The following is a 56376-nucleotide window of genomic DNA, read 5'->3' as shown; positions in this document are numbered from 1 at the left end:
GGCTACCTGCTGCGCTGGGACGGCGAGGGCATCCTCTTCGACCCCGGCGAGGGCACCCAGCGGCAGATGGTGCGGGCCGGGGTCGCCGCCCACGACCTGAACCGGATCTGCGTCACCCACTTCCACGGCGACCACAGCCTCGGGCTCGCCGGCGTCATCCAGCGCGTCAACCTCGACCAGGTACCGCACCCGGTGACCGCGCACTACCCGAAGTCCGGACAGCGGTTCTTCGACCGGCTCCGGTACGCCACCGCCTACCGGGAGACGGTCGGCGTCACCGAGGCCCCGGTCGACGCGGACGGCGACCTCGCCACCACCGCGTCGTACACGCTCCAGGCCAGGAAGCTGTCCCACCCCGTCGAGTCCTACGGCTACCGGCTGGTCGAGCCCGACGGCCGGCGCATGCTGCCCGACCGGCTCGCCGCGCACGGCGTCCGGGGGCCGGACGTCGGCCGCCTCCAGCGTGACGGCCGCCTCGGGGACGTCACCCTGGACCAGGTCAGCGAGGTGCGCCGCGGGCAGCGGTTCGCGTTCGTGATGGACACCCGGCTCTGCGAGGGCGTGCACGCCCTCGCGGAGGACTGCGACCTGCTCGTCATCGAGTCCACGTTCCTCGACGAGGACGCCGGACTCGCCGCCGACCACGGCCATCTGACCGCCGGGCAGGCGGCCGGGGTCGCACGGGAGGCGGGGGTGCGGCACCTCGTGCTGACCCACTTCAGCCAGCGCTACGCGGACCCCGAGGAGTTCGAGCGGCAGGCGCGGGCCGCCGGCTACGAGGGCGAGCTGACCGTCGCCCACGACCTGCTCCGAGTGCCGGTTCCAAAGCGCAGGTGAAGCGGCTTTACGATGCTTTGATGCCCCTCCCCAAAGCTGAACTGCACCTCCACATCGAAGGCACCCTGGAACCGGAGCTGGCGTTCCGGCTCGCCGAGCGCAACGGCGTCCGGCTGCCGTACGCGGACACCGAGGCGCTCCGCGAGGCCTACCGGTTCAAGGATCTCCAGTCCTTCCTGAACCTGTACTACGAGCTGATGACCGTCCTGCGTACCGAGCAGGACTTCGAGGACCTCGCCGAGGCCTATCTGACGCGGGCCGCCGCGCAGGGCGTGCGGCACGCCGAGATCTTCTTCGACCCGCAGGCGCACATCGCGCGGGGCGTGCCCATGGGCACGATCGTCGAGGGGCTGTGGCGGGCGCTCGGCCGGAGCACCGAGAACCACGGGATGTCCACCCGGCTGATCATGTGCTTCCTGCGGGACGAGTCCGCCGACTCGGCACTGGAGACGCTGGAGGCCGCCCGGCCGCACCTGGGCCGGATCATCGGCGTCGGGCTGGACTCGGCCGAGGTCGGCCACCCGCCGGCCAAGTTCCGCGAGGTGTACGAGATGGCCGCCGACCTCGGGCTGCGGCGCGTGGCGCACGCCGGTGAGGAGGGGCCGCCCTCCTACATCACCGAGGCGCTGGACGTGCTCGGCGTGGAGCGCGTCGACCACGGGCTGCGCTGCCTGGAGGACCCGGACCTGGTCGAGCGCCTGGTGCGGGAGCGGATCCCGCTGACGCTGTGCCCGCTGTCCAACGTGCGGCTGCGCGCGGTGGACACGCTCGCCGAGCACCCGCTCCCGGCGATGCTGGAGGCGGGCCTGCTGTGCACGGTCAACTCCGACGACCCGGCCTACTTCGGCGGCTACGTCGCCGACAACTACCACGCGGTGCGCGACACCCTCGGCCTGTCGAAGGAGCAGATGCGGGAGCTGGCCCGCAACTCCTTCCGCGCGTCCTTCCTGGAGGACGACGAGGACCTGCGGTCCCGCTACCTCGCCGAGGTGGACGCCCACGAGTTCGGCGACAGGCACTGAGGGCCGGACCGGGGGACAGCCCTCAGGCGGCGACGTCCAGCCGTACCGTCTCCTCGGCGAGTACCGGGTAGGCCGTCGTGACGGTGGTGGTCCTGCGCCGCAGTGCCACCGCCGTCAACGGGACCGCGACCGCCAGCAGACCCACCGCCAGGACGGTCCCCATCGCCGGGAAACCGGCCCGGGCCGACAGCAGGCTGCCGGTCATCGGGCCCATGGCCGTCCCCAGCGAGGACGCCGACCCGACCAGTACGGCCCAGCGGCCGCGCGGGTCCAGGGAGGCGGCCAGCCCTATGACGTACGACAGCACGACCGGGTAGACCAGGTTCCACGCGATCTCGCCGGACGCGAACGTCGTCAGGTCCGTGGCGGACGCGCTGAGGGCGATGCAGCCGGCGATCAGCACCGTGCCGAGCCCGATCGGCAGGGCCTGCCCGAGCCGCGGGCCGAGCGCGCCCGCCCCGACCACACCCAGCAGCCCGGCGCCGAGCGCCACCGCGAACACCGCGCCGACGGTCACCTCGCTCAGGTGCGCCTGCGTCAGGCCGATCCGGCCGCTCACGCCCCACAGCGAGTTCTGCGCGGCCGACCAGCAGGGCATCGCGGCGGCCAGCAGCAGCCCGGAGCGCAGGTGCGGCAGGCGGGGACCGGAGGTGACGGCGACCGTCCGCGCGGTACGGGGGGACAGCCGGGCGGTGAGCGGCCAGACGGCCAGCGCGGTGAGCGCGATCGCGGCGAGGGGCTGCGCGTGGCCGGGGCCGAGGTGCGGGACCGTCAGGTAGACGGCACCGGCGAGGGCGGAGACGCCGAGCAGGCCGAGGGTCGTGATCCGGTGCGGGTCCCGCTGCGCCGCGATGCCGGTGGCGGCGACCGCGGTGATCGTGCCGGAGCCGAAACCGCCGGCCATCGCGCCGGCCACGACGGCCGGCACGTGGGTGGTGAGGGCGGCGCCGCCGTAGCCGAGGACGGCGAGCAGGAGGCCGGCGCGGGCGAGGGCGCGGGGGCCGAAGCGGTCCACGCGGGACGCCAGCAGGAAGCCGGCCGTTGCGGAACTCAGCAGCAGGGCGCTTCCGATGACTCCCGCCTGGGTGGCCGAGACCGGGAGCCCCGAGTCGAGCCTGCCGACGGTGGTGGGGAGCAGGTAGGGGGCGAGGTACCCGGCCGTGAAGAGGGCGACGAGGGGCCAGGGGGTGGTGCGGGCGAACACGGGCGTTCCCAGGGCATGCGAAAGGAGCGACGGAGCGGGGGGATTGGGCGCAGGCCGTCGAGGGACAGGAACGCGCGGGCAATTTGTATCAAGTGGGGGGAGGACGGAAGAAGGGGAGGCGGTGTGATCTGGGTCATGTTCGGTTTGAGGCATGACCGGAGGGGTAGCAGCGCCGGGCGTCACGGGGCCGTGGGGCCGGTCGGCGGCCGGGTGCCGCGTGCGCGAGGACCGCGCGGAAAGGCCGGGCGGTCAGCGCCAGTTGGCCGTGCCGCCGGGCGGTGTGGCCGACTCGATCCGGGAGCGGGTCTCCCTCATCACCGTCACGATCTCCGCCTCGTGCTCCGGGGTCAGGCGGGTCACCGGTACCGAGCAGCTGATCGCGTCCAGGGCCGGGCTGTCGTAGCGCAGGGCGAAGCCGAAGCCGACGATGCCGGTGACGCTTTCCTCGCGGTCGACCGCGTAGCCGCGGGCCAGGACCCCGGCGAGGTCGGCGGCCAGCGCGTCCCGTGTGGTGTGCGTGCGGGGGGTCAGGTCCTCGTAGGGGCCCTCGGGGAGGCTCCCGGCGGGGCGCTCCGCGAGGAGCGCCTTGCCCAGCGCGCCCGCGTGGGCCGGCAGCCTGCGCCCCACCCTGCTGATCGTGCGCAGGTACTCGTGGGACTCCCGGGTCGCCAGGTAGGCCACGTTCGGGCCGTCCAGGCGGCCCAGGTGGACGGTCTCGCCCAGCTCCTGGGACGCCTCGTCCAGGTAGGGGCGTACGAGGCGGACCCGCGGGTCGGAGTCCAGGTAGCTGGTGCCGGTGAGCAGGCTGCGGATGCCGACGCCGTAGAGGGAGCCGGTGGTGTCGGTGCGGACCCAGCCGCGGGCGATCAGGGTCTGCAGCAGCGCGTACATCGAGCTGCGCGGGACGCCGAGTTCGTCCGCGAGTTCCTGGAGGCGGGCCGGCCGGTCGCCGCGGGCCGCCAGCAGCTCCAGCAGCTCCACCGTGCGGGCCGCGGACTTCACCTCGCGCACGCCTGCTGTCTCGGACATGAGCAGATCGTAAGGGGCCGGGGCCGGACGCGTCGTTGACCCCGGGTGTTCGCGTATCTAGTCTCTATTCTTGTACGTGGATGACGTCTACATAGGGAGATGAATCGCGGTGACCGGACAGCCGGAGGGCGTGGTGCGCAGGCTGCGGGACGGGATGGCGGGCGGGGTGCTGTCGTTCCCGCTCACCTCCTTCCACGCCGACGGATCCCTGGACCCGGACGGATTCCGGGAGTACGTCGGCGGGCAGCTGGCCGCCGGGCCCGGTGCCCTCTTCCCGGCCTGCGGGACGGGCGAGTTCTTCTCGCTGGACGAGGACGAGTACCGGCAGGTCGTCACCGTCGCCGTCGAGGAGGCCGGCGGCCGGGTGCCCGTCGTCGCCGGAGTCGGGTACGGCTGGGCCCAGGCCGCGCGGTTCGCGCGCGTCGCCGAGGAGGCGGGCGCCGACGCCCTGCTCGTCCTGCCGCACTACCTCGTCGCCGCCCCGCAGGACGGCCTGGTCGCACAGCTGGAGCGGATCGCGGCCCGGACGTCCCTCCCGCTCATCGCCTACCAGCGGGGACAGGTCGCCTACACGGCCGACTCGCTCAGGCGCATCGCCCGCATCCCCGGCGTCATCGGGCTCAAGGACGGGCACAGCGACCTGGACCGGCTCCAGCGCCTCACCCTCGCCGCCCCCGAGGGCTTCCTGCTCTTCAACGGCGCCGCCACCGCCGAGATCCAGGCCCGCGCCTACGCCACCGTCGGCGTCCCCGCCTACTCCTCCGCCGTGCACGCCTTCGCGCCCGAGATCGCCGACGCCTTCTTCGCCGCCCTCGGCGCCGGGGACCACGGCACGGTCGACAAGCTGCTGCGCGACTTCTACGTCCCGTTCGTCGAACTGCGCGACCAGGCACCCGGATACGCGGTGTCGCTGGTGAAGGCGGCGGCCCGGCTCCGCGGCCGGCCGGTCGGCCCCGTGCGCGCCCCGCTCACCGACCCCGGCCCCGCCCACCTCGCCGTCCTCCGGGACCTGCTGGCCACCGGACTCGGCCTCGTGGGCGCGGCCCCGTGAACCCCACGGCCACCGGCGTCCGCCCGGCGCCCCCGGCGGCCCGCCGCCGCTGAGCCCGCGCGACGAGACCCTTCGCCGCCGCCGCGCATGGTGCAGACTGGCCGGATCCGCACCACGTCCAGGGAGCGCACCGTGACCGCGTCCAACGCGTTCGCCGGAGAGGAACCGGAGTACCTCGACGACGACAGAGGAGCAACGAGACCGCAGGACGACGCGCAGGTCGACCCGCTGGCCGGCCTGCGCACGCCCGAGGACCCGCCCTGGGACGTCTACCTCACCGGCACGGTCTTCCTCGACATCGTCTTCACCGGCCTGCACTCCGCCCCCGTGCGCGGCACCGAGTCCTGGGCCCGGGGCATGGGATCCAGCCCCGGCGGCATCGCCAACATGGCCACCGCCCTGGCCCGGCTCGGCCTGAGGACCTCCCTCGCGGCGGCCTTCGGCGACGACCACTACGGCGAGTACTGCTGGGACGCCCTCGAACAGGGGGAGGGCATCGACCTCTCGCCGTCGCGGACCGTGCGCGGCTGGCACTCGCCGGTCACCGTGTCCATGGCGTACGAGGGCGAGCGGACCATGGTCTCGCACGGCCACGAGCCACCCGCCGACACGCTGTTCCGGCAGCAGAACGCCCCCGGCCACCCGGCGCACGCACGGGCCGCCGTGGCCTCCCTCACGCCCGGCACCCGCAACCCCTGGATCGCCAGGGCCGCCGCCGAGGGCACCCGGATCTTCGCCGACGTCGGCTGGGACGACACCGGCGCCTGGGACCTGGCCGGCCTCGCCGATCTCGAACACTGCGAGGCGTTCCTGCCGAACGCGGAGGAGGCCCGCCGGTACACCGGCGCCGACTGCCCGCGGGCCGCGGCGCACGCCCTCACCGAGTACGTGCCCCTCGCCGTCGTCACCCTCGGAGCGGAGGGCGCCTACGCGGTCGACGGGCGGACCGGGGAGTCCGCGGAGGTCCCGGCGATCGCCGTGGAGGCCCTCGACCCGACCGGCGCGGGCGACGTCTTCGTCGCCGGGTTCGTCACCGGCACGCTCGCCGACTGGCCGCTGGCCGACCGCCTCGCCTTCGCGGGCCTGACCGCCGCCCTCTCCGTCCAGGAGTTCGGCGGCTCGCTGTCCGCGCCGGGCTGGTCGGAGATCGGGGCCTGGTGGCGCAGGGTCCAGTCGGTGGACGGCCAGGACCCGGCGGCACTGGCGCGGTACGCGTTCCTGGACGGCGTGGTGCCGCAGGAGGACCGGGTGCGGCCGTGGCCGCTGCGGAGAGCGGTGCCGACGATCGGATTCGGCCGCTCGACGTGACAGCCGTGCGGGTGCCGGGTGCCGGGTGCGGGATGCCTGGGGTTGTGGGCGGGTGCGGCGCCGTCGTGGTTGTTCGCGCAGTTCCCCGCGCCCCTGAAGGGGCGCTACGGCCGACGCCCCTGAAAGGGGCGCGGGGAACTGCGCGAACGGCCCGCGGCCGACCAGCGGGCGCCGGCTCCGGGACTACCCTCCGAGCACCTGGGAGACCTGCGACCGCACGAGCGCCCGTCCGGCCTCCGACACCCCGGCCAGCGGCCCGGCGAACAGTTCCTCCACCCCGCCCCCCTCGGCGCCCACACTCCCGCGGCTCAGCTCGTACCTCTCCCGTACCGCGACCCGCAGCACACCCTCCGGGTCCACCGCCGCCGCCGCGATCGTCGGCACCTCGCCGCCCGCCGGGTCCGCGACCTTCGCGTACGCGCCCCGCACCGGCTCCCGCCAGCGCAGTGCCAGCAGCACCGGCGCCTTGGCCTCCAGCTCGGACAGGTCCACCTCGTCCACCCCGTCCGCGGTGAGCACCTCGGCCCACGCGTCCAGCACGATCGCCGCCGGCAGCAGGTCCCGCAGGGTCGACCCGGCGATGTTCCCGCCCACCGTCGCCGTCCTGCGCACCGAGCCCGTCCCGACCCCCTTCGCCGCTGTCCGCAGCACCTCCGGAACCCGGTCGTCCACCTGGTGCAGGAGCACCGCGCCCCCCAGCACGCCGTCCCCTATCGCGGTGGCCTCCGGCACCTTCCGCAGCGACACCGCCTGTTCCGGGAAGCCGTCCCGCTGCCACACGGCCCAGACGAGGGTGGCGCCGCCGACGGGTATCGCCCCCTCGGACAGGCACTGGCGGGCCTCGGACACCGACGTGGGCAGACGCAAGCGCACGGCTACCTGCTCTCTGGACGGACAGGTGGCGCGGAGCGGACGCGGCCCCCCGGCCACGCGTGGCAGTGACGGCCCGGATTCTGCCCCGGCGCACCGGAGCGCATGCAGGGCTCACGGCTGCAACGGGGGCGCCTTCCGCTGTGAAAAGTCCTACGGCGTTGTCACCCAGGCGTCGTACGCTTGGTATCGCGAGGCCGCCCTCAGCTACGCGGCCGTTAAGAGGAGGAACCGCAGGCCTTCAGCGCCGGCCCATGACTCAGACACCCACAGCTCACACTCCCGCGCAGCAGCAGGCCCGAGCTCAGTTCGAGGTTCCCGCCCAGCATCCGATGGTCAGCGTGCTGGGATCCGGCGACGCCCTGCTGCGCGTGATCGAGAAGGCCTTCCCGGCGGCCGACATCCACGTCCGGGGCAATGAGATCAGCGCGGTCGGCGAGGCGCGCGAAGTCGCCCTCGTCCAGCGTCTGTTCGACGAGATGATGCTGGTGCTCCGCACCGGGCAGCCGATGACGGAGGACGCAGTGGAACGCTCGATCGCCATGCTGCGGGCGAGCGAGAACGGGGAGGGCCCGGAGGAGACCCCGGCCCAGGTTCTGACGCAGAACATCCTGTCCTCGCGCGGCCGGACCATCCGCCCCAAGACCCTCAACCAGAAGCGGTACGTCGACGCGATCGACAAGCACACGATCGTCTTCGGCATCGGCCCCGCCGGTACCGGCAAGACCTACCTCGCCATGGCCAAGGCGGTGCAGGCCCTGCAGTCCAAGCAGGTCAACCGCATCATCCTGACCCGGCCCGCGGTCGAGGCGGGCGAGCGGCTCGGCTTCCTGCCGGGCACGCTCTACGAGAAGATCGACCCGTACCTGCGGCCGCTGTACGACGCGCTGCACGACATGCTCGACCCGGACTCGATCCCGCGCCTGATGGCGGCCGGGACGATCGAGGTGGCGCCGCTGGCCTACATGCGCGGCCGCACCCTCAACGACGCCTTCATCATTCTCGACGAGGCCCAGAACACCTCGCCCGAGCAGATGAAGATGTTCCTGACCCGGCTCGGCTTCGAGTCGAAGATCGTGATCACCGGTGACGTGACGCAGGTCGACCTGCCCAACGGCACCAAGTCGGGTCTGCGCCAGGTGCAGGACATCCTGGACGGCGTGGACGACGTGCACTTCTCCCGGCTGACGTCCCACGATGTCGTACGGCACAAGCTGGTGGGCCGTATCGTCGACGCGTACGAGAAGTACGACAGCAAGCACGGCACGGAGAACGGCTCGCACCAGGGCGGCCGCTCGAAGTCCGGGCACAAGGGGAAGTAGACAAGCACCGCGCCATGTCGATCGACGTCAACAACGAGTCCGGAACCGAGGTCGACGAGCAGGCGATCCTCGACATCGCCCGCTACGCCCTCGCGCGGATGCGCATCCACCCGCTCTCCGAGCTCTCGGTGATCGTCGTGGACGCCGACGCCATGGAGCAGCTGCACATCCAGTGGATGGACCTGCCAGGGCCGACCGATGTCATGTCCTTCCCGATGGACGAGCTGCGGCCGCCGTCGAAGGACGAGGACGAGCCGCCGCAGGGGCTGCTCGGCGACATCGTGCTCTGCCCGGAGGTCGCCGCCAAGCAGGGCGCCGAGGCCGACACCCAGCACTCCATGGACGAGGAGCTCCAGCTGCTCACCGTCCACGGAGTGCTGCACCTGCTCGGCTACGACCACGAGGAGCCCGACGAGAAGGCCGAGATGTTCGGCCTGCAGGCGGCCATCGTGGACGGCTGGCGCGGGGAGAAGGGCCTGACCGGCCCCTCGCCGGCGCCGACGGTCTCGTAGCGGGGCGGTAGTCCTCGTATGAGTCCGCAGATCGTCGCCGGAGCGATCGCCCTGGTCGTCGTCGCGTGGCTGGCCGCCTGCGCCGAGGCCGGCATCGCCCGCGTCTCCAGCTTCCGCGCCGAGGAGGCCGTGAAGTCCGGGCGGCGCGGCAGCGCCAAGCTCGCCCAGATCGCCGCCGACCCCACCCGCTATCTCAACGTGGCGCTGCTGGTCCGCGTGGCCTGCGAGATGGCGGCCGCGGCCCTGGTCACCTACGAGTGCCTCCAGGAGATCCCGGCCACCTGGGAGGCGCTGCTCGCCGCGATCGGCGTGATGGTGCTCGTGTCGTACGTCGCCGTCGGGGTCTCGCCGCGCACCATCGGCCGGCAGCACCCGCTGAACACGGCCACGGCCGCCGCGTACGTGCTGCTGCCGCTGGCCCGCGTCATGGGCCCGATCCCCTATCTCCTCATCCTCATCGGCAACGCGCTCACCCCCGGCAAGGGCTTCCGGCGCGGTCCGTTCGCCTCCGAGGCCGAACTGCGCGCCCTGGTCGACCTCGCCGAGAAGGAGTCGCTGATCGAGGACGAGGAGCGCCGGATGGTGCACTCGGTCTTCGAACTCGGCGACACCCTGGTGCGGGAGGTGATGGTCCCGCGCACCGACCTCGTCGTCATCGAGCGGTACAAGACGATCCGCCAGGCCCTCACCCTCGCGCTCCGCTCCGGCTTCTCCCGGATCCCCGTCACCGGGGAGAGCGAGGACGACATCGTCGGGATCGTGTACCTGAAGGACCTGGTCCGCAAGACGCACATCAGCCGCGACGCCGAGTCCGACCTGGTCTCCACGGCCATGCGGCCCGCGTTCTTCGTACCCGACACCAAGAACGCCGGCGACCTGCTGCGCGAGATGCAGAAGGAACGCAACCACGTCGCCGTCGTCATCGACGAGTACGGCGGCACGGCCGGGATCGTCACCATCGAGGACATCCTGGAGGAGATCGTCGGCGAGATCACCGACGAGTACGACCGTGAACTCCCGCCCGTCACCGACCTCGGCGACGACCGCTACCGGGTCACCGCCCGCCTCGACATCACCGACCTCGGCGAGCTGTACGGCCTCGAGGAGTACGACGACGAGGACGTGGAGACCGTGGGCGGCCTGCTCGCGAAGGCCCTCGGCAGGGTGCCGATCGCGGGTGCCTCCGCCCAGGTCGAACTCCCCGACGGCCGCAGTCTGGCCCTCACCGCGGAGTCGGCGGCCGGCCGGCGCAACAAGATCGTGACGGTGCTGGTGGAGCCGGTGCCGGTGCCCGACGACCCGGAGGACGAACCGACGTGACCCCGGAGCGGCTCCGCGCGTTCTGCCTCTCCTTCAACGAGGCCGAGGAGGACTTCCCCTTCAGCCCGGACGTCTCGGTCTTCAAGGTGCTCGGCAAGATGTTCGCGCTGAGCTGGATCGACGCGAAGCCGCTCAAGGTCAACCTCAAGTGCGACCCCGAGGACGCGGTGCGGCTCCGCGAGGAGCACGAGGGGCTTGTCGCGCCCGGCTACCACATGAACAAGCGGCACTGGAACACCGTGACCGTGGACGGCGGCCTTCCCGAACGGCTCGTGAAGGAGCTGATCGAGGACTCGTACGACCTCGTCGTCGCCGGTCTGCCGAGGGCGGAGCGCCTGCGGCTGGACCGGCCGTGACGGGGCCGGGCGGTGCGGGTGGCCGGGGTGTCTGACCGAGTCAAGTTGTTCGTATGCTCGGGGCATGACCGAGAGCAGTGGGCTTGATCCCGAGGACCGCAAGATCGTCACCCTGGCCCGTTCGGCTCGGGCCCGCAACGGGGTGGCCGAGGGTGCGGCCGTACGAGACTCGACCGGGCGGACGTATGTGGCGGGGACGGTGGAACTGGCCTCGCTGAAGCTGAGCGCGCTGCGGACGGCGGTGGCGATGGCGGTGGCGTCGGGAGCGGAGTCGCTGGAGGCGGCGGCGGTGGTCTCGGGAGCCGAGGGGGTTGCGGCGGAGGACCTGGCCGCGGTGCGGGATCTTGGTGGGGCGGGGACGCGGGTGCTGCTGGCGGGGCCGGACGGAGAAGTTCGGCTGACTGTCTCCGCCTAGCCTCGCCCTCCCACCCACCCGACTCGCTCCGTCGAGAAGCGAGGACCTCTTTGACTCCGTCGGGGGAAGGGGCGGGGACGTTTGACTGGGGGGGCGGGGTCCGAGGGCACCTGCCGCGCCGTCGTGGTTGCTCGCGCAGTTCCCCGCGCCCCTGAAAGGGGCGCTACGGCCGACGCCCCTGAAAAGGGGCGCTGGGGGTCCCCCCGGCCGAAGGCTGGGGGAGGAACTGCGCGACCAGCCCCCACTCGGCCGCACCCCGCCACCGCCGTCACCACCCCCCCTCGGCCGGGTTTCGCGGACAGTCGGCCAGATTTCAACCTTGTCGGTCTGTTTCTCCCGCGCATCAATGGGACCGTAAGTTCCGACGGTCCGTCAGATTCTCGGCGGGGCGGCGGAGCCGGCGCCCCGCGGTGTGCCCGCATCCACCCGGACCGGGGCCGCCATCCCCACATGGCATTCCCACAACGGGAAGGGAGCCCGATCCCCATGAAACGCTTGACCACCGGTGCGGCACTCGCGGCGGGGGCCCTCGCCGCAACGGCGCTGGCCTTCGCACCCTCGGCCGCCGCCGTCACCCCGACCACCGCCACCGTCACCGCCTCCTGCGGCATCTTCGGCGGTGGCGCGGCCACCCTCACCGCGACCCAGAGCGGTACCTCGGCCACCCTCACGCTCACCTCCAGCGCGATCACCACCCCGCTCGCCCTGTCGGCGAACTCGATCGCCTCCACGCTCACCATGGCCAACTCGCACGGCGCCAACGTCGTCTTCAGCGGCACCGTGAACCCGGCCATGGCCGCCGGCAGTGCCGTCACCGTCGGTCCGCTGCCCGGCACCGTCGCCGCCGGTGACAGCCTCGACTTCCACGGCGGATCGCTGAAGATGGTCATCTTCGGCATCACGGTCACCTGCACGTCCAGCGCGGCCCAGTCGCCCGGCCCGTTCGTCTTCTGATCCCGGGCACGCTGACGGGTTCGTTCCGGATGCCGCAGAAGCTGATGGAGCGTCAGTTTTCTGCGGCATCTCCATTGACTTCTCACGCGGCCTCCACATCAATGGCCCCCTGTCGGCGCAGAGGAGCCGCTGCGCCCGCAACCCTCAGGAGGGGGCTTCCATGGGTTCACCCCCAAGATCACGAAGATCCCGACGGTGGCGCCTGGTCTCACTGTTCGGGGCGACCGCGCTCGCGGTCACGGCGGGGGGCGCGCTGGCCTGTCCGGCCGGTGCCGCCGGGACGAACGTCGACTTCGCCACGCACTGCATCCCGCCCGCCGTCGCGGGCCTCCCGCCGATCGACGGCACCACCACCGCGAGCGTCTCGGTGGACGACGCCACACCCGAGGTCGGCGACACGGTCACCGTGACCTACACCGTGGTCACGCCCGCCGCCAACAACCCCACCGCGCTCGCCCTGCCGGCCGACATCATGACGCCGACCGGGAAGGTGACGCTGGGCGGGGCGCAGAGCGGGGACGTCACGGTCACCGGGCCGAAGAAGAACGATCCGGTGCCCGGTTACGGGACCTTCCCGTCGTTCTCCATGACGGGCACGTTCACCGTCACCTCGCCGGGGCAGATCACCCTCTCGCCCGGCGACTACAACATCCACACCAGCTACATCCTGGAGCTGGACACCCCCTGCACGGTCACCAACCCGCCCGCCCCGGTGTCGCAGACCGTCACGGCGACCTCGACGACCCCGGTCAACAACCGTGCCATCAGCCTGAGTTCGGCCTCCGGGAACCCCGGTGACAGCGTCACCGTCAGCGGGCGGAACTTCACCCCGGGCGCGGCCGTCACGCTGGCCGGCCGGTCCGGGAGCAGCCAGACCGCCGACACGGCCACCGCGACCGCGAGCTCCGACGGTTCCTTCAGCGCCCCGATCACCGTCAACGACAAGACGACGACCGGGATCGTGGCGTACGAGGGGAGCGCGTGGAGCGACACGGCGGGTGCCGGTCCCGCCGCCTACGTCGTCAACGACACCACTCCGGTGCCGGACGGCAGTCAGAAGCTGACGACCACCGTCAAGGCGGGCACCCTGTCCATGTCCCAGGCCGGGGACTCCGTCGCGCTGTCGTCGGTCGACTTCGGTCAGGGCGGGGCGTCCACCGGCACGCTGCAGACCGTCACGGTCAAGGACTTCCGTGGCGGTCCGGCCGGCTGGTCGCTCACCGGCAAGGTCACCGACTTCACCGGTCCCGGCGCCAAGATCGACGCCGGGAAGCTGAGCTGGACGCCGTCCTGCGCCACGAAGGCGGGCAGCCCGAGCACCTGCGCGGCCGGTTCCGCGGGCGCCGTCGGCGGTTCCGGAGCGACCCTCGCGTCGACCCCGGACGCCACGGCCGCCGGGGGTGAGTTCACCGTCGGCGCCGGACTCTCCCTGGACGTACCGGCGTTCACGCCGCCGGGATCGTACTCCGGAGTCCTGACCCTGACGCTCAGCTGAGCCACCGCCCCTGTGGCGGCCGGATCCGCGAGACGGACCCGGCCGCCACCCGAACCGCTTCCGACCGGGGGTCCGCACCCATGCGTCGCGTCAAGCCGTATGTCCTCCTCCTGAGTCTGCTGCTCCTCGGCGTCCTCGGGCCCCTGAGTACGGCGGGCCCCGCACGCGCCGCCGACAACGGCAGCTGGTCCGTCTACCCGGTCGCCTCGAAGATCGCCGCGCGGCCGTACTTCTACCTCTCCCTCGACCCCGGGCAGACGATCACCGACAAGGTGGCCGTCGCCAACAAGACCGGCGCACCGCTCACCTTCCGGCTGTACGCGGCCGACGCCTACAACACCGCGCGGGACGGCGGGTTCGCCGTCCGCACGGTGAAGGAGCGGATGCGGGGGGTGGGAGCCTGGGCGAAGCCCGGGAAGGCGCGGGTGACCGTGCCGCCGCACCGGACCGTCACGGTGCCCTTCACCCTCCGCGTGCCCGAGGGCGCCGAACCCGGTGACCATCCGGGCGCGATCGTGGCGCTGGACGAGCGCGTCGACCCGGGGGCCGGCTCCCTCGCGCTCGGCGTGCAGCGGGCCGTCGGCGCCCGGGTCTACCTGCGGGTGAGCGGGCCCACCCTGCCGGCCGTCTCCGTCGAGAACGTGCACCTCGTCCACCACCAGCCGCTGGTGCCCGGCCTCGGCGACAGCACGGCGACCGTCTCCTACACCCTGCACAACACGGGGAACGTGACACTGAACCCCACGGTCCGGCTGCGGGCCGAGGGGCTGTTCGGCCGTACGCTGCTCAGCCGCGACCTCACCGGCATCCCCTCCGAGCTGCTGCCGGGGGAGCGCGTGCGGCTCACCGCGCCCTGGCACGGCGCGCCCCAGTTCGACTGGGGGAACGTCACGCTGACGGCCAGCGCGGCCGGCACCAGGGAGTCGGCGAGCGCGTCGTTCCTCGCCCTGCCGTGGCTGCTGGTGGGCGTGGTCTTCGCCGCCGGGTTGGCCGGCGGCGCGCTGCTCGCCCGGGCCCGCCGGGGCAGGGGTCTGCCGTGGCCGCTCAGAGGGCGTCGGGGCCGCGTTCGCCGGTCCGCACCCGTACGACCGTCTCCACCGGCAGTGCCCACACCTTCCCGTCCCCGATCTTCCCCGTCCGCGCGGCCCTGACGATCGCCTCGATCACCGGCTCGGAGTCCGCGTCCTCGACGACGACCTCGATCCGGACCTTGGGGACCAGGTCGACCCGGTACTCGGCACCGCGGTACACCTCGGTGTGACCGCGCTGCCGGCCGTACCCGCTGGCCTCGGTCACGGTCAGGCCGTGCACGCCGATCTCCTGGAGTGCCGCCTTCACGGCGTCGAGGCGGTGGGGCTTGACGATCGCGGTGACGAGCTTCATGGCTGGGGCTCGGCCTTCCGGGCGGAGGGGAGGAGGGACGCGCCGACCGGGTCGCCGTGGCCCGGGACCCTGTGATCGTAGGCCGTCTCCGCGCGCACCGGGAGGCCGGCCGGGCAGGCCGCCGGAGTGTGTTTCCGTGGTGGGCCGGTGGCACTGGGTCACCGGGGTCCGACGGTGCGGCGGGGTGCCGTGGATCAGGGAGAATGGGGGCCATGAGCGTTCGCAGCCAGTCAACCGAGCCGTCGGAACCGTCGAAGGCCGTCCACCGGGCGGGCTTCGCCTGCTTCGTCGGGCGCCCCAACGCCGGCAAGTCCACCCTCACGAACGCTCTGGTCGGGCAGAAGGTGGCGATCACCGCGAACCAGCCGCAGACCACGCGGCACACCGTACGCGGCATCGTGCACCGGCCGGACGCGCAGCTGATCCTGGTCGACACCCCGGGCCTGCACAAGCCGCGCACCCTGCTCGGCGAGCGGCTCAACGACGTGGTCCGCACCACCTGGGCCGAGGTCGACGTGATCGGTTTCTGTCTCCCGGCGAACGAGAAGATCGGCCCCGGCGACCGCTTCATCGCCAAGGAACTGGCCGGGATCCGCAAGACGCCGAAGATCGCGGTCGTCACCAAGACCGACCTGGTCGACTCCAAGGCCCTCGCCGAACAGCTGATCGCCATCGACCAGCTCGGCAAGGAGCTGGGCTTCGAGTGGGCCGAGATCGTGCCGGTGTCGGCCGTCGGCGACCAGCAGGTGAACCTGCTGGCCGACCTCCTCGTCCCGCTCCTGCCCGAGGGGCCGGCGCTCTACCCCGAGGGCGACCTCACCGACGAGCCCGAGCAGGTCATGATCGCGGAGCTGATCCGCGAGGCGGCCCTCGAAGGCGTCCGCGACGAACTCCCGCACTCCATCGCCGTCGTGGTCGAGGAGATGCTCCCGCGCCCGGACCGCCCCGCCGACAAGCCCCTCCTGGACATCCACGCCAACCTGTTCATCGAGCGCCCCAGCCAGAAGGGGATCGTCATCGGCCCCCAGGGCAAGCGCCTGAAGGAGGTCGGCATCAAGTCCCGCAAGCAGATCGAGGCCCTGCTGGGCACCCCGGTCTTCCTCGACCTGCACGTGAAGGTGGCCAAGGACTGGCAGCGGGACCCGAAGCAACTGCGACGGCTCGGGTTCTGAGGACCCGGGGGCCCCACTCCCCGGTGCTCCGCGGAGCGGGCTGAAACACGTCACCCACCGGTGTTCGCGGGGGGCAGCCGCGTCACGAAGGCGCCGAACTCGGCAAGGGACTTCTCCAGATCCTCCCGGCCCGCGTCGTCCTCGGGCAGGAGCGGAAGCCGGGGCGCCGCGAAGCGCTCGGCCCCCTCGCGCACCGCGCTCGCGAGCCGCGCCGCGGACGAACGGTCGATCACCGCACCGTCGTGGAGGGTCTCGACCGAACCGTCCTTTCCGCGCCGGAACGTCAGGGAGAAGGACGAGTCGACGGCCGACGTCGTGAACGACCGGTCACGGCCCGGCAGGAAACGGCGCAGCCCGTCCAGGAGCAGGGTCAGCGAGAGATAGATCATCATCGCCTGGTCCGGGGTGCGGTCCCGTGAAGTCGCCTCGCCCCGGTCGCCCCGGACGTCCATGTGCCCCAGGTCGAATCCCGACGGCGGGGGTGCCTCGTTCTCGTCCACGGAGAACTCGAACTCCATGTAGCGCCGCTCCTTCCTTGTCAGACGGCACTCTTGCCCACGGGGAAGAACGTGATGATGTTGTTCCCGTCGTGCGAGTCGACGGTCACGCTGTACCGCGCGCTGTGCCCGTTGACGGTCATTCTCTTCTCGAAGGTCTGGATGCGCTTGGCGGGGTCGGAGATCCGGGTGCCTCGTTGTACGACCTTCTTGGCGGCGGCGTGCACCTGCTCCCTGGTCGTCGTGGGCGGCATCATGTCGGCGTGCCTGGTCGACGGGTTCGTGCCGGTGATGTGCCTGGACTCGATGTGGATCCAGCCCTTCTTGAGGTCACCGGTCTCCAGGCGGGGCGTCGTACGGCACAGCGCGAGCCCGAAGGGGTCGATCCACACCGTCGGGTTGGGGACGTACCAGCCGGGGTTGGGGCCGCCGCCGAGGCCGATCGGATCGGGGCTCAGGTACCTGCCCAGGGCGGGGTCGTAGTACCGGTGGTAGTTGTAGTGCAGCCCGGTCTCGTCGTCGTGGTACTGGCCGGGGAACCGCAGCGGGCAGGACGTCCTGCCCTCGGGCGCGGCCAGAGCCACGCCCCACAGCGTGGTGCGCAGCCGCCAGCCGGTCTCGCCCTCGTCGTCGATCAACTCCGTCGGCGCGCCCACGAGATCGGTGACGATGGCGTAGAACCGCGCGTCGACGTCCCGCTGCGGGGTGGCGGGGGTGACCCGTGACTCCGCCTGCGCGACCGGCTCACCGGTGTGCGGGGACCACTCCCAGCTGAACACCTCACCGTCGTCCGCGCCGCACCGCTCGGCCAGCTCGGTGCCGTCCCACGTGAAGTGGGTCGACGACAGGACCGTTCCGTCCTCCGCCAGCAGTCGCTTGGCGATACGCCTGCCGAAGGCGTCGTAGGCGTAGTGCCAGCGGCGGCCGTCCGGGGTGACGACCTCGGCCAGCCGGTCCTCGGCGTCCCACCCGTAGCGCCACTCACGTGAGCCGCCCGAGAGCAGCTTCAGGGTGCGCCGGACCATCCGGCCCTGCGCGTCGTGCTCGAAGGAGGTCCGGCCGGCCCGCCGGACGCCCAGCGGGCCGTGGTCACGGTCGCCCGCCGTCTCCGCGGCCGCGGCCGGTCGTGCCGTCGTGCCCGTCCAGGAGGCGTCCGTGACGTCACCGGCCGGGTCGTAGGCGTAGCCCTCGGTCCAGGACTCGGCGGTGACGGAGGTGATCCGGCCCGCCCGGTCGAGTTCGAACCGCCGGTCGCCCGAGACGCTGTCGCTCACGGCGACCGGATGGTGGTCCGCGCGATAGGTGTGCCCGCGCAGCAGCGCCGAACTCTCCGGAACGCCGCTGACGGCCTGCTCGACCAGCCTGTCGTCCCCGTCCCAGCGGCGGCTGAGCACCGCCGAGCCGAGCCGGCGTCCGGTCTCCCGGCCGGCCTCGTCGTAGCCGACCGTCATGCACCGGCCCGCCATGTGCAACGCGACCGGCCGGTTGTCGGCGTCGTACTCCCAGGTGCTGAGCAGTCCGCTCGGAGTGCGCCGCCGCACGCGGCGGCCGAGGGCGTCGTAGGTGCTGTGGAGCGCGCGTCCGTCGCACGTCTCGCGGACGATCCGTCCCAGGGCGTCCCGCTCCAGTGTCACCAGGGCCGCGGGGTTCTCGGCCCGCACCACCCGCCCGAGTCCGTCGTACGCGTAGGTCGTCACGCCGTCCGCGGTGCGCTGCTCGACCAGGTTGCCGAGGAGGTCCCGGCGGTAGTGCGTGGTGCGCCCCAGCGCGTCGGTACGGGCGACCAGTCGGTTCGCGGCGTCGTACGCGTAGCCGAGGGCACGCCCGAGGAAGTCCTCCTCTCCGGTCATGTTGCCGACGGCGTCGTACGTGTAGCTCCAGGTCCGCCCGGTCGCGTCGGTCACGCCCGTCAGCCGGCGTTCCGTGTCGTGCCGGAAGAGGAGACGCGAGCCGTCCGGGCCGGTCCGGGCGGTGACCACACCGAAGTGCGTGTACTCGCTCCGGGTGACACCACCGACCGGGTCATGGTGCTCGGTCTCGTTGCCCTCCTCGTCGTACGTCCAGCGTTCCGCCGCGCCGCCGGGCGTGACACGCCAGGCCATGCGGCCCTCGGGGGTCCAGCCGTACCGGGTGACGTCGCCGCGCGCGTCGGCCGTGGCGGCCACCCGCCCGAAGGTGTCGTACGTGAACCGCGTGGTCGCTCCCAGCGCGTCGGTGACGGCGTCGACACGGCCGTGGCCGTCGTACCGGTAGCGCCGTGTCCGGCCGAGCCCGTCCGACAGGGCCACCATCCGGCCGGTGCCGTCATAGGCGTACCGGGTGACCGCGTCCGCGGGATCGGTCACGGCGAGCAGGCGGCCCCGTTCGTCGTAGTCGAAACACCACTCGGAGGCGTCGGCCTCCGTGACGCGCACCGGCAGCCGGAGACCGTTGTACTCGACCGTGGTCCGCAGTCCGTCGGGGCGGACCACCGCCCGCCGGTTGCCTTCCGCGTCGTACGCGTAGCGGGTCGTCCGTCCCAGGGCGTCCGTCTCCGCCAGCACACGGTCGTCGTCCCACTCGGTCGTGATGGTGCGGCCGAGGGCGTCGGTCTCCCGGACGATCCGGAAGTCCCGGTCGTACCGGTAGGTCGTGGCGCAGTCCAGCGAGTCGACGTGCACCGTCGTAAGGCGGTCCGCGTCGTACCGGAAGGTCCCGCTGTGAAACCCGTCCGATCCGACGGTCCGGACGCAGCGGCCCTCGTCGTCGTACTCGTACCGGTAGTCGGTGCCGTTGCGGTCCCGCCAGGCGACGATCCGGTGTTCCGTGTCGTACGACAGCTTCAGCGCCCGCCGCGAGGAGCCGTAGGTCTCGCGGAGGTCGCCTGCTTCGTCGTAGCGGTACCGCGCGATCACCGGTCGGTCCGGGTCGCTGTCCAGCCGCAGCGCGGTGACACGCCGATCGGCCGTCTCCAGGCCCAGCCGGTAGCCGCCCTCGCGGAACACCGCCCGCGGCACACCCTCGTCGTCGTGCTCGACATCGACGCGTCCGCCGTCCCGGTCGCTGATCGCGACCAGGCGCAACTCGGAGGCCACCGGCCCCGGCAGGGCGCGGAAGTGCCGTATCCGGCCCGTGTCGGGCACCAGCACCCGCATCCCGTCGCCCGAGTCGCCGGACCACTCCAGCGGCCATCGCGGGCCCATGACGGGCAGCATCGGCAGGCCGGCCTCCGGTATCGGGTAGTGGAGCACCATGCCGTCCGCGGTCACCAGGCGGACACCGTCGGCATCGAGCAGCAGACGCTCGTCCAGTACCGAACTCCAGGACGGCCCGAACCACTGTCCCTCCCGGAACGAGGACACGTGATGCCGTTCGAGGACGAGGGGCAGCGCGCCGAGCAGTTCCACGTCGACGACCGAGGCCACCACGTCACCCGTCACGACGTCGACCGGGTCGCTCTTGCAGCGCCGCTCGGCCATCAGTTGCGCCTCGCGGCGCAGCTTGCCCATGTTGCCCCGCGCGGCCTTGGCCATGCCCTTGAGACCCAGCTTGCCGAGCCCTCGCGCGCCCTTGGCGAGTTTGCCGAGGGAGGTGATGCCCTTGCCGCCGGGTATGCAGTCCATGGCGGCGAACGCCACATCCCACAGGGAGGCTTGCCCCTTGGAGTACTTGTAGAGGGTGTCCGCGAGGACGACGAGGGCGGCGACCAGCACGATCGCGCCGAGGATCGGCCCGCCGATGATCATCGCGATGATCCCGACGACCGCGACGACGACCTTGCAGACCGTGACGATCGTGTCCCAGTTGTCCTCGAACCAGTGGCCCACGTCCTGCCACCAGTGCCGGTTCGGGATCCCCGCGTCCGACGCCTCGTCGATCTTCCGTTTCGCCTCGCCCGCCGCGTCGTCGCGCATCCGCCGCGCGTCCTCGGCCATCTTCTTCGCCGCGTCCAACGCGCTCTGCGCGGACGTGACGTCCGACTGCGCCGCGGTGTGCGCGGACTTCGCGTTCCGCACGTCCCGGGTCGCGGCCCGCACCTTCGCCTCGTCCGGCTTGTCACCGTCCGACTTGGCGCCGGTGGGGTCGTCCCTGTACTTGGCGGCTTCCTTCCCGGCCCGCGTCACCCACGAATCGGCCGAGGACAGCCGGGACTTGGCCGACGACAGATCCGACTGCGCGTCCTTCGCCTTCACCAGCGCCCGGTCCGCCAGCGCCTGCGCACGCTCCAGCTTCGGCCAGTAGTCCGCCAGCGCGTCCCCGCACAGCTCGTAGGACTTCTTCAGCTTCTTCAGGTTCTTCGGGACGTCCTTGAACTGGTCTTTGAAGACTTCGGCGGACTTCCCGGCCCATTGCAGGAGCGTGTCCTCACCGGCCATGCCCTTCACCAGTCGGAGGGCGTCCGAGACGTCGTCGGCGAAGGCGTGCAACTGGGAGGCGAGCGTACGGACGCGTTGCGGGTCACCGGGCGTCGGATCCCGGTCCAGGTCGAGTGGATGCCAGTCCGCCGGCCGGTACCCCGCCATAACCGCAACCCCCGTCGCCGTCGTTCACCCATTGCGCGTGCGTTCCGGCAAAGGTACCGGGCGGGTCAACCGCGGCTCGGGGCCATGTCCTGCAGGCCCACCACCCTGAGCAGTTGCAGGCGTTCGTGGGAGGCCGTGCCCGGGCGGGCGGTGTGGACGACCAGTTGCTGATGGGTGTCGGCGTTGAGGAGGACCTCGCAGTCCAGTTCCAGGAGGCCGACGGTGGGGTGCAGGAAGCGTTTGACGGTGGCGCGGCGGACCGCCACCTCGTGTTCGGCCCACAGGCGGGCGAACTCCTCGCTGCCCGCCAGGAGTTCGGCGACGAGGGCGGCGGGGGCCGGGTCGGCTGGGCGGGCCGCGGTCACCGCCCGCAGGTTGGCCACATGGTCCCGGGTGTGGGCCGGCCGGTCCTCCGGCGGGAACAGGTCGCGGGCCGACGGGTCCAGGAAGTAGCGGCGGAGCAGGTTGCGTTCGCGCGGCGGGCGGGCCAGGACGTCGCCGCTGAGCGCCCGCGACAACGCGTTCTGGGCCAGGACCTCGCCGTAGTCGGTCGCCACCAGCGCCGGGGTGTCGTGCAGCCGGTCCAGGACCAGGAGCAGGCCGGGGCGGACGTGCGTGCTCGTCGCCTCCCGGCGCGGGGGCTCCTCGCCGGCCAGGTGGAACAGGTGGTCGCGTTCGTCCTCCGTCAGGCGCAGCGCGCGGGCCATCGCCGTGAGCATCTGGCGGGACGGGCGCGGGCCCCGGGACTGCTCGAGCCGGGTGTAGTAGTCCGCCGACATGCCGGCCAGGGACGCCACCTCCTCGCGGCGCAGGCCAGGCGTGCGGCGGCGGGCGCCGGCGGCCAGGCCCACGTCGGCGGGGTCCAGGCGGGTGCGGGCGTGGCGCAGGAAGTCGGCCAGTTCGGGGCGGTTCACCCCTCCAGGGTGACGCGGGGCGCCGGGCTTATCCAGGGACTCCCGATCCCCTGATCGGGAGGTCTCTCCCGGTCGGGTCCCGGCCGGTCGAGGGTGGTGGCACCGGAACGGAAGCGCAGAAGGAGAAGAACATGATCACTCTTGTCACCGGAGCGACCGGACAGGTCGGGCGGCGGTTCGTGCCCAGGCTGCTCGGCCAGACCCTGCCGGGGGAGCGGGTTCGCGTGCTGGTGCGGGACGCGGCCCGCGGCGAGCCGTTCGCGGCCCTCGGCGCCGAGGTGGCCGTCGGCGACCTGCGGGACGAGGAGGCGCTCGGCAAGGCCGTCGCCGGGGTGGACGCCGTCGTGAACGTCGCCGCGGCCTTCCGCGGGGTGCCGGACGAGGAGGCGTGGGCCGTCAACCGCGATGCCGCGGTGGCCCTCGGCAAGGCCGCGCTCTCGGCCGGCGTACGACGGTTCGTGCAGGTCAGCACCGGGAACGTGTACGGCACCGGGCGCGGCCGGCCGCTCACCGAGGAGGACGAGAGCCGGCCCGGCGGCGAGCTGTGGGGCGCCTACCCCGAGTCCAAGGCGGTCGCCGAGCGGGAGCTGCTCGCGCTGGCGGGCGCCATGGAGGTGCGGATCGGGCGGCTGCCGTTCGTCTACGGCGAAGGAGACCCGCACCTGGCCGCCGTCATGCGCTGGGCCGTGAACTGGGCGCCCGCCCAGCGGCTCCAGATGGCCCACCACGCGGACGTCGGCCAGGGCCTGATGCGTCTGCTGTACGCCCCGGCGGTGAACGGCCCGCTCTACAACATCGCCGACGACGCGCCGGTCACGACCGTCGAGCTGTACCGGCTCAACGGCGTGGAGATGCCCGCGGACCAGTACTCCCGCACCGACGCCGACCCCTGGTTCGGGATCATGTCGAACCAGCGGATCCGCCGCGACCTCGGCTTCCGGCCGATCCACCCGAGCGTGTGGACCGCCCGCGACGCCGGCGCCCTGTGAGCACGGCCCAGCCCCGTGAGCACGCCAGCCCCGTGAGCACGCCAGCCCCGTGAGCACGGCCTAGTCGACCCCGCGGATCCGCCCCACCAGCCACGCCCCCGCCAGCCCGATCACCGCCGCGACCAGGTACAGCACCCGGTAGCCGCCCAGGTAGGTCACGATCGGTGCGGCGAGGGCGGGCGCGGCGACCTGGGGCAGGGCGTTGGCCACGTTGATGACGCCGAGGTCCTTGCCACGGTCGGCGGCCTTCGGCAGGACGTCCGTCATCAGGGCGAAGTCGACCGAGGTGAACACGCCGAAGCCGATGCCGAGGAAGGCCGCCGCGACGATCGCCCCCGGCCAGGTCTGCCAGGCCGCGAGCAGTGCCGTCGCCGCCGCCATCAGCATCCCGGACCAGACCACGAACGGCTTGCGCCGGCCCGCCCGGTCCGACCAGATGCCGCCGACCACGACGGTGGCCATCAGGGTCAGCCCGTTGACCGCCGTCAGGATCAGCACCCCCTGGTCGGGATCGGCGCGGTGCAGGCGGTCGCGAAGGTAGTAGAGCAGGTAGAGCAGGACCAGGGAGTTGCTGAGGTTGATCAGGAAACGGGTCAGCCAGGCCCAGCCCAGGTCCGGGTACCGGCGCGGACTGAGCCAGAACCCGGCCAGGAAGTCCCGCCAGGACCAGGGCGGCCGGTCCGCCGGTGCCAGCCTCAGGTCCGGGTACCGGAGCACGTACGGCAGGACGCCGGCCGCCGTGAACACCGCGCACGCCGCATAGCCCGCCCCGATTCCCCCGGCGGCCGTCGCCAGCCCGGTGCCGCCGACCACCCCGAGGATCTGCGCGGCGCCCAGCCAGCCGCCCACCGCGCCCCGCTGGGTCCTGGGCACCCGGTCCGGCACGGCAGCCGTGACGGCCGCGAAGGCGGCGTTCAGCGTCAGCTGGACCAGGCACCAGCCCAGCGTCATGGTCCAGACGCCGCCGGCGCCCGCTAGGAGCAGCAGGGACAGCGCCCCGCCCGCCGTGCCGGCCACGATCCACGGCGTGCGGCGGCCCCGGCGGGAGGCGGTGCGGTCCGACAGCGCGCCGAAGACCGGGTTCGCGGCCAGCGACACCACCGCGCCGACCCCCGTCACCCAGGCCAGCATCGTCTCCTTCGACATCCCGGAGCCGGGTGCGAAGTCCTTCGCCTGCGAGGCCAGGAGGATCTGCAGGGGGCCGTACCAGCCCACCCAGATCGCCCCGTTGGCGAGGGAGAGCGCCGACGTCCAGCCCCGGCCGACCCGCTCGTCGGGTTCGGCGAGCGCGGCCGGCTCACGCGTGGTGGTCATCCGCGCGCCCGGGATCTCTGCGCCCGCAGCAGGTCCCGGTACCAGCCGTACGACGACTTCGGCGTCCGCGCCCGGGTGTCGTGGTCCACGTGCACCAGGCCGAAGCGGCGGGCGTACCCCTCCGCCCACTCGAAGTTGTCCAGCAGCGACCAGACGAAGTAGCCGCGTACGTCCACCCCGGCCTCCGCCGCCCGGTGCAGCGCCCGGACGTGGCCGTCCAGGTAGGCGATCCGGTCCTGGTCGTCGAGGCCCTCGTAGGAGCAGCCGTTCTCGGTGATGACGACCGGCGGCAGCCGGTCGCCGTAGCGGTCCCGGAAGCCGGTGAGGAGTTCGGTGAGGCCCTCGGGGACCACCGGCCAGCCGAAGTCCGTCACCGGGACGTCCTCGATGTCCTGTACGGAAAAGGGGAGTTCGGCGGGGAGGGTGAGTCCGCCGAACTCGATCTCGGTGCCCTTCGGGGCGCCCACCCTCGTCGGGGCGTAGTAGTTGACGCCGTACCAGTCGAGCGGCTCGGAGATCACCTTCAGGTCGGCGGCGACGTCGCCCGGCATCAGGTCGCCCATGCCCTCCGGGTACTCGCCCAGCAGAATCGGCTCCGCGAACAGGCGGTTGAGGAGGAGGTCGTAGAAGCCGGCCGCCTCCAGGTCCGGCTGCTCCCGTGAGGCCGGCCAGGTGGGGCCGTGGGAGTTGGCGATGCCGATGTCGGCGGCGCCGGCCGCGCGCAGCGCCCCTACCGCCAAGCCGTGGGCGAGGAGCTGGTGGTGGGCGACCGGGAGCGCGTCGAACATCAGCCGTTCGCCGGGGGCGTGGGCGCCCAGGGCGTGGCCGAACAGGGTGTGTTCGGCCGGTTCGTTGAGGGTGATCCACTTCCTGACGCGGTCGCCGAGCCGGTCCGCGACCGTCGAGACGTACTCGGCGAACCGGGCGGCGGTGTCCCGCTCCAGCCAGCCCCCCGCCTCCTGGAGGGCCGTCGGCAGGTCCCAGTGGAAGAGGGTGGGGACCGGGCGTACGCCCGCCGCGCACAGCTCGTCCACCAGCCGGTCGTAGAAGTCCAGGCCGCCCGCCGAGCGCACCCTCGGCCAGGAGACCGAGAAGCGGTACGCGTCCACGCCGAGATCGGCCAGCAGGGCCACGTCCTCGCGGTACCGGTGGACGTGGTCGCAGGCCACCGCGGCCGTCGAACCGTCCTTGATCCGGCCCGGCCCGGCCGAGAACACGTCCCACACGGAGGGCTCGCGCTCCTCCACCGCGCCCTCGATCTGGTGGGCCGAGGTCGACACACCCCAGAGGAAACCGTCGGGGAAACCGGGGAGCGGGGGTATCGGATGGACCGCGTCAGTCGCCATGGCCGGGATCATCCTTACCGCCGGTAACGGAAGTCAACGTCTGCGCGTGAACTACCCGTTGCCGACGCGGTTCAGGCACCCTCCTTCAACACCCTTGTGATCAGCTCCCGTTGCTCGGCGGTCAGATGCGGATCGGCCGCGTACACCGTCCGTTCGTCCACCGTGATCCGGTACGCGAACCCGTCCGGCACCCCCTGCGGCGGCGCGCCCCGGCCGGCCGCGAGCGCGTGCTCGGCCAGGGTCTGCCACTCCTGGGCGTCGGGCCGCCCCGAGGTGTCCACCTCGGCCCGCCGCTCGATGCCCGCGAACCCGCCCGTACGCCTCACCTGAATACGCATGGGTCCCTGTGTAGTACGCGATCAGGCGGTCTGCACACCCACCTGTTCCCACGCCTTGAGGACGGCCTCGGTCTCCTCGCCCTCCTTGAAGCGGGCCCTGGCCGCCGCCACGGTGAGCTTCGCGAAGTCCGTGAAACGGGCGTCCGTGCGCAGCTCGCCGCCGGTGAGCACGTCGTACCAGATCAGCCCGGCCCGCTCCCAGGCGTTGCCGCCGAGGGCCGCGGCGAGCAGGTAGAAGGCGTGGTTGGGGATGCCGGAGTTGATGTGCACGCCGCCGTTGTCGCGGCTGGTGCGCACGTACTCCGCCATGGTCGCGGGCTGCGGGTCCTTGCCGAGGCGGGGGTCGTCGTACGCCGTGCCCGGGGCCTTCATCGAGCGCAGCGCCACACCGCGCACGCCGGAGGCGAGCAGGCCCTCGCCGATCAGCCAGTCGGCCTGGTCGGCGCTCTGGCCGAGGGAGTACTGCTTGATGAGCGAGCCGAAGACGTCCGAGACCGACTCGTTGAGCGCGCCGGACTGGCCGTAGTACTCCAGGTTGGCGGTGTACTGGGTGACGCCGTGCGTGAGCTCGTGGCCGATGACGTCGACGGAGCTGGTGAAGTCGGTGAAGATCTCGCCGTCGCCGTCGCCGAACACCATCTGCTCGCCGTTCCAGAAGGCGTTGTCGTAGTCGCGGTCGTAGTGCACGCTCGCGTCGAGCGCGAGTCCGCTGCCGTCGATGGAGTCGCGCTCGTACGCCTTCAGATACAGCTCGAAGGTGGCGCCGAGGCCGGCGTAGGCGCGGTTGACGCTGGCGTCCTGACCGGGCTCGGAGCCCTCCTCGCGGACCTTGGTGCCGGGCAGGTCGGTGCCGTGTCCGGCGTCGTAGACCGTGCGGCGCGGGGCGCTGTCCGGGGCCGCCGGGGCGGCGACGGCGGCCGGGGTGCGCCCGGCGGTGACCCGGCGGCGGGTACGGGCCGCGGAGTCGTGCTGCAGCGTGCGCAGGGCGGAGTCGGCGAGCGCGCCGTCCTCGTGCCGGGCGAGCTGGTCGAGGATGTGCGGCGGCACGATCCCGCAGAAAACGGGCGTGCGGCGGATGACGGGCTCAGAGCCCCCGTTGGTCGTCATGCACCGCACCCTCGCACTGGGTCACGTCGATGTCACTACCCGCAACCATGATTGATGAAATACCGCGACAACTGATGACTCTCCGTGAGGGTGGGTGGTATGGCGCACGTTTTGTCCCCTTCGTCCCCACGGTCCCGCATACTGATACGGCGCCCCGCGTCCGAAGGGGGCTCGACTAGCATGCGGAGCATCATGCGTTTCGGGCTGCTTCTTCTTAGCTGCCGCGGCGAGGGCCTGTAGTCCAGGTCGACTCCCTCCCCGCGGAGCTTCGTGTTGCGTCGTCGGCCGTCCTTCCGGACATCCTGAGGAGCCCCGCATCATGGCCAACCGCCAGCAGCCCACCACCATGCCGGTACACAAGTACGGCCGCTACGACCAGGTCGACATCCCGGACCGCACCTGGCCCCAGCAGCGCATCACCACCGCGCCCCGCTGGCTCTCCACCGACCTGCGCGACGGCAACCAGGCCCTGATCGACCCCATGTCTCCCGAGCGCAAGCGCCGGATGTTCGACCAGCTGGTCAAGATGGGCTACAAGGAGATCGAGGTCGGCTTCCCGGCCTCCGGCCAGACCGACTTCGACTTCGTGCGCTCGATCATCGAGGAAGAGGGCGCGATCCCGGACGACGTCACGATCTCCGTGCTGACCCAGGCCCGCGAGGACCTGATCGAGCGGACCGTGGAGTCGCTGAAGGGCGCCCGGCGGGCCACCGTCCACCTGTACAACGCCACCGCCCCGGTCTTCCGCCGGGTGGTCTTCCGCGGCTCCAGGGACGACATCAAGCAGATCGCCGTCGACGGCACCCGCCTGGTGATGGAGTACGCGGAGAAACTGCTGGGCCCCGAGACCGAGTTCGGCTACCAGTACAGCCCCGAGATCTTCACCGACACCGAGCTGGACTTCGCGCTGGAGGTCTGCGAGGCGGTGATGGACGTCTACCAGCCCGGTCCGGGTCGCGAGATCATCCTCAACCTGCCCGCCACCGTGGAGCGTTCCACGCCGTCCACGCACGCGGACCGCTTCGAGTGGATGCACCGCAACCTGTCCCGCCGCGAGCACGTCGTGCTCTCGATCCACCCGCACAACGACCGCGGCACCGCCGTCGCCGCCGCCGAACTGGCGCTGATGGCCGGCGCCGACCGCGTCGAGGGCTGCCTGTTCGGGCAGGGCGAGCGCACCGGCAACGTCGACCTGGTCACCCTCGGCATGAACCTGTTCTCGCAGGGCGTCGACCCGCAGATCGACTTCTCCGACATCGACGAGATCCGCCGTACGTGGGAGTACTGCAACCAGATGGAGGTCCACCCGCGCCACCCGTACGTGGGCGACCTGGTCTACACGTCCTTCTCCGGCTCCCACCAGGACGCCATCAAGAAGGGCTTCGACGCCATGGAGGCCGACGCGGCCGCGAAGGGCGTCACCGTCGACGACATCGAGTGGGCGGTGCCGTACCTGCCGATCGACCCGAAGGACGTCGGCCGCTCCTACGAGGCGGTCATCCGGGTCAACTCGCAGTCCGGCAAGGGCGGTGTCGCCTACGTCCTGAAGAACGACCACAAGCTGGACCTGCCCCGCCGGATGCAGATCGAGTTCTCGAAGCTGATCCAGGCGAAGACGGACGCCGAGGGCGGCGAGGTCACCGGCTCCGACATCTGGGCGGTCTTCCAGGACGAGTACCTGCCGAACCCGGAGAACGCCTGGGGCCGCGTCCAGGTGCGGACGGGCCAGTCGACCACCGACACCGACGGGGTGGACACCCTCACCGTCGAGGCCACCGTCGACGGCGAGGACACCGTCCTGACCGGCTCCGGCAACGGCCCGATCTCCGCGTTCTTCGACGCGCTGCAGGGCCTGGGCATCGACGTACGGCTCCTGGACTACCAGGAGCACACGATGAGCGAGGGCGCCTCCGCACAGGCCGCCTCGTACATCGAGTGCGCGATCGGCGACAAGGTTCTGTGGGGAATCGGGATCGACGCGAACACGACGCGTGCGTCACTGAAGGCGGTCGTCTCCGCCGTCAACCGCGCCACGCGATAACCACTCTGACCGGCGGTTTACCGGCCCTGATCGCTCTCTGCGGCGATCAGGGCCCCGTCGTATACCGGCCATCCGGCCGTGGAGGTCACGGAAAGGTCTCGTACGGGGTACTGACTCCACCTCACCGATGTGGCTAACATCACGCCAGCGGTGGCGATGTTGCCACGGCGTTAAGGAGGTGCGACGTGCTGCCAGTACGGGGACGAGACGGCCGAACCACCAGGCCTGCCCGCATTCTGGGCACCCGCACCGCATGGACGCCCGTCGGCGACGGCGAGTTCTTCTGCCCCGGCTGCGGAGGCGACCGCAACTACCAGCGGCTCACCGGCCGTCGCCGCTTCACCCTGCTCGGCGTGCCCGTACTGCCGCGCGGCACCACCGGGCCGGTCGTGGAGTGCGCCGCCTGCCGCCGCCACTTCGGCACCGACGTGCTCGACCACCCCACCACCTCGCGCTTCTCGGCGATGCTCCGCGACGCCGTGCACACCGTCGCCCTCGCCGTCCTCGCCGCGGGCGGCACCTGTGCCCGCCCCTCCCTGGAGGCGGCCGCGGCCACGGTCCGCGCGGCCGGCTTCGAGGACGCCACGGAGGACCGGCTCGGCGCGCTCGTCGACGCGCTCGCCGCCGACACCGGCCGGGTCTTCGAACAGCCCGGCGGGGCGAGCCTCGCGATAGAGCTGCACGAGGCCCTCGACCCGCTGGCCCCGCACCTCGCCCCCGGCGGCCGCGAGTCCCTGCTCCTGCAGGCCGCCCGGATCGCGCTCGCCGACGGCCCCTACACCAACGCCGAACGCGAGGTCCTCGGCACCGTCGGCGCCGCCCTGACCATCTGCGCCGCCGACGTGACCCGCCTGCTGGCCGCGGCCCGTACCCCCTCCTGACCTGACGGTGCGCCAGAGCGCCCGACCCGTTCGGCCGTTGCGGGAGTGCGGTGGAACCGGCGGGGAGGACCATGGAAGGGTGAGCCATGTGTCTTCTGCGACCCGTGTGAGCCGGATCTCCCTCGCCGCCGCCCTGCTGCTCGGGGCGTTCACCGTCCAGCCCAGGGCCTGGGCGGCCACCTGCGAGTCCTCCGTGCCGTACGTGTCCGGCGCGGGCGGCTACGCCCAGTACCGCATCCCGGCCGCCGTCCGCACCTGGCACGGCACCCTGCTCGCCTTCGCCGAGGGCCGGCACACCACCACCGGCGACAGCGGTGACATCGACGTCGTGCTCAGGCGCTCCGCCGACGGCGGCTGCACCTGGGGCCCGCTCCAGGTGGTGGCCGACGGCAAGGGGAACACCCGGGGCAACCCGGCACCCGTGGTCGACCCGCGCACCGGCGAGGTCGTCCTGGTGACCACCTACAACGACGGCTCGGTGAGCGAGGCGCAGATCATGCGCGGCCAGGTCACCAAGGAGCAGAGCCGCCGGGTGTTCGTGCAGCGCAGCAGGAGCGACGGCCGGTCCTTCACCGCGCCACGGGAGATCACGGCGCAGGTCAAGCCCGCCGGCTGGCGCTGGTACGCCACCGGTCCCGGCCACGCCGTCGCCGTCACCGAGGGACCGCACCGCGGCCGCCTTATCGTCGCCGCAGACCACTCCGGCACACCGCGCCCCGGTTCCGCCGACACCGGCCAGGAGGCCAGGTACTACGGCGGCCACGCCATCTACAGCGACGACGGCGGCCGCAGCTGGCATCTCGGCTTCGTCGACGAGTCCTACACCGGCCGGGACAACGTCAACGAGACGACCGCCGCCCAACTACCCGGCGGCCGGATCTACTTCAACGCCCGGGACCAGAACGGCAGCAGCCCGGGCAACCGCCTCGACGCCTGGTCGAGCGACGGCGGCGAGAGCCTGGACGCGGTCTACACCGTCCAGCCGAGCCTGCGCCAGGTCCCGGTGGTCGAAGGGTCGGTCCTCCAGTTGCAGGGCTTCGACGCCCCGTTGCTGTTCTCCGCCCCCTCGGTCCCGACGGCTCGCAAGGCCATGGCCCTGTGGACCAGCACCGACGAGGGCATCAGCTTCGACATGCTGCTGACCCTGTCCGGACAGAAGGCCGCCTACTCGGACCTGGTGCAGGTGGACAGGAGCACGGCGGGGGTGCTGTACGAGACGGGCACGCGGACGGCGTACGACACCATCGAGTTCCGGCGGGTCGCGGCGCCCCGGTAGTGAGCCCGGCGGCCCGCCACGGGCCGCCGCCCCGAACCGGGCAACCGAATCGGCGCCGCCGGTGGTCTGGAGGGCGAGGGGGGTGGCTCATGCAGGCCGAACTCGAGGCCCAGTTCCAGGAATTCGTCAGAGCACGGTGGTCCCACTTGGTGCGGACCGCCTATCTGCTCACCGGTGACCCGCACCACGCGGAGGACCTCACGCAGACCGCGCTGGCGAAGGCGTACCGGTCGTGGCGCCGGGTCTCCGGCACCGACCGTCCGGAGGCGTACGTCCGCCGCATGCTGGTCAGCTGCAACAGCGACCGGTTCCGCAAGCGACGGGTCACGGAGTCGCTGACCGCCGCGCCGCCCGAGCGCGCCGGGTACGACGACGCGGTCTCCCGGGCCGACGAGCGCGGCACCCTGCTCGCCGCCCTCGCGCAACTGCCGTCCAGGCAGCGCGCGGTGGTGGTGCTGCGGTACTGGGAGGACCTGTCCGAGGCGGAGGTCGCCGACGTGCTGGGCTGCTCCCCGGGCACGGTCAAGAGCCAGGCCTCCAAGGGCCTGGCGAAGTTGCGTACGTTTCCCGGGCTCGCCCAGGCCATGAGCCACGCGGGATCCGGGCAGGGAGGCACCAGGTGAGCGGCGAGAAGCAGGGCACGCAGGCCGATCCGGACTTCGAGGACCGGATCCGCACGCTGCTGGCGGGGGACGCCTCGGCTCTGCGGCCGCCCCCGGTGCCGTATCCGGAGATCCGGCGGCGGGGCGTGCTGGAGCGCCGCCGCCGGCGCCTCGGGGTGACCGGGGCGGCGCTGGCGATCCTGGCGGTCCTGCCGGTCGGCGCGTACGCGATCGGCGGCGGCGGGGGTGCCGCGGTGACCCCGGCGCGGCCCGATCCGTCCGTGCGGGCCAGCGCCCGCCCGACGCCGACGCCGACGCCGGTGCCGTCCGGCCCGGCGCGGCCCGCGACAACGGGGCAGCTCCTCGACGGCATCGGCTACCAGCAGGCCGCCGACGGGCTCGACCGGTGCATCGCGTACAACAGGGCGAACCACATCGCCAAGGACCCCACCTACCGCGACCTCGGAACGGCCGCCGACTACCGGATCGTCCTCGCGATGAAGGCCACCGGTGACGCCAACTCGCCCGGCGACGGCTTCTCCGTGGTCGCCGTGCGCGCGCGGCCCACGCCGGCCCGGCTGATCTGCACGGTCAAGGGCGGCGAGGCGCAGGGGCTGAACACCAGCCTCGGCGACCCCTTCGGCGACTCCCTGGTCGCGGTGGCCCCCGACATGAACGCCGGCAGGCTCTACCAGCAGTCCTACCTCGACAAGGGGCACTGGAAGCTGCCGTTCCGGTGGGGTTTCGTCGGCGCCTGCCGCGGCTCGGTCGGCAAGGTGACCGTCTCCTACGGCGACAGCACACGCGAGGCCGTGCTGGACCACGGCTGGTTCGTCGCCACCGGCACCCTGGACCGGCAGGTCACCGAGGCGCCCCGGGTCAGGGGATACGACCGGACCGGCAAGCTCGTCTACGACTCCGACCAGGACAGGTCCTACGAGAAGACGCTCCCCTGAGGGCTGCTGTCCCGTGATCCCCGGCGGGCGCACGACGACGGCTACGGCACCTCGCAGCGTTGTCGGGGCCGCCCGAATACGCCCGGTATGAGGTCGACCCTCCGCCTTGCGATGCACCGCTTCTCACGCCGTGCGCCGACCCGCCGGGGATCACGGGACAGCCCTTGGCGCCGCGACCGCCGGGGGCGAGGGCGCCGGGCACGCCCGCCCCCGGCTCGCCCCCGCACCATTGGTCCGACCTCTGATGGTTTACGCCATTCGTGTGTGCTGCCTTGACCGCCCCGAAACCCCCTCTTATGGTCGCGCTATCACATGACGTCCGACGTCTCCTTTCCCCCACGCTGGAGGCACCGTGCGCGACGAGGCGACCCATGGCCGCAGGACGTTCCTGAGACACGCCGGAGCCCTGGGGGCGGCCGCCTCGCTGACGACGCTGCCGGGCTGCGGCCCCAGGTCCACGATCGACCTCGGCGGCACCGGCGCGGACCGCACCCTCACCGCCGTCATCGGCTACGGCAACGACGGCAGCTGGGACCCGACCCAGACCGCGTCCGCGTTCGCGATGGCCGCCAACAACCACATCTACGAGGGCCTCGCCGACACCGACCCGATCACCCGCGCCCCCTACCCGGCGCTGGCGACCCGGCTGCCCGCCGACCCGTCCGCCACCACCTGGCGGTTCACCCTGCGCCCCGGCGCCACCTTCCACGACGGCAGGCCGGTCACCGCCGACGACGTCGTCTTCGTCTTCGACCGGATCCTCGACCCGGGCACCCAGACCCTCGCCAAGGGCTTCTTCACGGGCTGGCTGAAGGAGGTCCGCGGGGTCGACACCCGGACCGTCGACCTGGTCCTCGGATTCCCCTTCCCGGACGGGATCGCCCGGCTCACCCTCGCCAAGATCATGCCGCGGCACGTCTTCTCCCGGCCCGGCGCCTGGGACGACGCGATCAAGGGACTCGCGGTCGGCACCGGGCCGTACCGGCAGACCGCGCACCACCCGAAGTCGAACACCACCTTCGCCGCGTACGGCGGGTACAACGGCCCCCGCAGGCCCGCCTTCCGGCGGATGAACTGGCTGACCGTCGTCGACGCGGCCTCCCGGGTGGCGAGGATCTCCGGAGCCGACGCGGGCGCGCAGATCTCCGACAACATCCCCTACGCCAACATCGACCGCCTCCGGCGCGGCGGACTGTCGGTCGGCGGCGGCGCCGGGATGAACAACCTGTTCCTGATGTTCAACACGCGGCACAAGCCCTTCGACGACGTCCGGGTCCGCCAGGCCCTGCACTACGCCATCGACAAGGAGAAGATCGTCGAGGTCGCCCTCAAGGGCCACGGAAAGGCGGCGACTTCCTTCCTGGACGAGGCCAACCCCGCCTACCGCAGAGCGAAGACGGTCTACGGGTACGACCCCGGCCGGGCGAAGGCGCTCCTGGCGGCCGCCGGCGTCAGCGGGCTCCGGATCGACATCCTCGCCGTCAACGTGAGCTGGCTCGTCGACTGCCTGCCCACCATCAAGTCGTGCTGGGACGCGATCGGCGTCGCCACGACCCTCTCCCCGCAGGAGACCACGGCCGTGTTCACCAAGATGGACCAGAGACAGGACTACCAGGTCGTCGCCGCCGTCTCGAACCCCAACCAGTTCGGCCTCGACGCCGACCTGGTCATGCACTACAACTACGGCCCCGAGAACCTCTGGACGGGCTACGCCCGGTGGGCCGACGACGCCGTCGCCAAGCGGCTCTTCGCGGACATGGACGCGGCCACCCGCGAACCGGATCCGGACAGGAAGAGGACGATGATCCAGGACTACGTCGACATCGTCGCCGAACAGGCCGTCCTCTACCCGGTCGTCCACAACGAGCTGATCACCGCCTGGGACCCGCGCCGGGTCACCGGCATAAGGGCCCAGCCCTACCCCGGTATCAACGTCCTGACGGCCAAGTGGGTCTGACGGCATGAACGCCGTCCTGCGCATCCTGCTGCGCCGCGTCGCCCTGCTGGTGCCGCTGCTGCTCGGCATCGCCCTGTTCGTGTTCCTGGTGATGCGCTTCTCCGACGTCGACCCGGCGTCCGCGTTCTTCCAGGGCGCCAACCCCACCCCGCGGCAACTCCACGACTTCCGCGCACGCAACGGCCTGCTCGACCCCCTGCCCCTGCGCTACGTCCACTTCGTCGAGGGCCTGCTCCACGGGGACCTCGGCACCAGTGCCCTCACCCGCACCCCGGTCCTCGACCAGGTCGCCACCGCCCTGCCGCTCACCCTCCAGCTGACCTTCCTCGGCCTCGGCATCGCGGTCGTCCTGGCACTGGCCGGCGGCGTCACGGCAGCCGTCCACCGCGACCGCTGGCCCGACCAGGCGGTCCGGGCGCTCTCCCTCGTCGGCGTCGCCGCCCCCGCCTTCTGGCTGGCACTGCTGATGATCCAGTACCTGGCGGTCGGCCGGGGCTGGTTCCCCTCCGGCGGCTACATCAACCCGCAGGACTCCGTCACCGGCTGGCTGCGGACCATGACCCTGCCCGCCCTCGCGCTCTCCCTCCCGGTCGCCGCCCAGCTCACCCGGATCGTCCGCACCTCGGTGGTCGAGGAACTCGACAGGGACTACGTGCGCACGGCGATCGGCAGCGGCCTGCCGCCCCACGTCGTGATCGGCCGCAACGTCCTGCGCAACGCCCTCGTCAACCCCCTGACCGTGCTCGGCCTGCGGGTCGGCTACCTGCTCGGCGGCGCCGTCGTCATCGAGACCGTCTTCGCCCTGCCCGGCATGGGCAAGCTGATGATCGACGCCGTGCAGAACGGCGACCCGGCCGTCGTCCAGGGCGTGGTCCTCACCACCGCGACCGGCTTCGTCGTCGTCAACCTCGTCATCGACGTCCTCTACCTGCTGGTCAACCCCCGTCTGAGGGAGGCGGCATGACGACGTCCACCCGCTCGGCCCTCACCACCGCCCTGGCCCGGCCCGGCGTCCGGCTGCGCAGGCTCCCCCCGCCGTCCAGGGCGGCCCTCGTCCTCCTGGCCTTGGTCGCCCTGGTGGCCGCCTGCGCGCCCCTGCTCGCGCCCGACGACCCCCTCGCCCAGCAGACCCCCGTCGACGGCACCGGGCACCCCTCCGCCGGCCACTGGATGGGCCAGGACAGCCTCGGCCGGGACATCCTCAGCCGGCTGATGTACGGCGCCCGATGGTCGCTGGCGATCGGCCTCGGCGCGACCGGCCTCGCCCTGGTCGCCGGGGCCCTGCTCGGCGCCCTCGCGGCCACCTCCCGCAAGGGCGTCGACGAGACCCTGATGCGCTGCCTGGACGTGGTGATGGCGTTCCCGGGCATCGCCCTGGCCGCCGTCCTGGTCGCCGTCTTCGGCGGCGGCATCACGGTCCTGATCTGCGCGATCGCCTTCCTCTTCACCCCGCCGGTGGCACGGGTCGTACGGGCGAACGTCCTGGACCAGTACGGCGAGGACTACGTCACCGCGGAGCGCGTGATCGGGGCCCGCACCCCGCACATCGTCGTACGCCACGTGGCGGTCAACTGCCTCGCCCCCGTCCTGGTCTTCTGCACGGTCCAGGTCGCCGAGGCGATCGTCTTCGAGGCGTCCCTGTCCTTCATCGGCGCGGGCGTGCGGCCCCCGGACCCGTCCTGGGGCAGTGTCATCGCGGACGGCCGGAACATGGTGCTCACCGGCGGCTGGTGGGCGACCCTCTTCCCGGGCCTGCTGATCCTGCTCACCGTCCTGTCCCTGAACGTCCTCTCCGAGGGCGTCTCGGACGCCTGGGCCTCACCGGCGGCTCGGGAGACGGAACCGGCGGGTACCGATCCGGCGGAGGGCGATCCGGTGGAGGCCGATCCGGTGGGGACCGATCCGGTCGAGGCCGTCGGGCGGGGCGGGGTCGTGGACCTTCCCTCACTGGCCGAGGCCGCCGGACGGCTGCGGGCCCGGGCCCGCCCGCTGCCGTCCCGGGAGGGCCCACCGGTGCTGTCGGTCAGGAACCTCGCGATCGGCTTCGGCGACCGCCACCGGGGCGTGGACGTCGTCGACGGCATCGGCTTCGAGGTGTATCCCGGCGAGGTCCTGGGCCTGGTGGGGGAGTCGGGCTGCGGAAAGTCCCTGACGGCTCTGACGATCATGGGTCTGCAGCCGAGGACGGCCAGGGTGACGGGCGAGATCCTCTTCGACGCCGGCGCGGGAACGCACCCGCGCCCGCCCGTCGACCTCACCACCCCCCACCGCCGCCTCCTCGGCCACGAGATCGCGATGGTCCACCAGGACGCCCTGTCCTCCCTGAACCCCTCCATGACCGTCGCCGCCCAGCTCAGGCAGCTGACCAGACGCGGCGGCCACCGCACCCCCGCCGAACTCCTCGCCCTCGTCGGCCTGGACCCCGGCCGGACCCTCCGCAGCTACCCGCACGAGCTCTCCGGCGGCCAGCGCCAGCGTGTCCTGATCGCGATGGCCCTCTCCCGGGACCCCCGCCTGATCATCGCCGACGAACCGACCACCGCCCTCGACGTCACCGTCCAGGCCCAGGTGATGGAGCTCCTGCTGCGGCTGCGCGAGGAGCTCGGCTTCGCGCTGATCCTGGTCTCCCACGACCTGGCCCTCGTCGCCGACGTCACCGACCGGGTGGTGGTGATGTACGGCGGGCAGCTCGTCGAGACCGGCGTCACGGCCGAGCTGGTGGGCTCCCCGACCCACCACTACACCCGCGGCCTGCTCGGCAGCGTGCTGTCGCTGGAGTCCGGTGCCGAACGCCTCACCCAGATCCCGGGCGTGGTGCCGTCCCCGGCCGGCTTCCCGGCGGGCTGCCGCTTCGCGGACCGCTGCCCGGCGGCGAGCGGCGTCTGCCGGGCCACCGCACCGGACCTCACCGGCTCCCCCGTCCACACCGCGGCCTGCCACCATCCGGCCGTCGACCTGGTGAGCACGGAGGCGGTGACGTGAGCGCGGTGGAGCTGACCGGCGTCCACGTGGTGCACCGGGCCCGCGGCGGCGGCCTCCTCGGCGGGGAGCGGGTGTACGCGCTGACCGGCGCCGACCTCACCGTGGCGCGCGGCGAGACGGTCGGCGTGGTCGGCGAGTCGGGGTGCGGGAAGTCGACGCTGGCGAAGGTCCTGGTCGGCATCCAGCGGCCGACCTCGGGCACGGTCGCCTTCCACGGCCGCGACCTGTGGTCGATGTCCCCGGCCGAACGCCGTTCGACGGTCGGCGCCGGCACCGGCATGATCTTCCAGGACGCGTCGACGGCCCTCAACCGCAGGCTGCCGGTCCGGCGCATCCTGCGCGATCCGCTGGACGTCCACGAGCGCGGCACGAAGGCCGAACGGGAGGACCGGGTACGGGAGCTGATGAGCCTCGTCGGCCTGGACCGGGGCCTCGCCGAGGCCCTGCCGGGCCGGCTCTCCGGCGGGCAGCGCCAGCGGGTGGCGATCGCACGGGCGCTGGCCCTGGACCCCGGCCTGGTGGTGGCGGACGAACCCACCAGCGCGCTGGACGTCTCGGTCCGCGCGCAGATCCTCAACCTCCTCCTGGACCTGCGCGAGCGGCTCGGCCTCGCCATGGTCTTCGTCTCCCACGACATCCAGACGGTCCGCCGGATGAGCGACCGGGTGATCACCATGTACCTGGGGCGGATCGTCGAGGAGACCCCGGCCGCCGAGGTCACCGACCACGCCCGGCACCCGTACACCAGGGCCCTCTTCTCCGCCGCCCCCGGCCTGCTCCGCCCGATCGACCCCATCCCGCTGACCGGTCCGGTGCCCTCGGCGACCCGGCCGCCGTCCGGGTGCCCGTTCCGCACCCGCTGCTGGCGGGCGGACGACGAGTGTGCCGTCCGCATGCCTGACTTCACGGCCGCGTCACGCGAGGGTCACCGCTACCGCTGTCACCATCCTGTGCAGGAGGACCAGCCGAGCCACAGCCTGCCCAGGGAGACCTGATGACGCTGACCACCCCGCTGACCGGTGTCGTACCGCCCGTCTGCACCCCCCTGACACCGGACCGCGAGGTGGACGTCCCCTCCCTGCGCAGGCTCGTGGACCATCTGGTCGCGGCCGGGGTGGACGGCCTGTTCGTGCTCGGCTCGACCTCGGAGGCGGCGTACCTGACGGACCGGCAGCGCCGGGTGGTCACCGAGACGGTGGCCGCCCACGCGGCCGGCCGGCTCCCGGTCCTGGCGGGCGTCATCGACATGACGACCCCCCGGGTCCTGGACCACGTCGAGTCCGTCACCTCGGCCGGCGCGGACGCGGTGGTCGTCACCGCCCCCTTCTACACCCGCACCCACCCGGCCGAGATCGCCCGCCACTTCCGCCTGGTCGCGGAGGGCTCGCCGGTCCCGGTCATCGCCTACGACATCCCGTCCGCCGTCCACACCAAGCTCCCCGCGGACCTGGTGCTGGAACTGGCCGGCGAGGGGACGCTGGCCGGCCTGAAGGACTCCAGCGGCGACCTGGCGGCCTTCCGGGAGGTCGTCACCGGCAGCCGGGGCCTGTCCGGCTTCAGCGCGCTGACCGGCTCCGAGCTCACCGTCGACTCGGCCCTCGCGCTCGGCGCCGACGGGGCGGTGCCCGGCCTCGCCAACGTCGACCCGGACGGCTACGTCCGCCTGCACCGGCTGTGCCGGGCCGGTGACTGGGAGCGGGCGCGGGCCGAACAGGAGCGGCTGTGCGGGCTGTTCGGGATGGTCCACGCCGGGGACGGGCGCCGGATGGGCGGCAGCTCGGCGGCGCTGGGCGCGTTCAAGGCGGCGCTGCACCTGCGCGGGGTCATCGGGTCCCCGGTCACCGCGGAGCCGCAGGTGCCGTTGTCGGAGACGGAGACCGGCCGCGTCGGCAAGCACCTCGCCGCGGCGGGCCTGATGTGACCGGGACCGCCTGACCGGCGCCCGGACCCCGGGACGGACTCCGGGACGGACTCCGGGACGGACTCCGGGACGGACTCCGGGACGGACTCCGGCCGAGTGTAGGCACGCAGCGCCACCCCGGTGATGCGAAGCGTGAAACTCCCGGGGGCGGGGGAGCCAGGTGAGGTGAACGCGAAGACTCTCCCCGCCGGCTCCTGCGCCGTCGACACCCGCACCGGACGGCTGGGCGTCGTCATGGGGCACGAAGGCCCCTACGTGCAGCTGAGGCCGTACGGGGGCGGACGGGAGTGGGACGCCCGCCCGGACGCCGTCCGGATCGCGACCCAGGCCGAACGGCTCAGCGCGGCGACCGCCCACGCCGACGCCCGCAGCCGCGGCGAGGTGCCGTGAAGGCTCCGGTGCGGACCGGTCCTGCGGCCCGGCAGGGCAGAATGGGCCCATGAGTCTGTTCCGCGACGACGGCATCGTGCTGCGCACCCAGAAGCTGGGTGAGGCGGACCGGATCATCACGCTGCTCACCCGTGAACACGGCCGGGTGCGGGCCGTCGCGCGCGGGGTGCGGCGGACCAAGTCGAAGTTCGGGGCCCGGCTGGAGCCGTTCTCCCACGTCGACGTGCAGTTCTTCGCGCGGGGGAGCGAACTGGTCGGGCGCGGGCTGCCACTGTGCACGCAGAGCGAGACCATCGCGCCGTACGGCGGCGGGATCGTCGCCGACTACGCGCGCTACACCGCCGGGACCGCCATGCTGGAGACCGCCGAGCGGTTCACGGACCACGAGGGCGAACCGGCCGTGCAGCAGTACCTGCTGCTGGTGGGGGCGCTGCGGACACTCGCCCGCGGCGAGCACGCGCCCCACCTCGTCCTCGACGCCTTCCTGCTGCGTTCCCTGGCCGTCAACGGCTACGCCCCGAGCTTCGACTCCTGCGCCAAGTGCGGTATGCCCGGTCCGAACCGTTTCTTCTCGGTGGCCTCGGGCGGCAGCGTCTGCGTCGACTGCCGGGTGCCCGGCAGCGTCGTACCCTCGCCGCAGACCCTGGTTCTCCTCGGCGCGCTGCTTACGGGAGACTGGGAGACGGCGGACGCGGCCGAGGCGCGGCACGTCCGGGAGGGCGGCGGGCTGGTGTCCGCCTATCTGCACTGGCACCTGGAGCGGGGGCTGCGCTCGCTCAGGTACGTCGAGAAAAGCTAGCGAAAAGCTCAGAGGGAGACGAGAAGCACATGGTCGTACGCGGGATCCTGGGGAGCCGGCGCCGCGAGTACAGGACGCCGGAACCGCACCCGTCCGGTGCCCGCCCGCCCAAGCTCCCGGGCGAGCTGGTCCCGAGCCATGTGGCCATAGTCATGGACGGCAACGGCCGCTGGGCCAAGGAGCGCGGGCTGCCGCGCACCGAGGGGCACAAGGTCGGCGCCGAGCGCGTCCTCGACGTGCTCCAGGGCTCCATCGAGATCGGCGTCCGCAACATCTCCCTCTACGCCTTCTCCACCGAGAACTGGAAGCGCTCGCCCGAAGAGGTCCGCTTCCTCATGAACTTCAACCGCGACTTCATCCGCAAGACCCGCGACCAGCTCGACGAGCTCGGCATCCGGGTGCGCTGGGCGGGCCGGATGCCCCGGCTGTGGAAGTCGGTCGCCAAGGAACTCCAGGTCGCCCAGGAGCAGACCAAGGACAACGACCTGCTCACCCTGTACTTCTGCATGAACTACGGCGGCCGCGCCGAGATCGCCGACGCGGTGCAGTCGATCGCCGAGGAGGTCAAGGCCGGCCGGCTCGACCCGTCGAAGATCTCCGAGAAGACCATCCAGAAGCACATGTACTACGGCGACATGCCGGACGTGGACGTGTTCCTGCGCCCCAGCGGCGAGCAGCGCACCTCCAACTTCCTGCTCTGGCAGAGCGCCTACGCCGAGATGGTCTTCCAGGACGTCCTGTGGCCCGACTTCGACCGCCGCGACCTGTGGCGCGCGTGCCTCGAATTCGCCTCCCGGGACCGCCGGTTCGGCGGCGCCATTCCCAACGAGGAGCTGCTGGCCATGGAGGGCAACCACCCCGGCGAGTGACGGCCACCCGCCGTTCACGAGAAGCGTCCAGGATGCGGGAGTTCACGCCCGGACCCGGTCTCCCGCCCCTGGACGGTCTCTCATGAACCGTGTCACCCCTGTTCTCGCCCTTGGCGCCCTGCTGCTGGCGGCGCTGCCCGCGCACGCCGCGGACAACGGGCCCGCCCACCGCGACAGTTACGGCACCAAGGCCGTGTACGCCCCCGGCCAGAACCCGCGCGCCTACCGGCAGCCGCCCGCCGGTTACACCGCCGTCTTCACCGAGAACGTCTCCCGGCACGGGTCGCGCTCCGCCACCGACGGCGAGGACGGCGACACGGTCCTCGCGCTCTGGGACCGGGCCCGGGCCGACGGTCAACTCACCCGCCTCGGCCAGGAGTTCGGCCCGGACGTACAGGCCCTCGAAACGGCCATGAGCACCGTCGGGTACGGCAACCTCAGCGGCCGCGGCAAGGACGAGCTCCGCGCCACCGCCGTCCGCCTGGAGCAGCGCCTGCCGGGTCTGTTCTCCGCGATCGCGAAGAACGGCGAGAAGATCGACGTCGTCAGCTCGGGCCAGGGCCGCGCGGTGGACAGCGGCACGGTCTTCGCCACCGCCCTCACCGACGCCGACCCGGCGCTGAAGGCCTCGCTCGGCCCCGCCCGGGTCGACAAGGACCTGCTCTACTTCCACAAGTCCGCCGGCGGCGCCGACTACCAGAAGTGGCTGGCGAGCGACGAGCGGCTCGCCTCGACCCTGGAGTCGGTCACCGACCGGCCGGCCACCCACCGGGCGGCCGCCCGGGTCCTCGGCAGGATCTTCCGGCCGGCGTTCGTGCGGCGCGTCGCCGACGGCGAGTTCTCCGCCGTCGCCTCCGACGTCACCGCCGCCGAGGCCGTGTACAACCTCTACGCCATCGCGCCCGCGATGAGCGAGGAGAGCCCGGACGGGAAGGGCTGGGACTTCGAGCGCTACGTCGCCCCGCGTGACGCGTCCTGGTTCGGCTACCTCGGCGACGCCGAGGACTTCTACGAGAAGGGCCCGAGCTTCGCGGACAGCGACATCACCTACAGGATGGCGAGCCCCCTCCTGGACGACCTCTTCAAGCAGGTCGAGGCCGAGCGGGACGGCACCGGCACGCTGGGCGCCGAACTCCGCTTCACCCACGCCGAGGAGATCATCCCGCTGGCCGCGCTGATGGGCCTGCCCGGCAGTGGGAGGCCCGCGAAGCCGGGCCGGACGTACACGTACGCGAACAACCCCTGGCGCGGCGCCGAGGTCGCCCCGCTCGCCTCCAACATCCAGTGGGACGTCTTCCGCAAGGGCGACGACTACCTGGTGCGGATGCTCTACGACGAGAAGGAGATCCCCTTCAAGGCCGGCTGCAGGCCGATCTCCAGGGGCAGCACCTTCTACCGCCTCGACGAGCTGGAGAAGTGCTTCGACCGGAACTGACCGGCGCCGCTACGATCCGCACCATGGTCATGGACATGAATCTGGGGCAGAACTCCGTGCCGGACACGGTCGAGTTGGAGTTCGTGCCGACGGCGAGGGACTTCGTCGCGATATCGCGGGAGCGCCGTCGGTTCAGCAGGGGCGGGCGACGGGAGTACTGGATGATCGGCGTGGCCTCCGCGGTGGCCGCCCTGCAGGTCCTCCTGATGCTCACCGGGCAGAACGCCAACGTGGGTCTGCTGGTCGGCCTCGTCGCCTTCGTGGCCCTGCTGCTCGTCCTCCCGAGGCTGATGGGACGGGCCATGCAGCGCCTGGCCGCACGCAACGGCGTCTTCCGGGCGGTCGTCACGGCGTCGGGGGTGACGGTGACCACCGACCACACCTCGACCACGGTCGACTGGGTGGCGCAGCCCCGCTACCGCGAGACTCCCGAACTCTTCGTGACGTTCAGCGACACCAAGGGCGCGATCGCGTTCACGATGCTGCCCAAGCGCGGCCTCTCGGACCCGGCCGACGTCGACCGGCTGCGCGCGCTCCTCGACCGGCACATCACGCGCGGGTAGCGCGGGCGGCTCAGCAGCTTCCCGCGGTCCCGGCGCAGTCCGCGCACGTCCCGAAGATCTCGACGGTGTGCGCGACGTTGACGTAGCCGTGCTCGGCGGCGATCGCCTCCGCCCACTTCTCGACGGCGGGTCCCTCCACCTCCACCGCCTTGCCGCACACGCGGCAGACCAGGTGGTGGTGGTGGTCGCCGGTGGAGCAGCGCCGGTACACCGACTCGCCCTCCGAGGTGCGCAGGACGTCGACCTCGCCGGCGTCGGCGAGGTTCTGGAGGGTGCGGTACACCGTGGTGAGGCCCACCGAGTCGCCCTTGTGCTTGAGCATGTCGTGCAGTTCCTGTGCGCTGCGGAACTCGTCGACCTCGTCCAGGGCCGCCGCCACGGCTGCCCGCTGACGGGTCGAGCGGCCCTTCACGGGCGGTCCAGCGGTCGTCACCGGTTGCCTCCTCACATCACTGCTTCTGCCGGGCCATTGTGCCAGCCCGGAGTGCGCCCGGTCAGACGCCGATCTCGTCGGCGGCCTGCCGGCCGGCCGGAATCGCGCACTCCGCGGGATCCCCGGCGGGCCGCCGGGCGGCCGCCGCACGGGCGCGTCGCCGGGCCAGCGGTGCGGCCAGCAGACTCAGCACGACGAACGCCGCGATGGTCAGCAGCACGATCGTCGCGCCCGGCGGAACGTACTGGTAGTACGACGTGATCGTGCCCCCGATCGTCACCGTCACACCGATCGCGACGGCGATCGCGAAGGTGGCCGCGAAGCTGCGGCTGAGCTGCTGGGCGGCGGCCACCGGGACCACCATCAGCGCCGACACCAGCAGCAGGCCCACCACCCGCATCGCGACCGTCACCGTGACCGCCGCCGTGATCGCCGTCAGCAGGTTCAGCGCCCGCACCGGCAGGCCGGTCACCCGCGCGAACTCCTCGTCCTGGCTGACCGCGAACAACTGCCGGCGCAGCCCGAGGGTGACCAGCAGGACGAAGCCGGCGAGCACGCAGATCGCGGTCACGTCCGAGTCCGACACCGTCGACAGCGAGCCGAAGAGGTACGACATCAGGTTGGCGTTGGAGCCGCCCGGCGCGAGGTTGATCAGCATCACCCCGCCGGCCATGCCGCCGTAGAAGAGCATCGCGAGGGCGATGTCGCCGCGGGTGCGGCCGTACCAGCGGATCAGCTCCATCAGGATCGCGCCGAGGACGGAGACGGCCGTGGCCATCCACACCGGGGAGGTGGAGAGCAGGAAGCCGAGGCCGACGCCGGTCATCGCCACGTGGCCGATGCCGTCGCCCATCAGGGCCTGGCGGCGCTGGACCAGGTAGATGCCGACGGCGGGCGCGGTGATGCCGACCAGGACGGCGGCGAGCAGGGCCCGCTGCATGAGGGCGTAGTTCAGGAAGTCCATCAGCTCAGCAGTCCCGTGCGCAGTGGTGTGTGCTCGTCGTGGGGGTGGACGTGGTCGTGGCCGGGCAGCGCGTGCTGGCCCACCGCCCGCGGGGGCGGCCCGTCGTGCAGGACGCAGCCGTCGCGCAGGACGACCGCGCGGTCGATCAGCGGCTCCAGCGGCCCCAGTTCGTGCAGGACCAGCAGGACCGTGGTGCCCCGCTCGACCTGCCCGCGCAGGGTCCGCGCGAGGATCTCCTGGCTGGCCAGGTCCACGCCCGCCATCGGCTCGTCCATGATCAGCAGCTCGGGCCGGGCGACCAGGGCGCGGGCGATCAGCACCCGCTGGTGCTGGCCGCCGGAGAGCGCCTCGACGTTGTCCCTGGCCCGGTCGGCCATCCCGACCAGGCCGAGCGCGTCCCGTACCGCCTGGTGGTCGGCCTTGCGGAAGAGGCCGAAGCGGGTGCGGGAGAGGAGGCCGGCCGAGACGACCTCGGTGACGGTGGCGGGGACGCCGCCCGCGGCGGTGGTGCGCTGCGGGACGTAGCCGACCCGCGACCAGTCGCGGAAGGCGCGGCGCGGGGTGCCGAACAGGGCGATCTCGCCGCCGGTGGCCTGCACCTGGCCGATGACCGTGCGGATGGCGGTGGACTTGCCGGAGCCGTTCGCGCCGAGCAGCGCGACGACCTCGCCGCGGTGCACGGTCAGGTCGATGCCGCGCAGCACGGGGCGTGAACCCAGCTCGGCGGTGACACCGCGCAGGGATATGACGGGTTCGCCGGTCATCTTCTTCTCTCCCCTCATTTGGCGCCCAGGGCCTTCTGAAGGGCCTTGAGGTTGGCCTCCTGGACCGCGAAGTAGTCCTTGCCGCGGGACTTGCCGGTGATCCCCTCGATCGGGTCGAGGACGTCCGTCCGCAGTCCGGCGTCGGTGGCGACGGTCCTGGCGGTCTTGTCGCTGACGAGCGTCTCGTAGAACACGGTGGAGACGCCGTCGGCCCTGGCCATGGTCTCCAGGTCCTTCACGCGGGCCACGCTCGGCTCCGACTCGGGGTCCAGGCCGTTGATGGCCTCCTCGGTCAGGCCGTAGCGCTCGGCGAGGTAGCCGAAGGCCGCGTGGGTGGTGATGAAGACCTTGGTCCTGGTGTTCGCCAGGCCGTCCTTGAACCTGGTGTTCAGGTCGTCCAGTTCGCCGACCAGGGCGGCGGTGTTCTTCCGGTAGTCGGCCGCGTGGTCCGGGTCGGCCTTCTCGAAGGCCTTGCCGACCCCTTCGGCGACCTGGGCGTAGCGCACCGGGTCCAGCCAGATGTGGGGGTCGAGGCCGGACGCCTCCTCGTTCCTGGAGGCGTCGTGCGCGGCGGCGTGGCCGCCGACCTCGTTGCCGTGCTGTTCCAGCGTGGTCAGGGAGGCGGCGTCGATCTTGGTGCCCACGGAGGACTGGGCGACGGCGTCGTCGACCGAGGGCTGGAGGTTCTTGAGGTAGAGGACGGCGTCGGACTTCTCGATGCCGATGATCTGCCTGGGGCTGATCTCCAGGTCGTGCGGTTCCTGGCCGGGCGAGGTGAGGCTGGTGACGTGCACGTGACTCCCGCCGATCCGGTCGGCGAGGAAGGCCATCGGGTAGAAGGACGCGACGACGTCGAACCTGCCGGTCGGGGCCGCCGTGGCGTCACCTCCGCAGGCGGTGAGGGTCGCCGCGCCGAGTGCGGTGACGGTGGCCGCGGCGGCCGCGGATATGAGGCGACGACATACGTTCATGAGAGTCATTTTCAACAAACATGGAAACCGTTGTCAACAAGCCCTCGTGGGAGATTCGGCGAGCCCGGTCCGGTCTGTCCGTGATGGGGGACCGATTTGGCCGAGGGGGAGTCCCCGCCGGTAACCTGAAGCATTCGCTCTGAAGCATCTCGCTTCGTCGCCCGTCGTCGTAATGAAGAGAGCACCGTGGCCGCCGACAAGATCGACACCATCGTCAGCCTGAGCAAGCGCCGTGGCTTCGTATTCCCGTGCAGTGAGATCTACGGCGGACAGCGTGCCGCCTGGGACTACGGGCCGCTCGGTGTCGAGCTCAAGGAGAACCTGAAGCGCCAGTGGTGGCGCTACATGGTGACGTCGCGCGAGGACGTGGTCGGTCTCGACTCGTCCGTCATCCTGGCCCCGGAGGTCTGGGTGGCCTCCGGTCACGTCGCCACCTTCACGGACCCGCTGACCGAGTGCACCGCGTGCCACAAGCGGTTCCGCGCGGACCACCTGGAGGAGCACTACGAGGCCAAGCACGGCCGCCTCCCCGAGAACGGCCTGGCGGACGTGAACTGCCCGAACTGCGGCAACAAGGGCCAGTTCACCGAGCCCAAGCAGTTCTCGGGCCTGCTCTCCACCCACCTCGGTCCCACCCAGGACAGCGGCTCCGTCGCCTACCTGCGCCCCGAGACCGCCCAGGGCATCTTCACCAACTTCGCCCAGGTGCAGGTCGCCTCGCGCCGCAAGCCGCCGTTCGGCATCGCCCAGATGGGCAAGTCCTTCCGCAACGAGATCACGCCCGGCAACTTCATCTTCCGCACCCGCGAGTTCGAGCAGATGGAGATGGAGTTCTTCGTCAAGCCGGGCGAGGACGAGACGTGGCAGGAGTACTGGATGGAGCAGCGCTGGAACTGGTACACCGGCCTCGGCATGCGCGAGGAGAACATGCGGTGGTACGAGCACCCGAAGGAGAAGCTCTCCCACTACTCCAAGCGCACCGCCGACATCGAGTACCGCTTCCAGTTCGGTGGCAACGAGTGGGGTGAGCTGGAGGGCGTCGCCAACCGCACCGACTACGACCTGAACGCCCACTCCAAGGCCTCCGGCCAGGACCTCTCCTACTTCGACCAGGAGGCCGGGGAGCGCTGGACGCCGTACGTCATCGAGCCGGCGGCCGGTGTCGGCCGGGCGATGCTGGCGTTCCTCCTCGACGCCTACGTCGAGGACGAGGCGCCCAACGCCAAGGGCAAGCTGGAGAAGCGCACGGTGCTGCGCCTGGACCACCGTCTGGCGCCGGTCAAGGTCGCGGTGCTCCCGCTGTCCCGCAACCCCGAGCTGTCCCCGAAGGCCAAGGGCCTGGCCGCCGCCCTGCGGCAGCACTGGAACATCGAGTTCGACGACGCCGGTGCCATCGGCCGCCGCTACCGCCGCCAGGACGAGATCGGCACGCCGTACTGCGTGACCGTCGACTTCGACACGCTCGAGGACAACGCGGTCACCGTCCGCGAGCGTGACTCGATGAAGCAGGAGCGGGTCTCCCTGGACCAGATCGAGGGCTACCTCGCGGGGCGCCTGCTGGGCTGCTAGGTCCGTTTCCACCCCAAGACGCCCGCCCTCCAGCCGACTCGGTCGGCCGGAGGGCGGGCGTTCTGGTTCGGGCGACGCGGCGGTGAGTCATGAGTGCCGGGGAGCCCGACCGACCTCAGGGGCGCGGGGAACCGCGCGATCAACCCCCACCGGCCCGCGGGGACCCGCCGGCCCGAGAGGATCCCCCGGCCCGCCGGGGACTTACCGGCATGTGGCACCCCACACGCCGGTCCCGTGCGGTCAGCGGTGCTGGAGCGACTTCACGTTGTCGCCGAAGGTCCAGTTCTTCGAGCCGTCCCAGTTGATCGACCAGGTCATCAGGCCCTTCAGGGACGTGCCGTAGTGGTTCCAGGCCTGGGAGACCAGGCTCGGTGACATGTAGCCGCCGCCCGCTCCCGGCTGCGCGGGCAGCCCCGGGACCTGCTTGTCGTACGGCACCCTGATCGTCGTACCCTGCACGACCAGGCCCTTGTTGAGGCAGTCCGTCTGGGCGGTGAAGCCGGCGACCGTGCCCGCCGAGTAGGAGTCACCGGAGCAGCCGTACATGCTGCCGTTGTAGTACTGCATGTTGAGCCACCACAGCCGGCCGTTGTCGGCGTACTTCTTCACGATCGGCAGGTAGGCGCCCCAGATCGAGCCGTAGGTGATGCTGCCGCCGGTGACGTACGCCGTCTCCGGGGCCATCGTCAGGCCGAAGCCCGCCGGCATCCGGGCGAGCACCCCGTCGATGATGCGGACCAGGTTGGCCTGGGACGTGGAGAGCTGGGCGATCGAACCGCTGCCGACCAGGCCGGTCTCGATGTCGATGTCGATGCCGTCGAAGTTGTACTTCTTCAGGATGGGCACGATCGTCGCGACGAACCGGTCGGCCACGGCGGAGGAGCTGAGGTCGATACCGGCCGCCGCGCCGCCGATCGACAGCAGGACGGTCTGGCCGGCCGCCTTCGCCGCGCACATCTCCGCGGGCGTCGCCACCTTCACGCCCGCGTCCATGCCGTCCTCCCACAGCGCGGTGCCGTCGGAGCGGATGACCGGGAAGGCCGCGTTGATCACGTTGTAGCCGTGCGCGGCGATCCGGGAGTCGGTGATCGGGGTCCAGCCGAACGGCGGGTGGACGCCGTTGGCGGAGCCGTCCCAGTTCTCCCAGTAGCCCTGGAGGACCTTTCCGGCCGGGCGCGCCTTCAGCGCGCAGGTGTCGGCGGCGGACGCGGGCCCGGCGGCGGGCAGCTGGGTGAGCGCGGCGGTCGCCAGCGCGGCGGCGAGCAGGCTGAGGGCGCGGCGGAGCATACGGATCCTCCCGGTGGGGGTGCGGCGAGGTGTCGTAGCCATGACAGTGCTCGTGGTCCAGACCTCTCGTCAATAGGTCTGGACCAGAAAGGGGTCCGCCGCGGTCCGCCGCGACGACAGGTATGGAATGACAGATATTGAAATCTGTCAGCTGTCATGCGACAGTGGAGCCATGACGATGCACACCCACCCCCTCGGTTCCACCGGCCCCCAGGTCTCCGCCCTCGGCCTCGGTTGCATGGGCATGTCCGCGCTGTACGGCGAGGCCGACCGCGCCGAGTCGATCGCCACCGTCCACGCCGCCCTCGACGCGGGCGTGACGCTCCTGGACACCGGCGACTTCTACGCCATGGGCCACAACGAGATGCTGGTCGGCGAGGCCCTGCGCACCGCCCCCGCCGCCCACCGCGAAAGGGCCCTGACCAGCGTCAAGTTCGGCGCCCTGCGCGGCCCGGACGGCAGCTGGATCGGCCACGACGGCCGCCCGGCCGCGGTGAAGAACTTCGCCGCCTACTCCCTCCAGCGCCTCGGCGTCGACCACATCGACGTCTACCGGATCGCCCGCGTCGACCCGGACGTGCCGATCGAGGAGACGGTCGGCGCGATCGCCGAACTGGTCGAGCAGGGATACGTCCGGCACATCGGCCTCAGCGAGGCCTCCGTCGACAACATCCGCCGGGCCGCCGCCACCGCGCCCATCTCCGACCTGCAGATCGAGTACGCGATCATCACCCGCGACATCGAGCGGGAGATCCTGCCCACCACCCGCGAACTGGGCATCGGCATCACCGCGTACGGCGTGCTGTCCCGGGGCCTGATCTCCGGCCACTTCACCCGCGACCGGCAGCTCGGCGCCGGCGACTTCCGGTCCTTCTCGCCCCGCTTCCAGGGCGACAACCTCCAGCACAACCTCGACCTCGTCGAGGCGCTCCGGAAGATCGCCGACGACAAGGGCGTGACCGTCGCCCAGATCGCCATCGCCTGGGTGCTCTCGCGGGGCGCGGACCACGGCGACGACATCGTGCCGCTGATCGGCGCCCGCACCCGCGAGCGGCTCGCGGAGTCCCTCGGGGCGCTGGACGTCACCCTGGACGCGGCCGACCTGGCGGCCATCGAGGAGGCGGTGCCCCCGGGCGCGGCGGCGGGCACCCGCTACCCGGCCGCGCAGATGTCCCACCTCGGCACCGAGCACTGACGACGGCGTTGGGTACCGTCTAAGCCATGGCAGCCACGTCCCCCACCCCCACCACCCTCACCGCCGAACGCATCCTGGAGGCGACCGAGGAGGTGCTGCGCCGGCACGGCCCGGCCAAGGCCACCGTGGTGGACGTGGCCCGTGCCCTCGGCGTCAGCCACGGCAGCGTCTACCGGCACTTCCGGACCAAGGCGGCACTGCGGGAGGCGGTGACGAAGAGGTGGCTGGACCGCACCTCGCAGCTGCTGTCCGGCATAGTGGCCGCGGACCGGGACCCCGAGGAACGGCTGCGGGACTGGCTGTGGGCGCTCTTCGACGCCAAGCGCCGCAAGGCGGGCGACGACCCCGAGCTGTTCGCCACCTACATGGTGCTGGTCGACGAGAACGGCCCGGCGGTCACCGGGCACATCGACGACCTGACCGGGCAGCTCGCCGAGATCATCGGCGCCGGGTCCGGCACGGGAGCCTTCACCGTGCCCGCCCCGGCCGCGGCGGCCCGGACCGTCTTCCAGGCCACCGGCCGCTTCCACGATCCGGGCTACGCGCGCGAGTGGATGCGGCCGGAGGCCGAGGCGGACTTCGCCTCGCTGGTGGACCTGCTGCTGCGGGGCCTCGGTTCGACCCGCGGCCTCACCTCACCTTGACGGTGACCGTGGGGGAGTGGGTCTTGCCGGCCGCGATCCGCAGGTGCTCGGTGCCCTTCGTGTTGATCTTCGCGTTCAGCGCGTAGGCGCTGCCGTTCTTGACCTTGACGCTCGCCCTGAGCGGCACCCACTTGCCGTCGTGCTGGTGCTGGAGCACCAGCGGCGTGCCGATCTTCAGGCCCTTGGTGCGGCCGGTGAAGGTCACCGTGTCGCCCGCTCTGACCGAGTCCTTGCCCGACTTGATCGTGATCGACGCCATGGCGGACGGGGACGGGCTCGGCTTCGCGCTGCTGGACGCGGGGCCGGTCCTGGCCTCCGAGGCGAACGCGCCGGCGCTGCCGGCCGACAGCAGGACCAGCGAGAGCGCGCCGGCGGCGAGGGCCCGCGAGGCCGGGCGGTGGATGCGGTGCATGGCAGAGCTCCTGTCGACGAGGACGGAGGAACCCCTCCAGGCTTGGCCGGGCCGCCCGCGACGGCGACCCGGGAGCCCTCGCGAACGGCGCGGGCCACCCCTCGCTCCGGTAAAGTCCGCAGGTGGCGACACCCGCGCTGACCTCGCGATTCCCCTCCACGGTGTCACCCGAACGCAGTAACGGCCCTCGCGGGGCGACCCCCAGGCCGCCCCTAGGCCGTGGCCTCCCAGAACTCCCGCATCAGCGTCTTCGGCGTCGGGCCCGTCATCGCCACCTGGGTGAGCAGGACCGTGACCGTGCCGGTGGCCGGGACCAGGTGCGCGGTGGTGCCGGTGCCGCCCAGCCAGCCGTAGCGGCCCGGGACGTTCCAGGGGTCCGCCGGGGTGACGTCGACCTGGCCGCCGTACCCCCAGCCCTGGCCCTCCAGGAAGAGAGCGGCGCGTTCGCGCTGCCGAGCCGTCAGATGGTTCGCGGTCATCCGGCTCACCGAGGTCGCGGACAGCAGCCGGCGGCCGTCCGCCGCGACGCCCGCGGTCAGCAGCAGCCGGGCGAACGCCAGCAGGTCGTCCGCCGTGGAGACCAGGCCCCCACCGCCAGAGGGGAAGCGGGGCAGGCCGTCGAACGCGCCGTCCGGGGTGTCCGTCAGGTGCAGGGTGCCGTCCGCGGCGGGGGCGTAGGACGAGGTGAAGCGGTGCCGCTTCGACGCCGGCACCTCGAACGCCGTGTCCTCCATCCCCAGCGGCTCGAAGACCCGCTCCGCCAGGAAGTCGGGGAACGAACGGCCCGACACCCGGGCGACCAGGATGCCCTGGAGGGCGGACGAGGTGCCGTACAGCCAGGCCTCGCCCGGCTGGTGCAGCATCGGGACCTGGGCGAGCCGGCCCAGCCAGGTGTCCGGGTCCGGCCAGTCCCGGAAGGGGCGGCTCATCGGCTGCACCTCGTTCAGGGCCTGCGCGGCCGGCAGCGCGAAGTCGTCGGGCAGCCCCCAGCCGGCCCGGAAACTGAGCAGGTCCTCCACGGTGACCGGCCGGTCGGCCGGCACGACGTCGTCGACGGGACTCGCGGGCGTCCGGACCACCATCGGCTTCGCGATCTCGGGCAGCCACTCGGCCACCGGGTCGTCGAGCCCGATCAGCCCCTCGTCCAGCAGCATCAGCACCGCCGCCGCGGTGATCGGTTTGGTGAGCGACGCGATCCGGAAGATCGACTCCCGGGCCATCGGCGCGGACCCCTCGGCATCCAGGTGTCCGACGGCCACGACCTCCACGTCGTCACCGCGGGCCACCAGCCCGACGGCCCCGGGAACCGTTCCGTCGTCGACGCGACGGCGCAGAGTGGCATGGAGCGGTGACTCGGTCATCGGTGGTCCTTCCGTCGGATGCGGTCGCGGGTACGACTCCCGCACCGGCGGAAACTCATCGGGACGGCTCTGCCCCCGCCGGGTCCACGGTGGCCTGGTGGGCCTCGGCCAGGTGCTCCTCCGCCTTCAGCCAGGGCAGGAACTGCGCGCTCTGCCGCCAGCCGCAGGTGTCGCACCTGATCGTGCGCTGGATGCCGGTGCGCCGCACCCGGACCGTGTGCTCCCGGCCGTGCTGGTCCCACCGGCTGACCCTGCTCGAATCCAGCTGTGACATGACGCCTCCGAGTCCGTGCCCGATCCGCCGTCCGGCACGTGTCGACGGGAGGAGTGTGCAGCAAGACCAACATCAACGGGGATTTCTTCACGGCGAGTTGTCCAAGCCGTGTCCGGCAGGTCGGGTTCCGGCCGCAGGCCGGGCCCCTCCCGGTGTACATCCCGGCCGTACTGCCAACCCTCGGACCACGAGCCCGACTTGGTGTACCGGCGGAAACCCTGGACACGGCATTGACCAAGGCTCAAGATGAGAGCGACCTTTGCTGAAGCGGCCACCGGCACGGAGAGGCGATGCTGCCGGATCCTCAACGTTTCCTGGCCGTGTCCGGCCGCCGGATCGCTCGCGCCGAGGGCGCGGCCCAGGTCGTCAGGGAGTTGTCCCTGTCGACCGTTCCGGACCTGGCGGACGGGGTGTTCGTCTACCTCGCCGAGCCACGGCAGGACCCGGACGACCCCCTGCGCCTGCGGCTGGACGGACCGCCGGCCGAACTCGGCGGCCTGATGGGCGGGGCGCCCCCGGCCGGCGCCCCGGTGCCGCCCGGCGGAGTGCTGGCCGCGATCCTGCGGTGCGGCAGAGCGCGTGACAGAGACCACGACGACGTCGAGGAGGCCCTCCGTGAACTCCTCGGGACCGCCGCCCGCCTCCCGCAGGGAAACAGGATCCTGCTCGCCCCGTTGCGCGCGCCCGACGCCGTCGTGGGCCTCGCGGTGTTCCTGCGGCGCACGGACCGCGAGGACTTCACGGCGGACGACCTCGCCCTGGCCGACGCGCTGTCGGCCCAGGCCGCCCTCGGCGTGAGCGAGGACACCGCCGCCTCCCCGGCCCGCCCCGCCGCACCCAGGGCCCCGGACGAGGACCGGCTGCGCTACGTCGGCGCGGCCACCCGCCGGATCGCCCGCGGGTTCGACACCGACGAGATCGTGCTCGGCCTGTGCCGGGCCGCCGTACCGACGTACTCCGACGCGGCCCTCGTCTACCTGCGCGACCCGCTGCCGGTCGGCGACGAACGCCCGGCGGGCCCCGCGGTGCTGCGGCTGCGCCGCACCGACCGGATCAAGGGCCCCGGCGCCGAGGGCCTGGTCTGGCCGGCCGAGACCGTCGACGACGAACAGGACGAACTGGACGCGGCCGACTGGAGCGAGGTCGTGCCGGGCGGCGCGCTCGCCGAAGTGCTGCGCGGGGTCCGGCCGGTCTTCGCCGACGAGCCCGCCACCCGGGCCGCGCTCGGCGAACTCGTCGGCGCGGACAGCGCGCTGAACGGCTGGGCCGGTACGCACGCGATCCTCGCCCCGCTGCGCGGCCGCCGCCGGGTCACCGGCGCGGTGGTCTTCCTGCGGCGCCCGGAGCGACCCGCGTTCGAGCCCGCCGACCTCCTGGTCGCCGCCCAGCTGGCCACCCACACCGCGCTCGGGGTCGACAAGGCGGTGCTGTACAGCCGCGAGGCGTTCATCGCCGACCGGCTGCAGCGCGCGATGCTGCCGCACTCCCTGCCCCGGCCCACCGGCGTCCGGCTGGCCGTCCGCTACCTTCCCGCCGCCGAGACGGCCCGGGTCGGCGGCGACTGGTACGACGCGATACCGCTGCCCGGCAGCAGGGTCGCCCTGGTCGTCGGTGACGTGATGGGGCACTCCATGACCTCGGCGGCCGTCATGGGCCAGCTGCGCACCACCGCGCTGACCCTGGCCGGCCTCGACCTGCCGCCGCAGGAGGTCCTGCACCACCTCGACGAGCAGGCCCAGCGCCTCGGCACCGACCGCATGGCGACCTGCCTGTACGTCGTCTACGACCCGGTCTCGCACCGCATCACCGTCGCCAACGCCGGCCACCCGCCGCCGATCCTGCTGCACCCCGGCGGCAAGACCGAGGTCCTCGCGGTGCCGCCCGGCGCCCCGATCGGCGTCGGCGGCATCGACTTCGAGGCCGTCGAGCTGGACGCGCCCGCGGGCGCGACCCTGCTCCTCTACACCGACGGCCTGGTCGAGTCCCGGCTGCGCGACGTGTGGACCGGCATCGAGCAGTTGCGTGAACGGCTCGCCGCCACCGCCCAGTTGACCGGCCCCGACCGGCCGCCCCCGCTGGAGGCGCTGTGCGACGAGGTCCTCGACATGCTCGGGCCGGGCGACCGCGACGACGACATCGCGCTGCTGGCCGCCCGCTTCGACGGCATCGCGCCGAGCGACGTGGCCTACTGGACGCTGGAACCGGAGATCGGCAGCCCAGGGCGGGCCCGCCGGCTGACCCGGCAGGCCCTGGCCGACTGGGGCCTGGACGAACTCACCGACACCGCGGAGCTGTTGGTGAGCGAGATCGTCACCAACGCGGTACGGCACGCCTCCCGCCCGATCACCCTGCGGCTGCTGCGCACCGACGTGCTGCGCTGCGAGGTCGGCGACGACGTCCCGCAACTGCCGAGGCTGCGCCGCGCCTCACCCGAGGAGGAGCACGGCCGCGGCCTGTTCCTGGTGAACCGACTGGCCCGCCGCTGGGGCACCACCCGACTGGGCACCGGCAAGAGCGTCTGGTTCGAACTGGGCACCACCACAACCTGAACGCGCCCTGGGCCGCGCCCTGCA

At 72.2% G+C, this 56376-nt stretch carries 52 protein-coding genes (1 of these 52 cut by a window edge); 33 read left to right on the top strand and 19 right to left on the bottom strand.

What is annotated here, in order from left to right; genetic code table 11:
• Positions 1–837, top strand: partial view of a ribonuclease Z gene (locus ACFY3I_RS35480; protein WP_390865096.1) — the 3' portion only. 69 nt of this gene lie to the left of the window's left edge; only the last 837 of its 906 coding nucleotides appear in the window; its start codon lies off the left edge, out of view; the stop codon is at positions 835–837.
• Between the two features lie 20 nt (positions 838–857).
• Positions 858–1859, top strand: coding sequence for an adenosine deaminase (locus tag ACFY3I_RS35475; protein ID WP_365288824.1), 1002 nt, complete (start codon positions 858–860; stop codon positions 1857–1859).
• Between the two features lie 22 nt (positions 1860–1881).
• Here ACFY3I_RS35475 and ACFY3I_RS35470 read toward each other — a convergent pair whose 3' ends face one another.
• Positions 1882–3063, bottom strand: coding sequence for an MFS transporter (locus ACFY3I_RS35470; protein ID WP_390865095.1), 1182 nt, complete (start codon positions 3061–3063; stop codon positions 1882–1884).
• A 249-nt stretch (positions 3064–3312) separates the two neighbouring features.
• Positions 3313–4092 (bottom strand): IclR family transcriptional regulator, encoded by a 780-nt coding sequence (locus tag ACFY3I_RS35465; protein WP_390865094.1) that lies wholly within the window; start codon positions 4090–4092, stop codon positions 3313–3315.
• A gap of 154 nt (positions 4093–4246) precedes the next feature.
• Here ACFY3I_RS35465 and ACFY3I_RS35460 point away from each other — a divergent pair, with 154 nt between their 5' ends.
• A complete protein-coding gene (locus ACFY3I_RS35460; RefSeq protein WP_390865161.1) occupies positions 4247–5143 on the top strand; it encodes a 5-dehydro-4-deoxyglucarate dehydratase in 897 nt (298 codons plus the stop codon).
• A gap of 132 nt (positions 5144–5275) precedes the next feature.
• Positions 5276–6451, top strand: coding sequence for a PfkB family carbohydrate kinase (locus ACFY3I_RS35455; RefSeq protein ID WP_365288820.1), 1176 nt, complete (start codon positions 5276–5278; stop codon positions 6449–6451).
• A gap of 183 nt (positions 6452–6634) precedes the next feature.
• On the opposite strand, the gene ACFY3I_RS35450 is transcribed toward ACFY3I_RS35455, so the two are convergent.
• The gene (locus tag ACFY3I_RS35450) at positions 6635–7324 is read right to left on the bottom strand and encodes an FAD binding domain-containing protein (RefSeq protein ID WP_390865093.1); all 690 of its coding nucleotides are present in this window, start codon (positions 7322–7324) and stop codon (positions 6635–6637) included.
• 251 nt (positions 7325–7575) lie between these two features.
• Between ACFY3I_RS35450 and ACFY3I_RS35445 the strand changes: the two genes are divergently transcribed.
• From ACFY3I_RS35445 to ACFY3I_RS35410, 8 genes are all read left to right on the top strand, one after another.
• The gene (locus tag ACFY3I_RS35445; protein ID WP_365288818.1) at positions 7576–8643 is read left to right on the top strand and encodes a PhoH family protein; all 1068 of its coding nucleotides are present in this window, start codon (positions 7576–7578) and stop codon (positions 8641–8643) included.
• 14 nt (positions 8644–8657) lie between these two features.
• Positions 8658–9155 (top strand): rRNA maturation RNase YbeY, encoded by a 498-nt coding sequence (ybeY, locus tag ACFY3I_RS35440; RefSeq protein WP_351691360.1) that lies wholly within the window; start codon positions 8658–8660, stop codon positions 9153–9155.
• Between the two features lie 18 nt (positions 9156–9173).
• Positions 9174–10475: a hemolysin family protein gene (locus ACFY3I_RS35435; protein ID WP_390865092.1), complete on the top strand. Its 1302-nt coding sequence runs from the start codon at positions 9174–9176 to the stop codon at positions 10473–10475.
• A complete protein-coding gene (locus ACFY3I_RS35430) occupies positions 10472–10831 on the top strand; it encodes an MmcQ/YjbR family DNA-binding protein (RefSeq protein ID WP_390865091.1) in 360 nt (119 codons plus the stop codon). The genes ACFY3I_RS35435 and ACFY3I_RS35430 overlap by 4 nt, the downstream gene beginning before the upstream one ends.
• A gap of 64 nt (positions 10832–10895) precedes the next feature.
• The gene (locus ACFY3I_RS35425) at positions 10896–11246 is read left to right on the top strand and encodes a cytidine deaminase (RefSeq protein ID WP_390865090.1); all 351 of its coding nucleotides are present in this window, start codon (positions 10896–10898) and stop codon (positions 11244–11246) included.
• Between the two features lie 486 nt (positions 11247–11732).
• Positions 11733–12200, top strand: coding sequence for a hypothetical protein (locus tag ACFY3I_RS35420; RefSeq protein WP_390865089.1), 468 nt, complete (start codon positions 11733–11735; stop codon positions 12198–12200).
• A gap of 160 nt (positions 12201–12360) precedes the next feature.
• Positions 12361–13695, top strand: a complete 1335-nt coding sequence (locus ACFY3I_RS35415; protein ID WP_390865088.1) for a beta-xylosidase — start codon at positions 12361–12363, stop codon at positions 13693–13695.
• Between the two features lie 80 nt (positions 13696–13775).
• Positions 13776–14846: a WxL protein peptidoglycan domain-containing protein gene (locus ACFY3I_RS35410; protein WP_390865086.1), complete on the top strand. Its 1071-nt coding sequence runs from the start codon at positions 13776–13778 to the stop codon at positions 14844–14846.
• On the opposite strand, the gene ACFY3I_RS35405 is transcribed toward ACFY3I_RS35410, so the two are convergent.
• On the bottom strand, positions 14740–15078 hold the full coding sequence (locus ACFY3I_RS35405) for a P-II family nitrogen regulator (RefSeq protein ID WP_390865085.1): 339 nt from the start codon (positions 15076–15078) through the stop codon (positions 14740–14742). The genes ACFY3I_RS35410 and ACFY3I_RS35405 overlap by 107 nt on opposite strands.
• 203 nt (positions 15079–15281) lie before the next feature.
• Here ACFY3I_RS35405 and era point away from each other — a divergent pair, with 203 nt between their 5' ends.
• A complete protein-coding gene (era, locus tag ACFY3I_RS35400; RefSeq protein WP_365288811.1) occupies positions 15282–16250 on the top strand; it encodes a GTPase Era in 969 nt (322 codons plus the stop codon).
• A gap of 50 nt (positions 16251–16300) precedes the next feature.
• Here the strand turns inward: era and ACFY3I_RS35395 are convergent, their stop codons facing one another.
• The 3 genes from ACFY3I_RS35395 to ACFY3I_RS35385 form a co-directional block, all read right to left on the bottom strand.
• Positions 16301–16768, bottom strand: coding sequence for a hypothetical protein (locus tag ACFY3I_RS35395; RefSeq protein WP_390865084.1), 468 nt, complete (start codon positions 16766–16768; stop codon positions 16301–16303).
• A gap of 20 nt (positions 16769–16788) precedes the next feature.
• Positions 16789–21249, bottom strand: a complete 4461-nt coding sequence (locus ACFY3I_RS35390) for an RHS repeat-associated core domain-containing protein (protein ID WP_390865083.1) — start codon at positions 21247–21249, stop codon at positions 16789–16791.
• Between the two features lie 65 nt (positions 21250–21314).
• Complete coding sequence (locus ACFY3I_RS35385) at positions 21315–22163, bottom strand: helix-turn-helix transcriptional regulator (protein ID WP_365295797.1); 849 nt, start codon at positions 22161–22163, stop codon at positions 21315–21317.
• A 131-nt stretch (positions 22164–22294) separates the two neighbouring features.
• Here ACFY3I_RS35385 and ACFY3I_RS35380 point away from each other — a divergent pair, with 131 nt between their 5' ends.
• Positions 22295–23152 carry an NAD(P)-dependent oxidoreductase gene (locus tag ACFY3I_RS35380; RefSeq protein ID WP_365295795.1) on the top strand — a complete coding sequence of 286 codons (858 nt, stop codon included), beginning with the start codon at positions 22295–22297 and terminating at the stop codon, positions 23150–23152.
• 60 nt (positions 23153–23212) lie between these two features.
• On the opposite strand, the gene ACFY3I_RS35375 is transcribed toward ACFY3I_RS35380, so the two are convergent.
• The 4 genes from ACFY3I_RS35375 to ACFY3I_RS35360 are packed head-to-tail and all read right to left on the bottom strand — an operon-like array spanning position 23213 to position 27257.
• Positions 23213–24466, bottom strand: a complete 1254-nt coding sequence (locus ACFY3I_RS35375; protein ID WP_390865081.1) for an MFS transporter — start codon at positions 24464–24466, stop codon at positions 23213–23215.
• Positions 24463–25824, bottom strand: coding sequence for a GH1 family beta-glucosidase (locus ACFY3I_RS35370; RefSeq protein WP_390865080.1), 1362 nt, complete (start codon positions 25822–25824; stop codon positions 24463–24465). The genes ACFY3I_RS35375 and ACFY3I_RS35370 overlap by 4 nt, the downstream gene beginning before the upstream one ends.
• A 59-nt stretch (positions 25825–25883) precedes the next feature.
• Positions 25884–26150: a protealysin inhibitor emfourin gene (locus ACFY3I_RS35365; protein ID WP_365295789.1), complete on the bottom strand. Its 267-nt coding sequence runs from the start codon at positions 26148–26150 to the stop codon at positions 25884–25886.
• Positions 26151–26171: 21 nt separating this feature from the next.
• The gene (locus ACFY3I_RS35360) at positions 26172–27257 is read right to left on the bottom strand and encodes a M4 family metallopeptidase (protein WP_390865079.1); all 1086 of its coding nucleotides are present in this window, start codon (positions 27255–27257) and stop codon (positions 26172–26174) included.
• Between the two features lie 319 nt (positions 27258–27576).
• Between ACFY3I_RS35360 and leuA the strand changes: the two genes are divergently transcribed.
• From leuA to ACFY3I_RS35285, 15 genes are all read left to right on the top strand, one after another.
• Entirely contained in the window at positions 27577–29298 is a 1722-nt protein-coding gene (gene leuA, locus ACFY3I_RS35355; protein ID WP_390865078.1) for a 2-isopropylmalate synthase, read from the top strand.
• Between the two features lie 185 nt (positions 29299–29483).
• Entirely contained in the window at positions 29484–30179 is a 696-nt protein-coding gene (locus tag ACFY3I_RS35350) for a TerB family tellurite resistance protein (RefSeq protein WP_365295783.1), read from the top strand.
• 88 nt (positions 30180–30267) lie between these two features.
• Positions 30268–31455: an exo-alpha-sialidase gene (locus ACFY3I_RS35345; protein WP_390865077.1), complete on the top strand. Its 1188-nt coding sequence runs from the start codon at positions 30268–30270 to the stop codon at positions 31453–31455.
• A gap of 89 nt (positions 31456–31544) precedes the next feature.
• Positions 31545–32078 carry a SigE family RNA polymerase sigma factor gene (locus tag ACFY3I_RS35340; protein ID WP_365295781.1) on the top strand — a complete coding sequence of 178 codons (534 nt, stop codon included), beginning with the start codon at positions 31545–31547 and terminating at the stop codon, positions 32076–32078.
• Entirely contained in the window at positions 32075–33013 is a 939-nt protein-coding gene (locus ACFY3I_RS35335) for a hypothetical protein (RefSeq protein ID WP_390865075.1), read from the top strand. The genes ACFY3I_RS35340 and ACFY3I_RS35335 overlap by 4 nt, the downstream gene beginning before the upstream one ends.
• Before the next feature lie 352 nt (positions 33014–33365).
• Entirely contained in the window at positions 33366–34970 is a 1605-nt protein-coding gene (locus tag ACFY3I_RS35330; protein ID WP_390865074.1) for an ABC transporter substrate-binding protein, read from the top strand.
• A 4-nt stretch (positions 34971–34974) separates the two neighbouring features.
• Positions 34975–35934 (top strand): ABC transporter permease, encoded by a 960-nt coding sequence (locus ACFY3I_RS35325; protein WP_365295775.1) that lies wholly within the window; start codon positions 34975–34977, stop codon positions 35932–35934.
• A complete protein-coding gene (locus ACFY3I_RS35320) occupies positions 35931–37952 on the top strand; it encodes a dipeptide/oligopeptide/nickel ABC transporter permease/ATP-binding protein (protein ID WP_390865073.1) in 2022 nt (673 codons plus the stop codon). The genes ACFY3I_RS35325 and ACFY3I_RS35320 overlap by 4 nt, the downstream gene beginning before the upstream one ends.
• Positions 37949–38947 carry an oligopeptide/dipeptide ABC transporter ATP-binding protein gene (locus ACFY3I_RS35315; protein ID WP_390865072.1) on the top strand — a complete coding sequence of 333 codons (999 nt, stop codon included), beginning with the start codon at positions 37949–37951 and terminating at the stop codon, positions 38945–38947. The genes ACFY3I_RS35320 and ACFY3I_RS35315 overlap by 4 nt, the downstream gene beginning before the upstream one ends.
• Positions 38947–39873, top strand: coding sequence for a dihydrodipicolinate synthase family protein (locus tag ACFY3I_RS35310; RefSeq protein ID WP_365295770.1), 927 nt, complete (start codon positions 38947–38949; stop codon positions 39871–39873). Before ACFY3I_RS35315 ends, ACFY3I_RS35310 begins: the two co-directional genes overlap by 1 nt.
• Before the next feature lie 165 nt (positions 39874–40038).
• On the top strand, positions 40039–40263 hold the full coding sequence (locus ACFY3I_RS35305; protein ID WP_390865167.1) for a hypothetical protein: 225 nt from the start codon (positions 40039–40041) through the stop codon (positions 40261–40263).
• Between the two features lie 49 nt (positions 40264–40312).
• Complete coding sequence (gene recO, locus ACFY3I_RS35300) at positions 40313–41062, top strand: DNA repair protein RecO (RefSeq protein ID WP_390865071.1); 750 nt, start codon at positions 40313–40315, stop codon at positions 41060–41062.
• A 29-nt stretch (positions 41063–41091) separates the two neighbouring features.
• Complete coding sequence (locus tag ACFY3I_RS35295) at positions 41092–41931, top strand: isoprenyl transferase (protein ID WP_365295767.1); 840 nt, start codon at positions 41092–41094, stop codon at positions 41929–41931.
• A gap of 82 nt (positions 41932–42013) precedes the next feature.
• Positions 42014–43366: a histidine-type phosphatase gene (locus ACFY3I_RS35290; protein WP_390865070.1), complete on the top strand. Its 1353-nt coding sequence runs from the start codon at positions 42014–42016 to the stop codon at positions 43364–43366.
• Between the two features lie 23 nt (positions 43367–43389).
• Entirely contained in the window at positions 43390–43929 is a 540-nt protein-coding gene (locus tag ACFY3I_RS35285) for a YcxB family protein (protein WP_390865068.1), read from the top strand.
• A gap of 10 nt (positions 43930–43939) precedes the next feature.
• Here the strand turns inward: ACFY3I_RS35285 and ACFY3I_RS35280 are convergent, their stop codons facing one another.
• From ACFY3I_RS35280 to ACFY3I_RS35265, 4 genes are all read right to left on the bottom strand, one after another.
• Positions 43940–44362, bottom strand: coding sequence for a transcriptional repressor (locus tag ACFY3I_RS35280; protein ID WP_365295761.1), 423 nt, complete (start codon positions 44360–44362; stop codon positions 43940–43942).
• Positions 44363–44423: 61 nt separating this feature from the next.
• Positions 44424–45326: a metal ABC transporter permease gene (locus ACFY3I_RS35275; RefSeq protein ID WP_390865066.1), complete on the bottom strand. Its 903-nt coding sequence runs from the start codon at positions 45324–45326 to the stop codon at positions 44424–44426.
• Entirely contained in the window at positions 45326–46090 is a 765-nt protein-coding gene (locus ACFY3I_RS35270) for a metal ABC transporter ATP-binding protein (RefSeq protein WP_390865064.1), read from the bottom strand. Before ACFY3I_RS35270 ends, ACFY3I_RS35275 begins: the two co-directional genes overlap by 1 nt.
• A 14-nt stretch (positions 46091–46104) precedes the next feature.
• Positions 46105–47061, bottom strand: a complete 957-nt coding sequence (locus tag ACFY3I_RS35265) for a metal ABC transporter substrate-binding protein (RefSeq protein ID WP_390865063.1) — start codon at positions 47059–47061, stop codon at positions 46105–46107.
• A gap of 186 nt (positions 47062–47247) precedes the next feature.
• Here ACFY3I_RS35265 and ACFY3I_RS35260 point away from each other — a divergent pair, with 186 nt between their 5' ends.
• The gene (locus ACFY3I_RS35260) at positions 47248–48630 is read left to right on the top strand and encodes a glycine--tRNA ligase (RefSeq protein ID WP_365295753.1); all 1383 of its coding nucleotides are present in this window, start codon (positions 47248–47250) and stop codon (positions 48628–48630) included.
• 240 nt (positions 48631–48870) lie between these two features.
• Here ACFY3I_RS35260 and ACFY3I_RS35255 read toward each other — a convergent pair whose 3' ends face one another.
• Entirely contained in the window at positions 48871–49917 is a 1047-nt protein-coding gene (locus tag ACFY3I_RS35255; protein ID WP_390865062.1) for a chitinase, read from the bottom strand.
• A gap of 178 nt (positions 49918–50095) precedes the next feature.
• Here ACFY3I_RS35255 and ACFY3I_RS35250 point away from each other — a divergent pair, with 178 nt between their 5' ends.
• Together ACFY3I_RS35250 and ACFY3I_RS35245 are read left to right on the top strand one after the other, a co-directional pair.
• Positions 50096–51112 carry an aldo/keto reductase gene (locus ACFY3I_RS35250; RefSeq protein ID WP_390865160.1) on the top strand — a complete coding sequence of 339 codons (1017 nt, stop codon included), beginning with the start codon at positions 50096–50098 and terminating at the stop codon, positions 51110–51112.
• Positions 51113–51138: 26 nt separating this feature from the next.
• Complete coding sequence (locus tag ACFY3I_RS35245; RefSeq protein WP_390865060.1) at positions 51139–51756, top strand: TetR family transcriptional regulator; 618 nt, start codon at positions 51139–51141, stop codon at positions 51754–51756.
• Here the strand turns inward: ACFY3I_RS35245 and ACFY3I_RS35240 are convergent.
• The 3 genes from ACFY3I_RS35240 to ACFY3I_RS35230 form a co-directional block, all read right to left on the bottom strand.
• A complete protein-coding gene (locus ACFY3I_RS35240) occupies positions 51743–52168 on the bottom strand; it encodes a hypothetical protein (protein WP_390865059.1) in 426 nt (141 codons plus the stop codon). The two genes, ACFY3I_RS35245 and ACFY3I_RS35240, sit on opposite strands and share 14 nt — an antisense overlap.
• A gap of 212 nt (positions 52169–52380) precedes the next feature.
• Positions 52381–53529 (bottom strand): serine hydrolase domain-containing protein, encoded by a 1149-nt coding sequence (locus tag ACFY3I_RS35235; RefSeq protein ID WP_390865057.1) that lies wholly within the window; start codon positions 53527–53529, stop codon positions 52381–52383.
• Positions 53530–53584: 55 nt separating this feature from the next.
• Positions 53585–53803 (bottom strand): hypothetical protein, encoded by a 219-nt coding sequence (locus ACFY3I_RS35230; protein WP_365295744.1) that lies wholly within the window; start codon positions 53801–53803, stop codon positions 53585–53587.
• 290 nt (positions 53804–54093) lie between these two features.
• Between ACFY3I_RS35230 and ACFY3I_RS35225 the strand changes: the two genes are divergently transcribed.
• Positions 54094–56352, top strand: coding sequence for an ATP-binding SpoIIE family protein phosphatase (locus ACFY3I_RS35225; RefSeq protein WP_365295742.1), 2259 nt, complete (start codon positions 54094–54096; stop codon positions 56350–56352).
• The last annotated feature ends 24 nt before the right edge of the window (positions 56353–56376 follow it).

The organism is Streptomyces sp. NPDC001068 (assembly GCF_042897315.1).
Lineage (GTDB): Bacteria > Actinomycetota > Actinomycetes > Streptomycetales > Streptomycetaceae > Streptomyces.
Note: the sequence above shows the minus strand (reverse complement) of the source record. Positions and strands in the feature narration are given on the sequence as shown.

Coding starts and splice junctions, on each gene's coding strand:
- ACFY3I_RS35475 (WP_365288824.1), top strand. CDS start 858: ATGCCCCTCCCCAAAGCTGAACTGCACCTCCACATCGAAGGCACCCTG.
- ACFY3I_RS35465 (WP_390865094.1), bottom strand. CDS start 4,092: ATGTCCGAGACAGCAGGCGTGCGCGAGGTGAAGTCCGCGGCCCGCACG.
- ACFY3I_RS35460 (WP_390865161.1), top strand. CDS start 4,247: ATGGCGGGCGGGGTGCTGTCGTTCCCGCTCACCTCCTTCCACGCCGAC.
- ACFY3I_RS35445 (WP_365288818.1), top strand. CDS start 7,576: ATGACTCAGACACCCACAGCTCACACTCCCGCGCAGCAGCAGGCCCGA.
- ybeY (WP_351691360.1), top strand. CDS start 8,658: ATGTCGATCGACGTCAACAACGAGTCCGGAACCGAGGTCGACGAGCAG.
- ACFY3I_RS35435 (WP_390865092.1), top strand. CDS start 9,174: ATGAGTCCGCAGATCGTCGCCGGAGCGATCGCCCTGGTCGTCGTCGCG.
- ACFY3I_RS35425 (WP_390865090.1), top strand. CDS start 10,896: ATGACCGAGAGCAGTGGGCTTGATCCCGAGGACCGCAAGATCGTCACC.
- ACFY3I_RS35420 (WP_390865089.1), top strand. CDS start 11,733: ATGAAACGCTTGACCACCGGTGCGGCACTCGCGGCGGGGGCCCTCGCC.
- ACFY3I_RS35415 (WP_390865088.1), top strand. CDS start 12,361: ATGGGTTCACCCCCAAGATCACGAAGATCCCGACGGTGGCGCCTGGTC.
- ACFY3I_RS35410 (WP_390865086.1), top strand. CDS start 13,776: ATGCGTCGCGTCAAGCCGTATGTCCTCCTCCTGAGTCTGCTGCTCCTC.
- ACFY3I_RS35405 (WP_390865085.1), bottom strand. CDS start 15,078: ATGAAGCTCGTCACCGCGATCGTCAAGCCCCACCGCCTCGACGCCGTG.
- era (WP_365288811.1), top strand. CDS start 15,282: ATGGGGGCCATGAGCGTTCGCAGCCAGTCAACCGAGCCGTCGGAACCG.
- ACFY3I_RS35395 (WP_390865084.1), bottom strand. CDS start 16,768: ATGGAGTTCGAGTTCTCCGTGGACGAGAACGAGGCACCCCCGCCGTCG.
- ACFY3I_RS35390 (WP_390865083.1), bottom strand. CDS start 21,249: ATGGCGGGGTACCGGCCGGCGGACTGGCATCCACTCGACCTGGACCGG.
- ACFY3I_RS35380 (WP_365295795.1), top strand. CDS start 22,295: ATGATCACTCTTGTCACCGGAGCGACCGGACAGGTCGGGCGGCGGTTC.
- ACFY3I_RS35375 (WP_390865081.1), bottom strand. CDS start 24,466: ATGACCACCACGCGTGAGCCGGCCGCGCTCGCCGAACCCGACGAGCGG.
- ACFY3I_RS35370 (WP_390865080.1), bottom strand. CDS start 25,824: ATGATCCCGGCCATGGCGACTGACGCGGTCCATCCGATACCCCCGCTC.
- ACFY3I_RS35365 (WP_365295789.1), bottom strand. CDS start 26,150: ATGCGTATTCAGGTGAGGCGTACGGGCGGGTTCGCGGGCATCGAGCGG.
- ACFY3I_RS35360 (WP_390865079.1), bottom strand. CDS start 27,257: ATGACGACCAACGGGGGCTCTGAGCCCGTCATCCGCCGCACGCCCGTT.
- leuA (WP_390865078.1), top strand. CDS start 27,577: ATGGCCAACCGCCAGCAGCCCACCACCATGCCGGTACACAAGTACGGC.
- ACFY3I_RS35340 (WP_365295781.1), top strand. CDS start 31,545: ATGCAGGCCGAACTCGAGGCCCAGTTCCAGGAATTCGTCAGAGCACGG.
- ACFY3I_RS35325 (WP_365295775.1), top strand. CDS start 34,975: ATGAACGCCGTCCTGCGCATCCTGCTGCGCCGCGTCGCCCTGCTGGTG.
- ACFY3I_RS35320 (WP_390865073.1), top strand. CDS start 35,931: ATGACGACGTCCACCCGCTCGGCCCTCACCACCGCCCTGGCCCGGCCC.
- ACFY3I_RS35310 (WP_365295770.1), top strand. CDS start 38,947: ATGACGCTGACCACCCCGCTGACCGGTGTCGTACCGCCCGTCTGCACC.
- recO (WP_390865071.1), top strand. CDS start 40,313: ATGAGTCTGTTCCGCGACGACGGCATCGTGCTGCGCACCCAGAAGCTG.
- ACFY3I_RS35295 (WP_365295767.1), top strand. CDS start 41,092: ATGGTCGTACGCGGGATCCTGGGGAGCCGGCGCCGCGAGTACAGGACG.
- ACFY3I_RS35290 (WP_390865070.1), top strand. CDS start 42,014: ATGAACCGTGTCACCCCTGTTCTCGCCCTTGGCGCCCTGCTGCTGGCG.
- ACFY3I_RS35285 (WP_390865068.1), top strand. CDS start 43,390: ATGGTCATGGACATGAATCTGGGGCAGAACTCCGTGCCGGACACGGTC.
- ACFY3I_RS35275 (WP_390865066.1), bottom strand. CDS start 45,326: ATGGACTTCCTGAACTACGCCCTCATGCAGCGGGCCCTGCTCGCCGCC.
- ACFY3I_RS35270 (WP_390865064.1), bottom strand. CDS start 46,090: ATGACCGGCGAACCCGTCATATCCCTGCGCGGTGTCACCGCCGAGCTG.
- ACFY3I_RS35265 (WP_390865063.1), bottom strand. CDS start 47,061: ATGAACGTATGTCGTCGCCTCATATCCGCGGCCGCCGCGGCCACCGTC.
- ACFY3I_RS35255 (WP_390865062.1), bottom strand. CDS start 49,917: ATGCTCCGCCGCGCCCTCAGCCTGCTCGCCGCCGCGCTGGCGACCGCC.
- ACFY3I_RS35250 (WP_390865160.1), top strand. CDS start 50,096: ATGCACACCCACCCCCTCGGTTCCACCGGCCCCCAGGTCTCCGCCCTC.
- ACFY3I_RS35245 (WP_390865060.1), top strand. CDS start 51,139: ATGGCAGCCACGTCCCCCACCCCCACCACCCTCACCGCCGAACGCATC.
- ACFY3I_RS35240 (WP_390865059.1), bottom strand. CDS start 52,168: ATGCACCGCATCCACCGCCCGGCCTCGCGGGCCCTCGCCGCCGGCGCG.
- ACFY3I_RS35235 (WP_390865057.1), bottom strand. CDS start 53,529: ATGACCGAGTCACCGCTCCATGCCACTCTGCGCCGTCGCGTCGACGAC.
- ACFY3I_RS35230 (WP_365295744.1), bottom strand. CDS start 53,803: ATGTCACAGCTGGATTCGAGCAGGGTCAGCCGGTGGGACCAGCACGGC.
- ACFY3I_RS35225 (WP_365295742.1), top strand. CDS start 54,094: ATGCTGCCGGATCCTCAACGTTTCCTGGCCGTGTCCGGCCGCCGGATC.